We start from the raw sequence: 57,671 nt of genomic DNA, 5'->3' as shown, positions 1-57,671 counted from the left end.
GCTGTCGCTGGCAAAAGCCGCCTAAACTAAAGGTAGCGACTGAGAGAGGATGCTATGGAACGCGAACGGGCAAAGGCAGGCGATGCAGTACGGCCACTCGGCTGGCGCCACAAGATGCTGGTAATCCGCACTACGCCAGGGCGCTCCGGCCTCGGCGATGATGACGATGTGCTGTGCCGCTGGCGTGACAGCGATGGCGAGCACCAGCAGACTTTCAAAGCGGGTCAGCTGGAAGTGTTGAACTCAGCCGCCCAGGCGCGCAACCCGCGCCGGCGCACGCTTATTTGAGCAGGCCGAAGACCTTGGCGATAGCTTTACTGCCGTAGGAAACGGGATTCTCGCGGATTTTCTTCTCTTCTTCCGCAATCATCAGGTACAGGCCGTCCAGCGCACGCTGGGTCACGTAGGCTTCCACCGTTGCCTGCTCTTCGCTCGCCAGCCCGAATTTGGTGGCCTGCGCCATGGCGGTATTGAACTTGGCGGACAGCTTGGATTTGTCCGTCACGCCTTTGACGATCGGCTTGAACTTGGCCGCCAGTGGCGCCGAAGTTTTCTCTTTGAAGAAGTCGGTCACCGAAGTATCGCCGCCGGTCAGGATTTGTTTCGCGTCCTGCACTGTCATCGATTTGACAGCATTCACCAGCAGCGGCTTGGCCAGCGGGACAGCCTGCTCGGCGGCGCGGTTCATCGCGGTTTCCAGCTCATCCAGCTGCTCGGCCCGGCCTGTCAGGGCCAGGATCGGCCGCGCCTTCTCCAGCACGCGCGGCAGCTTGATACGCACCGCCTCGTTGTTCAGGAAGCCTCCTTCCACGCCCAGCTTCGACACCGCCGCCACTGAACCCGCCTCCAGCGCCGCTTTCAGGCCGCCACCTGCTTCTTTTTCGGTCAAAGCCGCCAGCGGGTCAGCGTGAACGCCAACAGCCAATACCAGCCCAGCTACCAATGCAGATAATTGTTTTGCGATGCCCATAGCGCACCCGGAAGGGAAAGGGGGAAGAGATTGGAGCGGGTGATGGGAATCGAACCCACGTCTAAAGCTTGGGAAGCTGCCGTTCTACCATTGAACTACACCCGCGTGCCCCGCATTCTATGCGGCCTTCGTTGTAGTTGACAAGCTCGCACGCTGGAACAGGAACCGGGAAGCTGGCATTATGTTGCCATGATTTCAAGCCAACTCCTCTTCCTGTTCAGCGCTCTCGGCGCGGTTAATGGCATTTTTCTGGCGTGCTACCTGTTTAGCCGCCGTTCGCAGCGGCTGACGAACTGCATGCTGGGCGCCCTGCTGCTGGCTATCAGCGTCCGAACCGTCAAATCGACTTTTCTCTACTTCAACCGGGATCTCGCGGTTGAGTTTATCCAGCTTGGCATTTCGGCGTGCCTGTTTATCGGGCCGCTGACCTATCTTTACGTGCATAGCCATCTGGCGGACCTGGCGCAGCGCTCCATTGGCCGGTATTGGCACTGGCACCTGCTGCTGCCGGCGCTGGTGGTCGGCCTGGGTGCCGTGTTTTCGTATTCGGAGTATCCGAACATCTGGCGCCACTGCATGTCGGTCATCCACATTTACTGGCTTGGCTATCTGCTTCTGGCCGGCCGCCAGTTGTGGCAAGCGCGGGTGCTTTCGCGGCAGACCATTCTTTTGCATAGCGTTTATTTCAGCAGCTGCCTGATCCTGCTCGCCTATGCGACGACGCAGTTCACTTCTTATATTGTCGGCGCGCTGTCATTTACGTTTTCCATGCACGTTACGGTGCTGACGTATTTCCTGCAAACCGAAGCAAAGAAGGATAAATATCAGAATCGGAAGCTGACCGAGGAGGATGCCAGCGCCATTTTGCATTCCCTGAATCAGGCGATGCGCGACCAGCAGCTTTATTTGAATCCGAATTTGAGCCTGGCGCTGTTGGCTAAAAAGGTTGGCAATTTGCAAACCACGGTTTCCCAGGTAATTAATGACAATCTGGGCAAAAGCTTTAATTTGTATATCAATGAGTTCCGCATCCAGCATGCGAAGGACTTGCTGGTCAGCGAATCCCACCTGAACATGGAGCTGGTTGCCGAGCGCAGCGGCTTCAACTCCAACTCCACTTTCTTCGCCGCTTTCAAGAAAATCACCGGGCAGACACCCGCCAGCTACCGCGCTGCGCACTCCGAAATCATGTAATCGGAGTCCGAATCCACGGTTCGGGACTTCAAGCTCCCGGCTTCGCCTTAAGTTGAGGGTCCGCATCCTCAACTTAAGGTCCCCCATGAACCGACACCTGATCCTAGGCGCTTTCCTTTTTCTCTGCTCCCACGCGCAGGCGCAGTCCGACGCCGAGCAAATTACCAATACGCTGAACGATTACATCGAAGGCACCGCGAATGGTGAGCCCGACAGATTAAAGAAGGCCTTTCATCCGGATTTCAAACTGTATGGCGTAAGTGATGCCAATGAATTGCTTATTCGCTCCGGCGAGCAATACATCGCGAATTTCACGCCCGGACAAAAGACCGACCGGATTGGGCGGATTATCTCGATAGATTTCGAAAATAATGCAGCATCGGCAAAAGTCGAAGTGATCGTGCCAAAATTCAGCCGCGTGTACACCGACTATTTCCTGCTGATGAAATACCAGGGCGCCTGGAAAATCGTACAGAAGAGCTTTACCTGGAAATCCGTCCGCATGGAGGCAAAATGAACCTCAAGCTCCTCGCCGCACTCGCCTGCCTGGCGTCGCTGCCTGCCTTCGCCGGCAACGAAATCGACCCTGCCTCCGCCTCGGAAATCGAGAAGATCATGAGCGAGGTCGACTCCCCCAACAAGCCGGCCCTGGCGATTGTCGCGCTACGGGGCGGCAAAGTCGTCTATGAAAAGGCCTTCGGCAGCACCAATCTCGAATACAAAATCCCGGCCACCGTCGATACGAAATTCCAGGTCGACAAGCTGGCGTGGGAGTTCATCGCTGTTGCCACCCTGCTGCTGGAGGAGCAGGGGAAGATCGGCCTGGACGACGATGTCCGGAAGTATTTGCCCGAGATGCCAAATTTCGACGAGACCATCACCATCAGGCACCTGCTGAGCTCAACAGATGGCCTGCACAGCTACCGGGTTCTGAGTTCGCTGGCGGGCTGGGAACCGAAGGAGCCCCTGCCGACCAAAGCTGTACTGCAATTCATCGGTAGCCAAAAGGCGCTGAACTTCAAGCCCGGCAAGGCGTTCTCGCCCGGCGGCGACACGCGCATGGTCCTGTTGGCAAGGATTGTCGAAGTGGTGTCGGGGCAGCCATTTGACCAGTTCTGCAAGACTCACTTCTTCGTGCCACTTGGCATGTCGAACACTGCCTTCGTCTTCAACGGCGGGCTTCCGCTGGAAAACACTGCAGTGCCCTACAAAAGCGGCGACAACGGCACGTTCCAGAAGGACTACGGCAATTCGGCTGGTGCGACCAACCTGTATTCATCGGTCCGCGATCTCGGCCGCTGGCGAGCACACATCGCGTCCAAAGCTCCCGGCACCAGCAAGCTGAACCAGCCCATCAGGCTGGATGGCGGCGCGGTGATCAAGGACATATCCGGCATTACCATCTATGGCCAGCAGCACGTAGGCCAGGAACGGGGCATCCCAAAGGTTTACCTGTACGGCAATTCGGGCGGCTATGCCAGCTCGATCTTCCGTTTCCCCAAGCAGGACTTCGCTGTTGTTACCCTGAGTTCCGGCCTGGCTTATAGCGGCGGCTACGGCATGCGGTTGGCGACGGTGCTGCTGAAAGACCAGTTCCCGCAACCTGCATTGATCGACTACAGCAAGCTGCCACGCGTCAGCCTCAGTCCTGCTGAGCTACAGAAGCATGTTGGCGATTACTGGAATCCGCTGCGCTCCTTCGCTGCCAAGGTTTACCTGAAGGATGGCGCGCTGCATTTCAGCCGGTCCGAGGGTGCGGAAGGACGCGAAATGATCCCGCTGGGCGACTCCGTGTTCCAGGTGAAGGTGGAAGGCGACGACACATTCATCGTCAAATTCGTCGGCAAGGATATTCACTACAGCATGGACGGGAGCGACCCGCTGATCTACGAGTCCTACCAGCCCGCGCCTTATACAAAAGATGAGCTGGCGCAATTCAGCGGCACCTTCTTTAGCGAGGAGCTCAACTCATCTTTTGTGATCGACTCAAGCCGCGGCGCGCTAACTGCCAATAACATCCGGACAGGCACGGTGACCTTCAAACCGATGGCTGCCGACATGTTTGCCGGTGATAAACGCTTCCTGGCCGGGATCAAGTTCATACGCGACAAAAGCCATGCGGTAACCGGGTTCCATGTCGCGGTGGATGAGGTCCGCAATCTGGTCTTCAAGAAGGTGGCTCAGTAACCAATAGGAACAATTCATTATCGCTTCACCGTTGCGCTGCCTATACTGATCAGTCCGCAAGGCCGATCTAAACAACAACGAGAGGCTGAAAATGAAAAAGATAATCCTGCTTGCCCTGCTCTTCCCGCTGTTCGCCATCGCGCAAGGCACACCCGACGTCGTGTTGACCAGCGACCGGGTGTGGGTCAAAGATGGCCATATGGCGGCCTTCAAGAAAGCGCTGGCCGCCCACGTCAAGGAATACCACAGCGGCCAATGGAAGTGGCGGGTGTACGAGGTGCTCAGCGGCCCTGATACCGGGGCCTTCCAGATCAACGAAGGCCCTAACGGCTGGACTGCACTGGAAGGCCGCGGCGACTTGTCGGCCGCCCATACCAAGCATTACGAAACACAGATCCTGCCGCACATCTCAAAATCCGCGCCGACGCTGTTCGTCACCTTCGATGACAAGCTCAGTACCACGCAAGCCGGCAACTGGTCGAACAAGGCGGTGCTGACACGCTTCTACATCAAGCCGGGACGGAGCATCGCGAATACCGCAGCGCTGAAAACCAATAAGGCGGTGTGGGAAAAGCTGGGGCGCAACGTCGCAGTCTGGCGCACCTGGGCCTCGGGCCAGCCGCAGGTCATCCTGGCATCGCGCTTGAAGGAAGGCTTCAAGGACTTCGACAACGATATGCGCGCCTACGCGCCTGCCTACGATGAAGTCAATGGCGCCGGCTCCTACGACAAATTCCTGGAGGACGTGGCGCGCAATGTGGACAGCATTGTCGGCGAGATGATCGAGTACAAGGCCGAACTCAGTTCCATGAAGTAGCCCGGCGCCGGAGGACGGGGCGTAGACCTTGCGGAACGCCCGCCTCCCGCCCAATGTAACAACGCCGCTACAATTCTCTGGCTTCGCCCACGCGCAAATCTGCCATTATCTTCGGCATTGAAAGTTACCCGAGGAAACCAGATGATCCCTATTCCACTCCGCGGCGCTGTCGGCATGGCGCTGGCCCTCTCCTTTGCCATGGCAGCACCGCATGCCGCCGCACAGCAGCAAGACCCCATCTCCGGACTGGTCGGGCAGCTGGAGCTGGAAAAGTACAAGGCCACCATCAAGTCGCTGACGCGCTTTGGCGACCGCCGCCAGGGCACGGAACGCAACCGGCAGGCGCTGGACTGGATCGAGGCCCAGTTGAAGGCTTACGGCTGCTCCAACGTGGAGCGCCTGCAATACCAGTTCACCGAACCGGTCGTGCGCGGCAAGCCTGCCGTGGCAGCGGGTGGCGGCGCGGGCGGCCCGCCGGGCCAGGGCGGCAGCACCCTGTTCGGCAACCGCGCCCGCACCGGAGTGAATTCCGACCCGATGGCGCAGCCGGACGAACGCCTGCGCGCCCTGAACGCGGAACAAACCCCGCTCGGCACCTCGCTGCGCGAAAACGTGTACTGCACCAAGATCGGCAAGACCCGGCCGGACGAGATGTACATCGTCAGCGCGCACATGGACGGCATCGGCTTCGGCGAGGCGGCCAATGACGACGGTTCCGGCACCGCGCTGGTGATGGAGCTGGCGCGCATCTTCAGCCAGCCCGGCGTGGAAACCGACCGCTCGATCCGCTTCGCACTGTGGAACAACGAAGAAACCGGCCTGAATGGCGCGGCAGCCTACGTGGAGCAGCGCAAGAACCTGCAAGGCATCGAGTCGCCGAAAGGCTCCGGCAAATATCCTGAGCCGAAGTGGCTGGGCATGATCCAGCACGACATGATGCTGTTCGACCACGGCATGCCGGTGCCGAAACTGGATGCCTCCGGCAAGCCGGTGCTGGACGCCAAGGGCCACCCAATCTACGAGCTGCCGAAAGAACAGCGTCTGGAAGCCGATGTGAACATCGAATACCAGTCGCAGTCGAAACAGGCCGAAGGCTCGGCCAAGCTGGCCTGGGAATTCCGCGCAGCGAACGACAAGTACGCCACCAACTACCCGGCGGCTGTGGGCTTCCACATGACCAATACCGACTCCACGCCGTTCATGGACCTGGTGCCCTCCATCTCGCTGCGCGAGAACGAGCGCGGGCAGCAGATCGGCGCCGGCTGGAATCCGCACTGGCACCAGCCGACCGACCTGTATTCGAACTATTCGGACAAGGACTTCCTGCTTGGCCTGAACGCGGCGCAAACCACGCTGGCCGGCGTGGCCAAGCTGGTCGGCGCCAAGGTCGTCAAACAGCCTTAAGACCACAGCGGGTCACTCGCCATCAAGGCGGTGGCCCAGTCCGTGAAAGCGCGCACGCGGGCCGACAGCCTGCGTGTGTACGGATACACCAGATTGATCGGCATGCTGCCCAGCTGCCACTCCGGCAACAGTTCCACCAGCGCCCCGCTGCGCAAATGTTGCGCAGCTTCGGCGCGCGCAATCGACACGATCCCCAAGCCGGCCACGCCGGAAGCGATGTAAGCACCAGCGTTATTGAAGCGCATGGCGGGCGGCTGGGTGATGCTGTGGCTTTCCACTCCACGGTGCAGCATTGGCGTGAACTGCTTGCCGGTGGCGGCGAATACAAAGCCAAGATAGCGGTGCTGCGCCAGGTCGGCCGGCGTTGCCAGCGGCGGCGCGCTTGCGAGGTAAGACGGCGCAGCGCACAGGCAGAAACGCATCTGCCCGGCCGGGCGCGCAACCAGCTCATGGTCCGCCACGGGGCCGCCACGAAAGGCGCAATCGATCCCTTCCTGCACCAGGTCCAACACCCGCTCGCCGCAGCCGATATCGAGCTGCACATCCGGGTAGCGCGCCACGAAGTCCGGCAACGCCGGGATGATGAGGAAGGTGCCGACCGGCGACGGCATCTCCACCTTCACCCGGCCACGCGGCAGGTTGCGCGCATGTGCGGCGCTGGATTCAAGTTCGTCGAGATCGTCCAGCAACGCGCGGGCGCGTTCATAATAGGCCGCGCCATCAGTGGTGGGCGACACCTTGCGCGTGGTCCGGTGCAGCAGCTTCATGCCCAGGTGTGCTTCCAGGCCCTGGATTTGGCCGGAGATGGTGGTCTTCGGTACGCCCAGCGCATCGGCCGCGCCGACAAAACTCCCAACCTCCACGATGCGGCAAAAGGCGCGCATGGCTTCCAGGCGGTCAAAGGCCATAATTGTCCGACTTTCCGTTCAGTTAATCCGATTCAGACCAGTTTATCCGCAAAGCCGTCCGAATTAAAGTTCAGGCATGGACCGAATCAACTACTACCAAGCCGCCCCGAATGCCATGAAAGCCATGATGGCCATGGAAAAAGCCGTCGCCGAATCGGTGCTCCCTGCGCCGCTGCGTGAACTGGTGCGCATTCGCGCCTCGCAAATCAATGGCTGCGCCTACTGCGTCGACTACCACACCAGCGACGCGCTCAAGGCAGGGGAAACCGTGCGCCGCCTGATGGCGCTGTCCACTTGGCGCGAGACGCCTTTCTTCAATGAACGCGAGCGTGCGGCGCTGCTGTGGACCGAAACCCTGACCGAAGTGGCGACCCGCCATGCGCCGGCCGCTATCTACCAGGCGGTCGTGGCACAGTTCAACGCGCAGGAGATGGCCGAACTGACCTTTGTTATCGCCGCCATCAATGCCTGGAACCGGTTCGGCGTAGGCTTTGCCAAACAACCCGAATGAGTTGGCTGCACAACAATCTTTTTTGCGGAAATACCACGGAAAGGCCTCGCTTAGAGCGCGGCCTCATCCCAGCCAAATGGCGATCTGCTAGTATGCTCGGCGACCCTTCCACACTGAAGCAAAGTAGCCCACATGCGCAGCAACGCCGAACACGAAACCCTCCTTGAAGACGGCAAGCCAATCGTCATCACCATGGACTTGCAGGGTCGCCTGACCTACGCCAACTCCACTTTCACCGCCACCAGCGGCTTTTCCGACGAAGAGCTGAACGGCCGGCCGCAGGTATCGTTCCATCATCCCGACATGCCGGGCGAGGTCGATGAGGACATGCTGCGCACCACCATGTCGGGCGAACCGTGGCGCGGCCTGGTCAAGTACCGCTGCAAGGATGGCGGCTACTTCTGGTGCATCGCCAACGTCACTCCCGTGATCGAAAAGGGCAAGACGACCGGCTTCATGTCGGTCTGCACCAAGCCTAAGCGCGAGCAGGTCAAGGATGCCGAACAGCTGTACCGCACCGTCAAGGGCGCCAATCCGGACGGCGTGCGTATCCAGCGCGGCGCGGCTGCCCCGCGCGGCCGCCGCAAGTGGGCCCGCGCCCTGCGCGACATTTCGCTGTCGCAGCGCATGGCACTGACCTTCGGCAGCATGGCGCTGCTGGCGGTGTCGATGGCGCTGCATGCCGTACTGCCTTATTCCACCACTGCGCTGCATGTGCAGGCCGTGCTGATGGCGGTGCTGGCCCTGTACGGCTGGTTCACCCTGCACCGTGCCATCGTGGCGCCGGTACAGGACTGCATCAACGCCACCCGCATCCTGGCCGGCGGCGACCTGACCACCCGCATGGCAGTGGACCGCCACGATGAACTGGGCCAGCTGCAAGCATTCGTGCGCCAACTGAACCTGAACCTGGCGTCCATCCTGGGCGACATCCGCGGCAACTTCGCCCTGACCCGCAGCACCACCACCCAGGTGCGCACCGCCAACTTCGACCTGGCGGCGCGTACCGAGGCGCAGGCGGCTAACCTGGAACAAACTTCGGCCCACATGGGCCAGATCACCGGCACCGTCAGCCAGACGGCCGACAACGTGAACACCGCCAACGGCGTGGCGAGCGAAGCGACGGAACTGGCCGGCCGTACCGGCGTGGCAGTGGCGCAGGTAGTGACCGCGATGGACGATATCCGCCAGTCTTCGCGCAAGATCGTGGATATCATCGGTCTGATCGACGGTATCGCGTTCCAGACCAATATCCTGGCGCTGAATGCAGCGGTGGAAGCGGCGCGCGCCGGCGAAAGCGGCCGTGGTTTCGCCGTGGTCGCAAGCGAAGTGCGCAACCTGGCGCAGCGCAGCGCGGCAGCCGCCAAAGACATCAAGGCCCTGATCGACGCCTCGGCCGACAAGATCGAAGCCGGCGCCAGCGTGGCTACCACGGCGGGAGCGGACATGGATGCGGTGATCGCCGCCATCGGCCAGGTGGCCGCCATCATGGGCGAAATCAGCGGTGCAACGCGCGAGCAAAGCGCTGGCGTCAACCAGGTCAAGGATGCCATCGTGCAGCTGGATGAAGTAACGCGCCAGAACAGCCAGATGGTGGAGGAAGCTTCCACCGCCACCGGCGTGCTGGACCTGCAGGCGCAGGCGGTGGCCAAGGCATTGGAAGTGTTCAAGCTGCCGCCACAAGGCGGCGCCAAGGACAAATCGGCGTTGAAGCCGGTGACTTCCAGCCACCAGCAAATCCGCCTGGGCGGCGCGCCAGCCCCGCTGGCCAAGCGCGCCTGATAGAGCAGCGCCCTTACTCGGGTGCTTCGACCTTATAACCCTTCGCCTGCAAGCGCGCAATCAGGCCGCTTGGAGACAAGATGTCCTGCATACGCAGCACGGCGAAGGTGGAGGCGTTGTTTTCCAGCGCCTTCTCCGCATTCACCATCCACAGTTCATGCGACTTCGCGCGCGCCTCGGCCAGTTCAGGACGCGATTTGAACGCAGCGCTGCCCTCCACTGCCGCACGGCAGGTGATTTCCTGGTCGGCATAATCCAGTTTGCGGATCGTCTCGATATCGCCGATGGCCCAGGCGTTGGCACGGACGCGCATATGGTCGATGTCCGCTTCCAGCCGGTCCAGCGTGGTGGCGAAGCATGCCGCGTCGTCCAGGTTGGACTTGGTGAAGTCCTTCAGCAGCTTGCTGGCGTCCGACAGGTCCACATTGATGCTCGATGGCGTGACCTTGATCTTTGACTGCTTGACCAGTTTGTTGATGGCGGGACCAACCTGGTCCTTGCCGGACAGGCCGGTCTGCTTCAGGCCATGTTCAAACAGGGACGAGGCGGCGAAGATGGGGCGGTAGCGCTCCACATCCTTATCCTTGGCCATGTATTTTTCCTTGAGGACGGACCAGCGCGCATAAGCCTCGGGCGGGACAATCTGCTGCAGCGTTGCGCCATCAGGGTTCTTTTCGATGTTCCAGATCTGCGGCAAGGCGGCGACCAGCTTGATGCCGCCCCACACGCCGACGCCGGCCTGCGATGTCGGCTCCGACAGGTATTCCTGCGACTTGGCCAGCACCGCTTCCACTTCATGCGAGCGCCATTCCATCTTCGCCGGCAGCGGACCGTATTTGCCGAAGACGTACAGCACGTGCTCGCCTTTGGAGACCTTCCACATGCCGGGGCCCGGACGCTGGCCGGTGATCACGACTTTTTCGCCTTCCGGCGCGGGGACAGCTTCCTGCTCCTGTTCCTGCGCGTAGGCGCCTGCCGCCAGCAGGCTGAATGCCAGGGCGGACACTACATACTTCACCTTCATTGTCATCCTCTTAGTTGTCAGTAATGGTTAAGAGAATGGCAATAATACCTTAACTAGTGTCGCGCCGGTATGCGCAGCTGGTGGACCTGCACGCCTTTGTCGGACAGCACACGCACCGTCAGCTCGCGCTGCGTGGCCTCGACCCGCGCCAGCTGGTCCTGGCCCAGGATCAGGCGGTGGTAGCCATGCTCCCTGTCGGGCGCGTGATAGGAAAACTCGTGGTCATGACCGGCGATCACCAGGTCCACCTTGGCCTGGTTGGCCAGCGCGGTCCAAGCCGCACCGTTGTCGGGCAGCCAGCCCCAGTCGCCCTGGTGCATGGCCACTACGCGGAAAGGCGCCATTGCGAAATGCGTGCTGCGGCCGACGTGCGCGCGCAGCCATGCCAGTTCGTCCGCGCGGTAAGGCACGGTGCGATTCAGCTGGGCGTAGACGTTGGTGTCGTCGGGCTTGTCCTCGGCGGTGTCGAGCACCAGCAAGTGCACTGGGCCCATGGTGCGGGCGTAGTAGTAGCTGCCCTCCGGCGTCGGCACGTAGCCGGCCAGCTGGCGCGCGTAGGCACCGCGCAGTTCGTGGTTGCCGCGTGCGAACAGCAGCGGCTTGCCGGGCGCCATGCCTGCCACCGTGGGGCGCAGCCACTTGGCCCACAACTGCTCTTCCGAATCGAGCCAGTGGAAGGCGTCGCCCAAATGCAGCAGCGCATCGGTGCTGCCCCAATCCACCATCTTCATCAAACGTCCGATGCGGGCGGTGTCTTCGTGCGTGTCGGTGACTACGCTGAAGGACACGCGCTCCTGTTGCGGATTGAAGGTGGTGAAGCTGGCCGCCGCGCTGCTGGTACTCAGGCCTTTGTCGGGCCAGTAGGGCTTGAGCTTCACCACGCGGGTGGACACGGTCTCGTAGGAGTAGCGTCTGCCGGGTGTAAGGCCGGTCACCGTCACCACGTGCCGCTGGCCGACCGGCACCAGGCCGTCCACCTGCGGTTCGATCTCGCGCACCTGGTCGCCGTCGCGCAGGATCACCTTGGCATGGCTGGGCGCATCGGTCATCCACACCACCGACACCGCAGTGTCGGATAGTGCGGACAGGAACGGACCCTCTGTAATGACAGGCTTGGTGTCGAACACCTTGTAAGGCTCCGACTGGGCGTAGGCGGTACCCACGCTCAGCGCTGCCAGGGCAATCCAGGCGATTTTCATCAGTAGCGGTCGTCGAAGGCGAAGATCGGCTTGCGCTTGCTCCACTGGCCCCGGGTGAAGTCAGGGAAGTCCAGGGTCTGGAAGTTCTGCGCAATCGACTGTTCGGACAGCGGCGTAATCGCGCTCCAGGTCACCGCATCGTAGATATCGATCGGCATTGGCGCGCGCGCTTTCAGCGCTTCCACAAAGGCGTGGATCACGAAGTAATCCATGCCACCGTGGCCGGCGCCAGCCGCCTGGTCGGCGTACTTGCGCCACAGCGGATGGTCGAACTTGTCCTGGTAGGCCTGGAAGTCCTCCCACTGGTGCGGCTTGCTCTTGCCTTCGATGTGGATGGAGCGGTTCACGTCCATCCACAGGCCGTCCGTACCCTGCACGCGGAAGCCCAGCGAGTATGGGCGCGGCAGCGAGGTATCGTGCTGCAGCAGGATGGTCTCGCCGTTCTCGCACGACAGCGTGGTGGTCACGATATCGCCCAGGGCGAACTTCACCTTGCTGTTCGGGTGGTTGGCGCCGCCCTGTTTGAGCACGTAGTCGTGCAAGCCGCGCGCCTTGGTGGCGAAGGTGTTGATGCGGGTGAAACGGTTGCCGCGGTTGATGTTGGTGTACATCGCGCACGGACCGATGCCGTGGCTTGGATACAGCTCGCCGTTGCGCTGCACCGAATGCTCGGTGCGCCACTTGGCCTCCGACCAGCCCTTGGCGCCGAACTCGATGCCGCCGCCATATGCCTTGCCCGGTTCACCGCTGTTGAACTTCACGGCGCGCAGGTCGTGCTGGTAGCCGCCCTGCAGGTGCACCAGCTCGCCGAACAGGCCGGCGCGCACCATCTGCAGCACTGCCATCACATCGCGGCGGTAGCACACGTTCTCCAGCAGCATATACGGCGTACCGGTTTTCAGCTGCGTATCCAGCACGTCCCAGTGGTCCTTGAGGGTGACGCCCGCCACCACCTCGCAACCCACCGGCACCTTGGCTTGCATCGCGTCGATTGCCATTTGCGCATGCCACTCCCATGGGGTAGCGATGATCACACCATCCAGCTGTTTGGAATCGAGCATGCGCTTGTAGGCGTTCTTGTCGCCATCCTCGCCGAAGGTGCGCGGCTTGGCCTTGCCAGCCTTCTCGAACTGGGCCAATGCCTTGCCCAGCACGAACGGGTCGATATCGCACAAAGCGGCCACTTCCACGTCGTCGCGGCGCACCAGTTCGCGCAGCAGCACCTGGCCGCGCGCACCGGTACCGATCATGCCAAGCCGCAGCTTCTCGCGGCTGCCTGCAGCGAAGGCGGTCGGCAGCAGCAGGCTGCCCGCCAGCGCGGCGCCGGCGGTGAGGAAGTGTCGTCGATTGAATTGCTTGTCCATCTTTTCAAAACCTCTCTAATGAAACGCAGGTTACCAGAACTTGTAGCCGGCAGTCAGCGCAAAGGTGCGGCCAAACAGGTTGGTCTGGTGGTTGTAACCTTCCCAGCCGTTTGGATCGTAGTACGGCATCTTGTTGGTCACGTTCTTGATGTTCAGGTTCAGGTCCAGTGCCTTGGTCGGTTTCCAGGTGAAGCCCAGGTTGGCGGTGGTGTACGAAGGCTGGCCTTTGCACAGGTTCTGCGGCATCTCCACACCAGCTGCCGTGCAGTTTTCCGGCGTGTTGTCGGTATCCCACTCGCCGTAAGCCCACTTGGCCTTGCCGGTATAGTTGATGAACAGGCTGGTGGTGAAGTTGCGGTAGCTCCAGTCGGCGTTCAGGGTGCCGCGCAGGCGTGGCGAATCGTAGTAGCCGACGTAGTTGCCGGAGAAGCCGCCGCCGTCGTCGTAGTTGTAGGTCTCGCGCTTGCGGATGGTGAAGGCGGCGCCGGTGCCCAGCTTGCCCCACTCGCCCAGCGACCAGCGTGCACGCGCGTCGATGTCGAAGCCGTCCAGCAAGGTGCGGCCGCGGTTGGAGTAGGAGTTGATCAGGCCACCCAGGTTACCCACCGAGTACTTCGGCAATGCGCCGTTGCAGGCTGCGGCGTTGGCCGGGTTGGCGCACATGGTGACCACAGCGGCCATGTTGGCGCGATCGGCATCGCTCAAGTCGTTGCGGATCGCCTGATTGGTGCCTTGCAGCGCCGGGCCATACTTTTCAACCAGTTGGGTGAACAGCTGGTTGAAGTCCTGGCGCACGATCTCGTCGCGGCGGTAGACGAACCAGTAGTCCAGCGAAATGCTGACGTCCTTGGCCGGCTGCAGCACCAGGCCGAAGGTGGAGATCTTGGCCTTCTCCGGCTGCAGGTCCGGGTTCGGCGGGGTCAGGCCGCCGACGGTGGTCGAGCAATTGGAGTTGAGCAGCGCCTTGCCCAGATCCTGCTCGGTCTTGGTGACGGACTTCTGCAGCAGCTTGGCGATGGCATTGGTTTCATCGCAGCGCACGGTGTCGCGGATGCCGCCCACCTGGGCGAACACGCCGCCGCTGCCCGATTCGGCCAGGTTAGGTGCGCGGAAACCTTCCGAGTAGGTGCCGCGTACCATGATTTCCGGACGCGCACGCCATTGCACGCCAAGCTTCGGCGCCAGGTTGGCGGAGAAGTGCGGGTACTTGTCCAGGCGCGCTGCGGCGTTGACTTCCAGAGTTTCCGTGACCGGCACCACCACTTCGCCGAACAGCGCGCTGACAGTTCGCTTGCCGTCGAACCAGGAGCCGCCCTGCTGGGTGATCAGGCCATTGGCCGCATCGGCGTTGCCCGGGGTGTCGAAGCTTTCGCGCATAAGGTTGGTGCCGAAGGCGGCGCGCACTTCACGGTCGCCCAGGTTGAACAGCGTGCCTTCCACCTTGGCGTCGAAGGTAATCAGCTTGGTCCAGGACTGGATGTCGAAGGTCGGGTAAGCCTCGCGCAGCAGTGCTGCATTGGCTTCGCTGATCTCGCCGAACTTGTAGGCAGGATTGTCGGAGATATAGGTACGGCCGGTCGCAGGGTCTACGCGGGTCGGGCCGAAGGCTTTCTCGAAGCCTTTGGTGTTGATATTGGTGGTCTGGTACAGGGTCGAGTGGCTGCCCGCCACGCCCAGCGCGGTCTCGAAGTCCCAACTGCCGCCCACATGGCCTTTCAGGCCTGCCAGAACGCGGTAGTTGTCGTCCAGGTTCTTCTGGCCGAAGTGGCCCTTGGCATCCTGCAGGATGTAGTTCAGGCCAGCAGCGCCGCCCATCTTGGCCGCCATGTCGGCGTCCAGCTTGCCCTTCAGGTAGACGTTGTTCGGGCCGAGGTAAGGCTGGGTGAAGGTATTCAGCTTGGTGCCGGTGTTGCGCGAGAACCAGTTGTTGACCGAGCCGCTGTTAAAGCTGCGCGGACCGTTTTCACCGCGCATGCGGATGTGGGTGAAGGCGGCTTCGGCGAAAGCTTCCATGTCGTCGCCGAACTTCTTGCGACCGGCCACAAAGCCGGTCACGCGGTCGGAAGTCGGGCCGGTGTCCAGCGAGTACGGCAGGTTGTTCCACACGCAGCGCGTGCCCGAGGCTTCGGTGATGAAGGTGGAGCAGCCGGCTACGGCGCGCTGGGTGCGCGCATTGCCCTTGGCCGGGTCGAACACGAAGAAGGTGCCCGGGTTAGGCTGGCCAGGTTCGCTGCCGACGCCGATGCGGAAGTTGGAAATGTAGTTCGGGTTGTTGACGTAGAAATGCGCCGGACGCTTGTCGTAAGTGTCTTCCAGGGCAATGCGGTCGCGCTGGTAGACGTTCAGCGAGGCCATGATGTTATAGCCGTCGCTGCCGACATCGCCCTTGCCGTACACCAGGCTGGCCTGGCGCTCGCCGTAGGACGACACTTCCTGCGAGTGGTCGATGGTGGCGCGCGCTTCCAGGCCCTGGTAGTTTTTCTTGGTGATGACGTTGATCACGCCCGCCACCGCGTCGGAACCATAGACCGCCGATGCGCCGTCGGTCAGGATCTCCATGCGTTCGATCGCCGCCGCAGGGATCGCGTCGATGTTGACGAACATGGTCTGGAAGCCAGCCGGTGCGCCGTAGAACGACAGGCGGCGGCCGTTCAGCAGCACCAGGGTGCCTTGCGCGCCCAGGCCGCGCAGGTTGGCCTGCGAGCCGCCGTCGGAGCCGGTGAACATGGAACGGAAGTCCTGCTGCGCCGGGCGCGCGGCCGGCAGGTTGTCCAGCACCTGCATCAGGGTGCGGGCGCCCATGTTTTCAATCTGCTTGGCATCGATCACCTGCACCGGCGACGCGGTTTCGGCGTTGATACGCTTCAGGCTCGAACCGGTGACTTCCACGCGATGGACCTTTTCGCCCTTCTCGTCCTTCTTGTCATCGGCTTCGGCGGCGATGGCGCCGCCTGCCAGGCCTACTGCTGCCAGCGCAGCGATCAGTTTCTTCAGTTCCACAGCTATCTCCTCTCGGTTTTTGTCTTAGAAGTTGTATTCAGCGGTCAATCGGACGGAACGCGGCGAGGTGCGTCCGGCCACTTCCAGGTAGTGCTGGGAAATGGCGCCGGCATCTTCACGCGTTTCGTTGTAGCGGGTCACGGTCTGGCGGTTCAGGGCGTTGAACACGTCGACCTTCAGGCTCAGGCCTTTGGCGAAAGCAGGGGTATAGACCAGGTTCAGGTCCAACTGGGTTTGCCACGGCATGCGGCCCTGGCTGCCGCGCGGCGCGGGCTTGCCGTTGCAGAAGAAGTAGGCGTCGCCGTAGTCGTCGTCCCAGTGCAGGTTCTCCGGCAGCGCGCCGATGCAGTTGCGGGGCGCGCCGGAAATCAGGGCCAGGTTGCCGCCCACCATCCACTCCGGCGCCACTTGCCAGAAGCCGTAGGCCTTGAGCTGGTGACGATGGTCGCTCGGCAGGTAGCCGTAGGCGTTGTACATCAGCTCCTTGTGATCGGTGCTGACGGTCAGCGCCACGTCGCCGCCGCCGATGGTGTCGGTCTGGCCTTCCATATTGCCCTTCAGGCGCGACAGGGTGTAGGTCAGCTTGCCGTACCAGCCGTCGCTCATTGGATGCTCGAGCGACAGGTTTAGAGCGCGGTAGCTGCGGTCAGGTTTTGGATTGCCCCATTCGGCGGCGCTGATATCGACCTGGCGCAGGCCTTTGCCGTCGGCGAAGTCGATCCACAGGTTGTTGCCGCGGCCCGGGTTGATGATGGCGCACTGGAAGCCGCTCCAGTGGCTGGTATCGACCTTGTTGCGTTCAGCCCATGCATCGATCGGACGCTGGTCGCAGGTATCGTCGTTGGTGTCGTTCAGTTTGCGGTACAGCAGGCCCGCGCCGACCACCAGCTTGGGCGTGATGGCGCGCTCGAAGCCCAGCGCGAATTCATCCTGCGACAACGGCTTCAGGCCGATGGCGGTCACCTCGCGCGCATCGCGGCCCACGCCGTAGGCATTGTTGGCGGAGTACGGCTTGCTGATGGCGTGCAGGCCGGTCGGCGCGCCGGTCGCCGCGTCAACGCCGGTGTAGGTGAAGAACTCGCTGGTGTTCAGCGAAGGGCTGGCCATATTGCTGGACAGGTTGGACGGCACCGGCAAGTGGTAGCGGCCGGCGTTGGCGTACACTTTCAGCGAACTGTCGCCGTACGCGTCCCAGGTGGCGCCCAGGCGCGGCGCGATCATGCTGCGCTGGGAGATGAAAGCATCACCCTCGGTGGTGTAGTTGGTGAACTGTTCGCGGCGTACGCCGACGTCCAGCAGCAGGCGGTCGTTGACCTGGTAATGGTCCTGGATGTACTGCGCGGACTGGGTGCTGGTCGGGCGCGCCAGGCGGTCGGTGATGTCCTTGCTGACGTAGTAGCCCTGCAAGCCGTAGCCGCCGCCCTGCGCCGGGGTCTCGAAGGCGCCGTTGATCGGGCGGTTCGGGTCGGTGGCTTTGCGGTAGGTCCAGCGGTAGCCGCCGGCCAGCGTGGTGCCGACCAGGGAATCGATCTTCAGGCGGTCGATACCGGCGCGCAGCGAGTGGTCGCCCAGCTTGTACTCGGCGTCCAGGCGCATGCCCTTCTGGTTGTCATGCGAGGACGGGTCGACCAGGCTGCCGGTCACGGTCTGCGGGTTGTTGTAGGTCAGGCCCGGCACGCGCGCGGTGACGGAGGAGGAAGTCTGCGCCAGTGCCGGGTTGTAGCCGTCCGGGATGCGGCGGTGCGAGGTGCGCGAGTCGCCGTACAGCGCAGTCACCGTCAGCGCATCGGTCAGGTAGCCGGTGTATTTGAAGATGCCGATATTGGCGCCCGGTGCGGAGGCGGAGGCGCAGCAGTTGATGGTTTCCTGCGCCTTGTTGCCGGGGACGTCGTTGCGCGTCAGGGTGCCGTAATCGAAGCCGTACGCCTGGCTGCGCGTGCGGGTCTGGTCGTACAGCTTGGTGAATTCGAAGTGGTGGTTCTCGGTCAGGTTGTAGTCGATCTTGCCGAGGAAGCGCTTGACGGTGGTGCCGCTGGTGCTCCAGCCGGTGGCGGTGCTTTGACCGGCGCTGCTGGCGGCGCCGATTGAGCTGGAATCGGTCTTGGTTTGTTCCAGCGCTACAAAGGCGAACAGCTTGTTCTCGATGATCGGACCGCTGCCGTACAGGCCAGCGACCTTGCTGGTGGTGTGGTTGTCGCGGTTCCAGTACAGCAGCTTGCCGTCGGTGTCCGGATTGGCGCCGGTGTTGGCGTAATAGGTATTTTCGGGCGTTCCGCGCAGGGAGCCTGGAATGGTGGCGTACTTGCCGCCGAACTCGAACTTGTTGCCGCCGCTGCGGGTGGTGATGTTGATGACGCCACCGGTGGAGCGGCCGAACTCCGCGCCGTAGCCGCCGGACAGCACCTGCATATTCGAGATCGCGCCGAACGGCAGTTCCGAGGCGCCGACCTGGGTCAGGATGTTGGTGATCGGGAAGCCGTTGACGTAAAAGGCATTCTCGGACTGGCCCGAACCGGCGATCGACGGCGCGCTGCCGTACTGGCCGTTGGTGCCGCGCGAGACGCCGGGCGTCAGCTGCACGACGGAGGCTACGTCGGCCGCAACCGGCAGCTGTTTCAGTTCGCGTGCGGTGAACACCACGCCGTTATTGGTGTTGGAGACGTCGATGCGGTTGCGCACCGAGCTCACCACCACCTTCTGCATTTCGGCGCCGCCAAAGTTGGCTTCCACGCCGCTGCCGACGCGCGCTTCGACTTCCTGCGTCGCTTCCACGGTGCCGGCGCGCAGCACCTTGACCGCGTAGCGGCCCGGCGGCATCGAGTTCGCCACGTAGCGGCCGGATGCATCGGGCGTCAGCGTGCGCTGCACGCCGGTTTCCAGGTTCTGCACCACCACGCTGGCGCCGGACGGCGTCTTCACCTCACCGAAGATGGTGGTGGTAGCGTTGGACTGGGCCCATGCCTGGCCGGCGATGGCCAGGCCGATCATCAGTGCAAGGGCCTTCTTTTGGGTTCGCATGCTGTATCTCCGTGTTTCGTATGGTTGTAAGCAGCCCGCCCCGGTCCGTGGAGGGGCTGGCTTTTAGTCGACGATTAGGGTGCGTTCAGCGTATTCGGACGGTGGCGCCCTCTGTGCCTAGCAGTACGGCATTGGCCCAGTTACCGCAAACCTGGGCGGGTTGGGCGCCGTTTGCGCCCAGGGTTCGCAGGCTGAGTTGCCGCAGCCCGCGCACATCGATTTCCGGCTTGACGACGGCCGGGGCCTTCACCATGCCGCTGTCGTACAGCAGGCGTTCGCCGCTCCAGACCTGGAACTGCAGGCCGCCCGCGTTGCGGCAGCTGTCGTCCACGCCAAGGTCGGCGCGCAGCAGGCTCCAGTTGCCGTCCAGCTGCAGGTCGACGCGGCTGTTCGCACCGACGCCAAGGCCCTTGCGGAACCACAGGCCGTTCATGCGCATCTCCTTGCCTTTGCCGGGTGGGCGGTCGCGTCCGACGCCTTTTGGCAATGGCAGGTCCGACAGGAAGCTTTGCTGCTCGGCGCCTTCTTTGGCGCGGTGCTCCAGGATGCGGAAGGTGGACAAGGCAATCGGTCCCACTTCCAGCGGTTGCAGCGCGTTGACGGCCTTGGCCGGGGCCTGCGCCGCCGCGGTGACCATCGGGTCGGTCGCTGCTGCGCCTTCGCCTTCCGGGTTCTGCGTGCTGAGCACGCGGAAGCGCAGCAGACGGCCTGCTGTGGCCGGGAAGTTGATGGTTTGCGTTTCCTTCTGCAGCTTCAGGCGGCCGGTGAATGTCGGCTTGCCCCATTCGCCGTTGCTGTCGGCGATGTAGATTTCGAAGTCGCGCACCTGGCCGTGCTTCCAGTGTTCGTCGCCGCGTGGCGCGATTTCGATACCGTCCACCAGGCGGCGCTCGGTGAAGCCGATGGTCCATTCGTGCGCGCCGGTGCGGATCGACTGGTTGCGCGTGGTGCGGAACCAGGTGGTGGCTTTGTCGTCGAAGGCGTTTTCCAGCGGGTGGCCGGGTTCTTCGGCGGGACGGTTCACCACCAGCAGCGCATCCGGCGGCAGCGCGCGCCCCAGTTCCGGGGCTTGCGGGAAGTCGCCATCCTGCTGCGCCACTGTCTGCACGTTTTGCACGGTGATGTGCAGCGGTTGGCGGATGTCCTGTTTTGCGGTCTTTACGTACAGCGTGCCGGTACGGTCGGTTGGGTCGTAGAACCAGCCTTCAGCAGCTGCCTCCCACGCCGCGCGGTCGGCCAGCGCAGGCAGCGCACGGCCAGCCGGGCCCGAAGCAGCGTCCACCGCATCCGGACGATGGCGCGTCAGCATGCGCAGCACATAAGCGCGACGCGCTTCCTGTCCCGCATAGCTCCCCTCCACCGGCGCCACGTCCACTTCGACGCGGCCGCCGGCTTCGCGCATGCGCAGCTGCTGCTGGCTGAACGCGCCCTTCTGGTACTGGCGCGTGTTGCCGTCATCCTCATACAGCGTGAACGACGACTCGCCATGCGGATACAAGTCCAGCGTCAGCACATCCTTAGGCTTCTCGCCGTCATACAAAACCTCGGGGTACATCGGCAGCATCGCGCCAGCCCGCACAAAGACGGGCAGCTTGTCGAGGGTCACCTGCAGATCGATATCGCGCCCGGAAGCGCCAGCAGTCGCCTGCCGACCGTCCCAGTAATCGAACCAGGTGCCCTGCGGCAGGTGGATCGACTTGCGCCAGCCCTGCGACACCGCCTGGCTGCGGTACACCGGCGCCACCAGCATGTCGCGCCCCAGCAGGAATTGATACTTATAGGCCTCGGTAAACGCGGCCGGATCGCCAGCGTAATCCCACATCAACCCACGCACCAGCGGCGCGCCGGTCTGCTCCGCCTCGCGCCCCAGCGTGTACATATACGGCGTCAAACGCAGTTTGAGCTTGAGGTACTTGCGGTTGACACTTCGGTAAGGTTCTTCAAACCACCATGGATGCTTGCGCGCATTGGCCGACCAGCCCGACATCCCCATCAGCACCGGCGTGAACGCCTTCCACTGCAGGTCGCGGGTAAAAGTCTCCGGGCTGCCGCCAAAGATCGCATCCACATCACCGGTCGCATAAGCCTGGCCCGACAGGCCGGAACCGATCAGGGTCGGCACGTGCCAGCGGATATAGTCCCAGCTCGCGCTCTGGTCGCCGGTCCACGCCACCGCATAGCGCTGCGTACCCGCCCACCCCATCACCGTCCACAGGAATGGACGGCTGTCGGAATTATTGAGGATGCCGTCGTAAGCCGACTTGTTCGCATCCAGCGAGAACTGATAGCCCTTGCCGGTCCAAGCCACGTCCAGTTTCTGCACCCGGCTGCCGGCCGTGCCGACTTCCCACGCAATCTTGTCGACGCCGTTCTCGGTCCACAGCCCGGTGCGGAAGCCGTACTTCGCCAGCCCCTGCACCGTCTGCGGCAGATCGGTATAACCGCAACCATAGCCATCGTTCGGCAGGATCCAGCCGCCCGGCATATCGTGCTCGCGGTACTTGCGCGCCACGACGTCGACAACGTCCGGCGTCTTGCCGGTCGGGCCGTCGCTCCAGCCTTTCGGCACAGTGCCCGGCTTCTTCACGTTATCGCCGTCGTTATAGCAATCGGCATCGCCGTATTCCAGCGCCCAGCGCGGCAGCATGCGCGCGCGGCCCGTCCATTCGGTATAGCGCGCCAGCACGTCGCGCACATCCTTGCCGACGAAATAGTAGGCATCGAAGCGCGGCTCCGCATGCTGCAACGCCAGCACATCGTGCTGGCGCAAATCGTAGCTGCCGTCGGCCCAGGTATTGCGCAGCATGCCCCAGCCGCGCGAGCTCATAAGGAATGGCGCCGGGCTTGGGCGGTCGCCCTCTTCCCAGCCGCCGGAGTAGGACACATCCAGCTGGCGGCCCTTGAATTCATAGCGGCCGTTCTGCTGGCCGCCGCCGAAGAAGCGCTCCGCCTTGTCGCTGGACAGCGTCTGCACGCTGGCCTTGTCGCCCAGTTCCAACGGCTGCAGCTCACGCCACAGCGGCTGCGCTTCACCGGCGCGGTACAGCGAAAAACGCACAGGATTACGGTCGACGCGCAGGGCCAGCTTCGCCGTGCGCAGCAAGATATGGTCCGGCTGCTCGCTTACGCTATGCTCAACACGCTGCGCCGGAGTGCCCACCACGATGGCGGCAGCCTTGTCGCCGGCATCGGTCAGCTTGCCCTTGGGACCCGCCCAGATCCGCAGCACATCGTCGCGCAGCAGGCTGACCCGCACGATGGCGCCCGAGTCGGTCGCCAGGTCCCAATGCTGTCCGCCGGTGCTGGCCGACGGTGCAGCGCTCATGCTGCGCAGCTTGCCCAGCGGAGCGGCCAGGGTGGTACCGGTAGCCAGGGCCAGGACGGCGGCAGCGATTGCAGTGCGGGTGAGTCTCTTCATAAGCCTGCCTTGCGTGCAAGGTTTTTTCGTTTTGATGGAGGTACTTTAGAAATAAAAGCAAAAAAGGTCAACAAAAAGAAAGAAAACCGCATTTTCTCAGGCATTTTTCGCATTTTTACCTTTCGTTTAGGCGATATTGCGGTGCACAAGCTTTCGCTTAGTAGCATTAGCGCAACGAACTATGCTGAATCGCGACGTCTTGGCGAGCACTTCGGCCGGTATTCCAAACTGATATATCTTTCGTTTTACTTTCGTATTTGACTTTCCGAAATATGTTATTTATGCTTTGCCTTAACTTATAACTTTCCATTTTTCGATGACTACCCTCCTCCAGCGTGACCCGCAAGCCTGGCGCCAGATCAGCGGCCTCGATACCGCCGAAGAGATTGCGCAGCAGCCAGCCCTGTGGCGCGAACTGGGCGCCAGCCTGCAAAGCCGCGCCGCCGATGTCGCCGCATTCCTGGGCGGCTGCCTGCACAATCCGCAGCAGCGCGTGATCCTGACCGGCGCCGGCAGCTCCTGTTATGTGGGCGAGATCGTCGCCGATGAATTGAATGCCGCCTGGCCGGCGCAGGTGCGCGCCGTGGCCACCACCAGCCTGCTGACCCACCCGGAGCTCTACCTGGAGCCGGGTGCGCCTACCCTGCTGGTGTCTTTCGCCCGCAGCGGCAGCAGCCCGGAAAGCCTGGCCGCCGTTGAACTGGTGCGCGAAGTGGTGGCCGATGCACGCTTCCTGAATATCACCTGCAACCCGCAGGGCCAGCTGGCGCGCCAGGGCGATACCGATGCGCGCACCTTCAACCTGCTGATGCCCGCCGCCAGCTGCGATCGCGGTTTCGCCATGACCAGCAGCTTCACCTGCATGCTGCTGGCGGCACTGTGCATGCTGGGCAAAGGCGAGTGGCAGCAGCGCCTGGACGCGCTGGCGCAAGCCGGCGACGCTGCCCTGCGCGAATGGGCGGCTCCGGTTGCCGCACTGGCGGCAGAAGCGGTGGAACGCGTGGTCTACCTCGGAAGCGGCCCGCTGGAAGCGCTGGCCAAGGAATCCGCGCTGAAGATCCTGGAATTGACCGGCGGCCGCGTGCTCGCCATGTCGAATACCGCGCTGGGCTTCCGGCACGGCCCGAAGTCGGCGCTGAACAAGCAATCGCTGGTGGTGGTTTTCCGCAGCAGCAAAGCGCTGGCGCACCGCTATGAAGAAGACCTGCTGCAAGAGCTGCGCCGCGATGGGGTGGCCGGCAAGGTGGTCACCGTCGGCCACGGCGCCGACATCGGCATGGCGCCGGGCGGGCCGAGCGCGACGCTAAGCGACGCCTGGCTGGCGCCCTTGTGGCTGCTGATGGGGCAGCAATACGCCCTGCACCAGTCGGCCGCGCTGGGCCTGACTCCCGACAATCCCTTCGCCGACGGCACCGTCAACCGCGTCGTGCAAGGCGTCACCATTTACCATCATGACCAGTTCTGAGGCACGCTGCTACCACGGCATCGACATCGGCGGCACCAAGATTGAACTGGTGTCCTGGCGCGATGACGGCGGCGAACTGCAGGAAGTGTTCCGCGAGCGCGTCGCCACGCCTGGTACCGACTTCAATGAATTCGTGGCCGCCATCACCGGGCTGGTAGCGCGCGGCGACGCGGCGCTGGGCCCGCTGGCGCAGCCCGCGCCGGTCGGCATCGGCCTGCCCGGTATCATCGACAGCGCCAGCGGGCGCCAGCTCAGCTCCAACGTGCCGGCGCTGAATGGCCGCATCGTCGCCACCGCGCTGCAAGACGCCCTGGCGCGTCCCGTCATCATCGGCAACGACTGCCAATGCTTCGCCCTGTCCGAAGCGCAGGGCGGCGCAGCGGCGCAAGCCCCGACCATGTTCGGCGCCATCATTGGCACCGGCGCCGGCGGCGGCTACTGCGTCGATGGCCGCCTGCAACGCGGTTTCAACGGCATTGCCGGCGAATGGGGCCACTGGACCGTGCCGGCCACGCTGCTGGCGCAATACAGCCTGCCCGTGCTGGACTGCCCGTGCGGCAAGAGCGGCTGCCTTGAACGCTACGTGGCGGGTCCCGGCCTGAGCCGCCTGCACGCCCATCTGGGCGGCGACGGCGCCGAGCCGCTGCTCATCGCGGAACGCGCCGGCAGCGGCGACGCCATCGCCGCGCAGGCGCTGGCCATCCACCTCGACCTGCTGGGCCATGCCATGGCAGGCCTGGTGCTCAGCCACGACCCGCATGTGATCGTGCTGGGCGGAGGCCTGTCCAAGCTGGCCCACTTGTATCCGCAGCTGCCGGCCGCCATACGCCGCCACCTGTTCCGCGGCGTGCAAGCGCCACCCGTACTGCCGCCCCGCTTCGGCGATGCCGGCGGTGCACGCGGCGCCGCCCTGCTGGCCCGCCAACACACGATCCAACGACCATGAACCAAGCCGCTCCGATGTCCCCAGTCCAGCAAATCGTCCAGGCGCACCGCAAGGGCGCGCCGGTCGGCCTGTACAGCGTTTGCTGCAGCCACCCCACCGTGCTGCGCGCCGCCATGCAGGTGGCCGCGCAATACGGCACGCCGCTGCTGGTGGAAGCCACCTCCAACCAGGTCGACCAGTTCGGCGGCTACACCGGCATGACACCGGCGCAGTTCCGCGACTATGTGCACCGGCTGGCGCAGGAGCAGGATTTCCCTGCCAGCCGCCTGGTACTGGGCGGCGACCACCTTGGCCCCAATGCATGGCAGTCGCAGGACGCCGCCAGCGCCATGGCGCATGCCGAAGTACTGATCGATGCCTACGTGACGGCCGGCTTCCATAAGATCCACCTTGACTGCAGCATGCGCTGCGCCGACGACGCGCCGGTGCTGGACGATGAAACCGTAGCCGCCCGCGCCGTGCGCCTGGCTGCCATCGCCGAACAGGCAGCCGCGCGCGCCGGCCTGCCGCCGCCGGTCTATGTGATCGGCACCGAAGTGCCGGTACCGGGCGGCGAAGCCTCGCTGGAGCAGGCGCTCGCCGTCACCGCGCCGCAGGCGGCCGAGCGCACGCTGGAGGTACACCGCCAGGCCTTCGCCGGCGCCGGGCTGCATGGCGCCTGGCAGCGCGTGATCGCCCTGGTGGTGCAGCCGGGCGTCGACTTCGACCAGGCCAATGTGCAGCATTACGATGCCGCAGCGGCGGCCGAACTGTCCGCATTCGTGGCCGGCCAGCCGGGCCTGGTGTTCGAAGCCCACTCCACCGACTACCAGCGCGAATCGGGCCTGCACGCGATGGTGCGCGACCACTACGCCATCCTGAAAGTCGGCCCGGCCGCCACCTTCGCCCTGCGCGAAGGCTTCCTGGCGCTGTGCCAGATCGAAGAAGCCCTGCTCGGCAAGGAGCAGGCTTCACGCCTGATGGAAGTGCTGGATGAAGTCATGCTGGCCAAACCCAAGCACTGGCAAAAGCATTACCTGGGCAGCACCGACGAACAGCGCCTGATGCGCCGCTACGGCCTGTCCGACCGCTGCCGCTATTACTGGGGCGAACCGGAAGTGGCGGCTGCCGTCAGCCGCCTGTTCGCCAACCTGGGCGGCCGCAGCATCCCGCTGCCTTTGCTGAGCCAATACCTGCCGGAGCAGTTCCTGGCGGTGCTGCAAGGCGAACTGGCCGCCACCCCGCAAGCCCTGCTTGAACATAAGATCGGCCGCCTGCTGGCGCAGTACGCGCGCGCCTGCAGCGCCAATGCTGCGGGCGCCGCCAAGCCGCACATGGCCGCCGTCATCTGTTAAGCTCGACGTTTTTGATATCCAGCGACAGAAGACATGCGAAATACCAGCCAACGCCGCGAAACCATCCTGCAGGCGATCGTACAAAATGGTTCGGTCCAGGTGTCCGACCTGGTGGACAAGCTTGGCGTCTCCGCCGTCACCATCCGCAGCGACCTGAGCGTGCTCGAGTCGCAAGGCCTGGTGCAGCGCAGCCACGGCGGCGCCCTGCTGGCGCGCACCCCGCCGACTGAACACACTATCCGCCAGAAGGACTCGCTGAACCCGGCGCAGAAGGAGCAGATCGGCATGCTGGCTGCGCGCATGGTGCAGCCGGGCGACAACATCATCATCGACTCCGGCACCACCACCATTTCGCTGGCGCGCCAGCTGCGCGATGCGAGCGACGTCACGGTGCTGACCAATGGCCTGAACATCGCCTGGGAACTGGCCGATTCGCCCGGCGTGGACCTGATCCTGACCGGCGGCCTGCTGCGCAAGCAGTCGCTGTCGCTGCAAGGCACCCAGGCCGAAGCCTGCCTGTCGGCCTATAACTTCGACAAGCTGTTCCTCGGCGTCGACGGTTTCGACCTGCAGTTCGGCATCACCACCCACCACGAGGCGGAAGCGAGCCTGAACCACAAGATGGTGGAACGCGCCAAGAAAGTCATCGTGCTGACCGACGCCTCCAAGTTTGGCCGCGTGTCGCTGCACCGCATCGTGCAGCTGGACCGCGTACACGCCGTGGTCACCGACGCCAGCATCAGCCCCGAATACCGCGAAGGGCTGGAAAAACGCGGCATTGAACTGATCATCGCGGAGTAACAATGCTGCAAGGCCGTATCCTCACTCCCGGCGGCTGGATCAACGGCAGCATCGCCTTTGACCAGCGCATCGCCAGCATCACCGAAGGTCCCGCAGGCGAAGGCCTGACCATCATCCCCGGCTTCGTCGACCTGCACGTGCACGGCGCGGCCGGCGTCGATATCATGGAAGGCGGCGACGCCGGCGCGGTCGTCGCGCGCACCCACGCCCGCCACGGCACCACCGCGCTGCTCGGCACCACCCTGACCGCCAAGGAAGACTCGATCCGCCACGCCCTGAACGGCCTGGCCGGCGTCATCGCGCAGCGCCCGCAGCACGGCGCGCGCATGCTGGGCGTGCACCTGGAAGGCCCGTTCCTCAACCGCCGCCGCCTGGGCGCCCAGCCGCCGGACGTGGTGACCGCCAGCCGCGAGCTGGTGGAAAGCTACCACGCCATCGCCCCGATCAAGGTCCTGACCATGGCGCCCGAAGTGGCCGGACACCTGCAGCTGATCCCGCACCTGAAAGACATGGGCATCCGCGTCCAGATCGGCCATAGCGCCGGCAGCTACGACGACGGCGTGGCCGCGCTGAAAGCCGGCGCGGCCGGCTTCACGCACCTGTTCAACGGCATGAGCGGCATGAGCCACAAGGAACCGGGCATGGTGGACGTGGCCATGGCGCACGCCGAATACGCCGAGATCATCCCCGACCTGCTGCACGTGCACCCGGGCGCCATGCGCGCCGCGCTGCGCGCCATCCCGCGCCTGTATGGCGTGACCGACGCCACCTCCGCCACCGGCATGCCGGACGGCGAGTACGCCCTTGGCACGCAGCGCGTGTTCAAGTGCATGGGCTGCGTGCGCCTGGCAACCGGCTCGCTGGCCGGCTCGGTGCTGACCATGGACCAGGCGCTGCGCAATTTCGTCAGCCTTGGCATGGAGGTGGCGGAAGCCTCCCAGCGCCTGTCGCTGTTCCCCGCCGACTACCTGGGCGAAGCGGAACGCGGCCGCCTGGTCCCTGGCGCCTGGGCCGACATCGTCGTGCTGGATAAATCATTACACCCCGTGGCCGTCTTCGTTGAAGGCGAGCCCATCCCACTCTCATAACAACACAAGGAGATCCAATGCAGGCCTTATCCATGCGCTACTTATTATTTATCGCCGGGATGGGCGGCCTGCTGTACGGGATCGACGTCGGCATCATTGCCGGCGCCTTGCCTTATCTTGAATCCACCGCCTCGGTGGCGTGGAAGCTGAGCGCGCAGCAACTGAGCTTCATCGTGGCCGCCGTGCTGCTTGGCTCCGTGCTGTCTTCGCTGTTTGCCGGCGCGATCGCCGACGCCATCGGCCGCCGCTGGGCCATGGTGCTGGCCGGCGCGCTGTTCACCGCCAGCATCCCGCTGATCGCGCTGTCGGACGGCTACGTGCCGCTGCTGCTGGGACGTCTGCTGCAAGGCATCAGCGGCGGCCTGATTGGCGTGGTGGTGCCGCTCTACCTGGCCGAATGCCTGCACGCCGAAAAACGCGGCCGCGGCGCCGCCCTGTTCCAGCTGCTGCTGACCATCGGCCTGGTGGCCGCCGCGCTGATTGGCCTGGTCCAGGCGCAAAGCGTCGACAGCGCCACCCAGGCCGCGCAAGCGCTGCCGGAAGCGGCCCGCGCCACCGCCATCTTCGACGCCAAGGACCACGCCTGGCGCAGCATTTTCTGGATGTGCCTGACCCCGGGCCTGGTGTTCACCTTCGGCAGCGCGCTGCTGGCCGAATCGCCGCGCTGGCTGGTGCAGCGTGGCCGCGTTGACGCCGCCCGCGCCGCCCTGCTGCGCACCCGCAGCGCGGCCGACGCCGAATCCGAGCTGCGCGATATGCAGGCCGCCGCCGGCATGGCCGCCGCACGCGCCGGCGCCGGCACCACTACCGCCCCGGCCGACGACCGCTTGCTGAGCCGCCGCTACGTGCTGCCCTTCCTGCTGGCCTGCCTGGTGCTGGCCTGCACCCAGGCCACCGGCATCAACTCCGTGCTGGCCTATGTGGTCAACATCCTGAACCAGGCCGGCCTGCCCGGCGCCACCGCCAATATGGCCGACGTCGGCCTCAAGCTGCTGAACGCCATCATGACCGTGGTCGCCGTGCTGCTGGTCGACCGCAAGGGCCGCAAATTCCTGCTGATGCTGGGCAGCGGCGGCATCGTGGTGTCCCTGCTGGCCGCCGGCCTGCTGTTCCGCAGCACCGAGGCCGAACAGCGCGACGTCAGCGCCATCGTCGCCGCCCAGGCGCAGGGCAACACCCTGTCGCTGCGGCTCGACGCGCCAACCCTGCAGGCGCTCGGCGCACCGGCCAGCGCAGGCGGCACCCCACAGCTGCTCACGGTGGCCTACTCCTACGGCCCGTTCACCAATGTCCAGACCCGCCGCAGCGACGACCCTGCGCTGCCCGCCATGGTGCTGTCGCGCGACGATACCGTGCAGCCGGACAGCGTGATCGGCGCCTTCTTCCGCCGCCTGCACCTGAACCCGTTCGCCGATCCGGCCGCCGGCCGCGACGCCCCGCTGCGCATCGAGCAAGCCCACATCAGCGCCCTGCCCTCGGTGGCACACGGCTGGCAGGTCACGCTTGCAATCTGCCTGTTCGTCGCCAGCTTCGCCGTCGGCCCCGGCGTGTGCGTCTGGCTCGCGCTGTCCGAACTGATGCCGACCCGCATCCGCTCCAACGGCATGAGCATCGCCTTGCTGGTGAACCAGTTTGTCTCCACCACCATCGCGGCCGTGTTCCTGCCGACCGTCGGCCAGCACGGCTACGCCGCCATGTTCTTCTTCTGGGCCGGCTGCACCGTGGTGTACTTCCTGGCCGCCACCTTCCTGCTGCCGGAAACCAAAGGGAAAACACTGGAAGAAATCGAAGCGCACTTCGCCGGCGCCGGCGCGCGCTGAACCCCGCCTCAGCGCACCGGCTTGGCGTTGCCGGCCTGGCCGGTGGCGCCCTCGCCGGGCCCCATGGCGTCCGGCACGTGATAGCGCTTGCGCAAGGCCTGCAGCTCGCCGGACGCCTCCAGCTGGCGCAGGCCCGCCTCCAGCGCCACCAGCCAGGGCAGCGCCCGCGGATTGTCCGCCGCGAAACCCACTGTCAGCGGCAAGCGCCCTTCCAGGCAACCCGCCTTGCGCAGCTGCTGCGGCACGCGCTCGCTCTCCGCCAACTGCGCCATCACCGCCTCGTGCTCCAGCACTACCGGCACCCGCCCGTACAGCAGCATGCGCAGGTTGCTGGTACCAGCCGTCTGTCCAAAGGCCAGCTTCAGCCTGGCCGGCTGCTTGCGGTACTTGCTGATGTATTCGTCCATCGGCCCGCCATCGTAGCCGTAATCGTCGATGATGGCGACCTGCTGCCCGGCCAGCGATGCCATGCCCCGGTAGCGCCACTTTGAATCGGACAGGGTATAGAAGCAGGCGCGCGAATACGCCAGCGGTGTACTCAATCGCAGGCGCGCATCGATCGCCGGTGCATACACGCCGTCGATCCGGCCGACGACTGTCTCGCGCATGGCGCGGTTGAGCGGCATCAGCACCGGCGTGGCCTGCAGGCCTTGCGAAGCCAGCGCCGCAGCCGCCGCATCCACCAGGTAGCCGCCGGCCAGGTGCTCGCCGCTGGCGCAAACGAAGGGGCACCAGGCATCCGACGCCAGGCGCACGGTCTGCTCCGCCTGGGCAAGCGGCACCGCCAGCAGCAACGCAGCAGGGACAATTAAATGGAGCATGGACCGCCCTATCATACGCTGCCCGGCCCAAGTGGCCGCACATGGGCCAGGCGGCGCTAGCGCAGCAGTTGCAGTACCAGGCGCGGGGCGGCGGTGGCCTGCGTCAGCATGGCGATGGCAGCCTGCTGCAGGATCTGGTGCCGCGCCAGCCGCGCTGTCTCGGCGGCGTAATCGACATCCATGATGCGCGAGCGCGCAGCCGCCAGGTTTTCCTCCATCATCAGGCTGTGCGACGCCGCGTAGCCCAACCGGTTCTGCGCCGCGCCCAGCATGCCGCGCATATTGGCGATGCCCGCCATGCGCGCGTCGAGCTGCTGCAACGCCGCCGTCGCACTGGCGTGGTTCAGCAGGCTGATATCGCCCGCCTCCTGCGACCACACCGCCGGCACCGCCAGCGGCAAGGTGTCGCCATCGTCCGCGCCAAGCTGCAGCTGAATCACCGCGCCGCCGTCCAGCAAACGGATGCCGTTGAAATTGGTGTCTTCCGCAATGCGCTTGATTTCCAGCAGCAGCGCGCTGGCCTCCAGCTGCATCGCCATGCGGTCGCCAGGGCTATAGGTATCGCTGGCCGCCTGCACCGCCAGTTCGCGGATGCGCTGGTAGCTTTCCATCACCGAGGCCAGCGCCCCGTCGGCCACTTGCGCCATCGAGGCGCCGTCACTGATATTGCTGCGCGCCGCACGCATGCCGCGCAGCTGCGCCGTCATGCGGTCGGCGATGGCCAGCCCAGCTGCATCATCCGCCGCGCTGTTGATGCGCAAACCGCTCGACAAGCGTTGCATGCTTTTGGCAATTGCGTCACCATGGCGCTGCATATTCAGCGCCGCGCGCAGCGCATCGATGTTGGTATTGATCCTCACGCACACGGTTACGGAAGCGCAGCGGCAAACTTAATATCCAAATCTCACATTAATGAATATTTTCTCTTTACTGCTAGCGGCTGCGCTGGGCGCCGCCGCACCCCAGGACGGAATGTTTGAAGCGGGACTGGTATCCGATAACGGCGTCTTCGGCTTCACGCTGTCGCCCGATGGCCAGCACGCGCTATGGGTGCAGTCGGGCGGCGCCCGCAGCAAACTGGTCATCGTGGAATCGCGCAAGGTAGCGGGCAAATGGCAGGCGCCGACGCCGGTGCCCTTTTCCGCCACCGACGGTTCGCGCGATATCGACCCTGCCTTTGCACCGGACGGAAAATCCATCATCTTCCAGTCCAACCGCCCGGTGCCGGACAAGCCGGCGCGCAAAGGCTTCGATATCTATTCCGTCGCGCTGCACGACGGCCGCTGGGGCCCGCTGCTCCATCTTGGCCACGACATCAACACCGACGACTCCGAATCATCCGGCTCCATTGCCGCCGACGGCACCATTTACTTCATGAAAAACGGCGCGGAAGGAAAATCGGACCTGTGGCGCGCGCGGCGCGTGGACGGCAAATACGCCGCAGCGGAACGCCTGCCCGAACCGGTCAACAGCAGCGCATGGCGCGAGTCGAACCCGTACGTGGCCGCCGACCAGAGCTACCTGCTGTATTTTTCCGACGCGCCGGGCGGTGCGGGCGACGTCGACCTTTACATCAGTTTCAACGGCAAGCATGGCTGGAGCACGCCGCGCAACCTGGGCGCCCCTTTCAACACGGCGCAAGCGGAGTTCACCCCGTGGGTGCATGGCGGCCGCCTTTACCTGGCGCGCCAGGTAAAGGACGGCGAACGCTTCATCGAGAATATCTATTCGTATCCGTTCGACCCGGAGCGCTACCGCTAGCCCGAGTCCAGCACGCCCTGCGCCAGCCATTGCTGCAGGTAGGCGCCGCTGGCGGTGCTGCCGGGCCGGAAGCCCAGCAAGGCGTCCGCTTCCGCCGCCGCCAATTCGCGGTAATGCAGGCTGCCTTCACGCTGCCACACCAGCCAATGCCCGGGCTGCGCCAGGGCGCGCGGCTCCGGCGCTGCGGCACCGCGCCGCAGGCTGCGCCACACGTCCATCGTATTCCAGTCCAGCGCCAGCAAACGCACCGACGGGTGCAGCGCCAGCCAGCCGCTGAAATCGTCGCCGTAGGATTGAAGGGAACTTGCGTGCTGGGCGACAAAGCCGCTCGCGCATATGTCGAACAGTTCGTCGCCCAGGTAGGGGCAGGTCAATCCAAACGCACCGCGCAAAGCGGCGCGCAATTCGTTCGAGATCGACCTGTGGCCCATGCTCACAGGTGCTCGCAGCGGCCCATCTGCGCACCGGCCTTGACGAAGTCGATGAACTGGCCCGGGAAGGCCACCTCGGTGCTGCGCCCGCCCTTGCAGACAAAGGCCTTCTTCATGTCGATGTACCAGGTCAGCGGATAGCCCGGGATGCCGCCCACCAGTTCATTGCCGGCGCCGTTGATGGAGGCCGCGTTATCCAGCCCGTAGCGGTAGGCTTCCGCCACGCCCTGGGTGCGGAAGAAATCGCGCAGCTTGACCCAGCCGATACCTTCCAGCCACAGCACGCCATGCAGGCCGCTGAACCAGACGCCGGCCTGGCCCACCATCACCTTGCCGTCGTCGCTGATGTCGCTCACCTGCATCGGCACCGCGCCAAACGCTTCCTGGATGAAGGCCTTGTCGTTTTCGCAGGTGTATTCCATGCCCAGCAGCGGCATGTCCTCGCACCACTTCATGGTCGGCAGCCTGGTGAACGCTTGCGCACCGCTGCCGCGCGTCGCATTCCACAGCACGATGCCATCGCGTTCAGTGCTCAGGGCGACGCGGCTGGCGTCCGGCGTCATGGCATAGCCGTCCATTGCGCCGATGGCCTGGTACAGGTCGATCGGCTTGCCGTCGTCGATCCAGGCATAGGCCTTCATGAAGTTGGTGGTGCCCAGCACCACGCGGCCATTGCCCGACACGGCGTGCGCGCGGTGCCAAGGCTCGTTGGCGGTGTCGATGCCATCCATGCTCAGCATCTTGATGCCTTTCCCCTGGCGCCACACGAACGGCACAATCTCGGCGCCCACGTTCACGTCCTCAAAGAAGCCGCCTTCGCACTTGCCATCGCCATTGGCATCAACGTAGGCGGTGCCGACCGCCACGCTGGCATCGCCATTGACCGCCCAGCCGTAGCTGCTGGAGTAGCCCAACTCGCTGCCGCCGCCGCAGGTGTCGCCGTTCAGGCTACCGAGGTCGGTGACGCGGCCGCTCTTGCTGTCCCAGATCGCGGCGGAGTTGATCGGCACCGGCGTGCCGTCCCAGTCGCGCCCATTCAGGCGGCCATCGAGGTCGGCCTGCACGATGATCTGCGTACCGTCGCGGGTGATGCTGCCGTTCACGCCCGTCACGCCGGCCGGCGGCAGCTGGAAGCCCTTCCTGGTGTCCCAGATGAAGGGCGTATGCTCGAGGCGCCCGGCGGCGCGCTCGCCATCCTTGGACATGGAGCCCAGGTAGCCGTACACCACCGGCGTGTACTGCACGCCATCCTTGTAGCCGTTGAAGTAGAAGTTGGCGGTCTTCACCACGCCCGCTTCCGCAGTAATGGCAGTCTTGGTGCAAGCCAGGTCGCTGGCCGGCACCGAGGACTCGCCGGTATTCCAATACTCGGCCTCCGAGATCAGCGCGGTTGGTTCGGTCGGGAAGCCGCCGGCCACGATCTCTTCCATGTACAGCACGTACTTGGCGCCCGGCTGCAGGTTGTTGATGCGGAAGCGGCCATCCGGGCCAAGGCGGCCCTGCGTCTTGTCGCCGCTCTGCGCCGAGATGGCGTCGCCCAGCGGATCGGCCACGTTGCGCGCGATGATGTTGATGCCGCCGTACTGCGTGCGCCCATCCTTCAGGTACAGCGTACCCGCAATCGAACCGCGCGTCTTCAGGTAGCTGGCCGAGGGATACAGGTCGGAGATGCCCGCCACGTCGTCCGGCCGGTCGATGGTACTCTGCTCGTAGCCCGGGTTCCTGCCGGCCGCATTGACAGTGTCCGGATTAATGAAGGGGAACATGGTCTCGATATACTTCGGATCGATCTTGTTCGCCTCCGGCATCCAGTTATTCCACGAGTGCACCGGCGCCACGCCGCAACCCGGCACGCCAGGCGCCAGGTCGAAGTAATAAGGCTCGCTGAAGTAAGCCATGTGGCCATTGACCTGCGAGTGCGACAGGTTGATCGCATGGCCGAATTCATGGGTGAACACGCCGGCGATACGCTTGCCGTCCACGTCCGGGGGCGGCATCCACCACTCGTCCGGACCGGCCGTTTCATGCACCACCGCGTAGCCGTTCATGATCGCGGTCGCCTTGGTGATGGTTTCCGGATAGCCGTCGCCGTCGCGGTCCTCCGCCATCTCGGCAAAGGCGATGCCCAGCACCTGGTCCTTCGGCACCCCGAAATACTCCTCCAGCGCCTTGCCTTCCTGGTCGTAGATCACATACATGCCGCCTTCGTTGTACTTGCCGTACACCAGTTCCGCCGTCGCACCGTCGCGCACATCGGTGCCAATGCTGGCCACCTCGCTGAACTTCTTGAACTTGGACGGATCGGTGACAGCGCGCCAGGTGGAAGTCGGCACCGAGCTCCATTGCGCCAGCGCGAAAGACGTGATCTTGTCGGCGCCGGCATTGTCGATAAACACGCTGCCGTCGTTCTTCAGCACATACGGGCCGATATCCGCGTAGACCTGGACCGGCTTGCTGGTATCCCAGCGCAGCGGCACCGGGTTCTTGGGATTGTCGGTCAGCAGCAGCGGGCCGGAAGCCTGCGCGCCGGCAGCGGCGGCCAGCAGGGCCGCCAATACGATCTTGCTCTTCATCAGCGCATCACTCCCGTTTCAACCCACTGTTCTTTGACCGCGCGCTTGACCAGGCCGAGGAATACCCCGCTGGCCACCGCACCGTGCGGCTTGGCCACCATGGCCTTTTCTTCCGCGCTCAGCGTGGCGCCTTCCAGCTTGACGCCCTTGAACAGTCCCTGGTTGTGGAAGCCGTTGACCGCCTTGTCGCCGCCCATGGTCAGCTTGCCCTGCGCCAGGCCCACTGGGCTGGTCAGGCCGTTATGCGAGGAAGGCTTGTTAAGGAAGGTGGTGACCTGCTCGCCGACGCTCCATGTCGGCATGCCCTCGATACGCGCCGGCAGCATGTAGCGCCCGTCCGGCATCTTGCGCGCCTTGAGCAGGCCGTACTGGCGGAACGAGTACATGCTCTTTTCCTTCAGATCCTTTTTCAGGCTGCCTTTCACCTTCAGGGTGACTTCGGTGTACGGCACGCCATGCTCGATGCCGTCGGTGACCTTGGCGACTTCGCCCATCACGATCACGTCCGAGCTGCGGATCATCTGCGTCAGGTTCTGCGGGACCAGCTGCGATGCCTGGGCGCTTGGGGCCATCAGCGCCAGCGCACCGAGCGCAGCGCCCGCCAGGCGGGGGACTACATGCTTCATCGGCTTCACTCCTCTTTCCATGTTGATGACCGGAGGTCAACTAAACATAAATTTAAGCCAACGTTTCGTGGTTCCCCATTAACTTGTTATGACAGTTGATTGACTTTGCGCGACTTCGTATTTACTTTTGATGACATGACTATACATATGGCCCCGCCTCCCATAGTGCTGATCCGCGCCCGCGCGCTGACCGGCTTCCGCACCCTGGTGGCACAACTTCGTGGCGACGCTACCACATTGCTAGCCGACAATGGTATCGACGAGAAACTATTGGATGAGCCGGAAGCCACCATCTCGCTGCCGGCCATGGGACGCCTGCTGAACGATGCCGCCAAGCGCCTGCAAGCACCCGATTTCGGCCTGCAGCTGGCGGCCATGCGCGACTTCAGCATCCTCGGCGCGGTGGCGCTGATCGCGCGCCACTCGGCCACCGTGGGCGACGCCATGCGCGCCGTGGCCCGCAACATCCCGTATCACAGCTCGGGCCAGCACATGGCCATTGCGGACGACCCGCTGCGCCCCGGCTACACGCGCGTCACCTACACCTTGAATACCGGCGACGACACGCCGCAGCGCCAGCTGGTGGAACTGGGCCTGTGCATGACGCAGCACTTCCTGCAGCGCTTCGCCGGCCAATCCGGCGCCGACTTCCACATCACCTTCCGCCACCCGGCGCCGGTATCGAAGGCGCGCTACGCCAGGCACTTCGCCGGCGAACTGCGTTTCGAACAGGAGGCCAACACCATCTCGGTGCCGAGCCGCCTGCTCGCCATGCCGATGGCGGAAGGCAGCAGCGCGCCCTTGCAGGCGGCCGCTGAACGCTGGGTAAACAATGTGATCCGGCGCTACCCGCTGGACATCGCGCAGCAGGTGGAAGCCCTGCTGGCGCGCCAGTTCGCCACCGGCGCAGGGACGCTGGTGCAGATCGCCAGCCAGCTCGGGCTGCACGAACGCACCTTGCAGCGGCGCCTGAAAGAACAAGGCGTCTTCTTTGAGGATATCCTGGACCGGCTGCGCCGCAACCGCGCGCAGGAATACCTGGCTTACCAGGCATTCCCGCTGTCGCAGGTGGCTTCGCTGCTGGGCTACACCGAGCCCAGCTCCTTCAACCGCGCCTGCAAGCGCTGGTTCGGCAAGACGCCGCTCGCTTACAGGAACTCGCAGCGTCCCATCTGAGCGCCGCGCTTGACGGCATCGGCAAAGCCCTCGGGGAACGGCACTTCCTGCGACTGGCCGTTGCGGCAGACATGGACCTTCTTCATGTCCACGTACCAGCTGACTGGATAGCCGGGAATGCCGCCCACCATCTCATTGCCCTTGCCGCTGACCGAGACCGGGCCCGGCATGCCGTAACGCCAGGCTTCCGCCACGCCCTGGGTGCGGAAGAAATCATCCATCTTGATCCAGCCGATCCCGTCCAGCCACATCACACCGATGAAGCCCTGCCAGAAGTCGCCGGCACGGCCCACCATCAGCTTGCCGTCGTCGCTCATGTCGGTGATGGTGACCGGGATCGGGCCCAGCGCCGCCTGGATCACTTCCGCACCGCTCCACTCGCAGCTGTCGAACCAGTCGGCGTAGTTCATGTCCACGCACCACTTCAGCTGCGGAATGCGCGTGATGGAATCGGCCGCCAGTCCCTTCATCGGATTCCACAGCACCAGGCCTTCCGACCAGGTGGACAGCGCGGCGCGCGTGCCGTCGTAATTCATGGCGCGGCCATCGCGCACATTGAAGGCGGCGCCCAGGTCCATCACGCGGCCCTCATCCACCCACGCATACACCTTCTGCAGGTTGGCGCTGCCCAGGATCACGCGGCCATTGCCGGACAGCCCCTGCGCGCGGTGCCACGGCTCGTTGACGGTATCAATGCCGGTCATATCCAGCACGCGCATGCCGCCGCGCGAGGTCCACACCATCGGCACGATCTCGCCGCCGCTGCTTTGACAGAAGCCATCGCCATTCAGGTCGCGGTACGCCAGGCCCACCGCCTTCTCACCCGCGCCATCGAGCAGGAAGCCCACGCTGTTGTGGGCGCCGGTTTCGCTCTCGCCGCCGCACATGCCGCCGTTGATGAAACCGAGGTCGGTCAGCTTGCCGTTGCGCGTGTTCCAGATCGCCGCCGAACTCAGATAGCGCGGCGAACCGTCCCAGTTGGTGCCGACCGGGATGCGGTCCAGGTCGGCCTGCACCAGCATCTGGCTGCCGTCGCGCGACAGGCTGCCACTGGCGCCGGTGGTGGTCATGCCGGGCGCCCACTGGATGCCGGTATTGGCATCCCACAGGAAGGCCAGGCCCTGGTGCACGCCGCCGGCACGCCCGCCGTTCTTGGACATATTGGTCAGCACAGCCGACACCAGCGGCGTGTACTGCACGCCATCCTTGTAGCCGTTGAAGATGAAGTTCGCCGCCTTGGTGACGCCCGCTTCGGCCGTAATGGCGGTGGCGGCGCAAGGCGCGTCGGCCGCCGCATCGCTGCTCTCGCCGCTGTTCCAATACTCCGCCACCGACACCAGGCCGCTCGGCGTGGTCGGATAGCCTCCCGCCACGATCTCCTCGATATACAGCTGGTACTGCGCGCCCGGCTTCAGGTTATTGATGCGGAAGCGGCCATCGGGCCCCAGCTTGCCCTGGGTCTTGTCGCCGCTCTGCGCCGAGACCGCATCGCCCAGCGGGTCTGCGATATTGCGCGCAATGATGTTGATGCCGCTGTACGGCGTGCGGCCATCCTTCAGGTACAGCGTACCCGCGATCGAGCCGCGCGTCTTCAGGTAGCTCGCCGTCGGGTAGATGTCGGAGATGGCGGCCATATCGTCCGGCCGGTCGATCGTCGACTGCTCGGCGCCCGCCGACACACCCTGCGCATCCTCGCCGCGCGAATCGAGGAAGGGGAACATGGTCTCGATATTTTTCGGCGCCAGCTTGTTGGCCGACGGATCCCAATAGTCCCAGATATGCACCGGCGCCGTGCAGCCCTTCACGCCCGGGTACATGTCGGAAAGATAGGGCTCGCTGAAGTAGCCCAGGTGGCCATTGACCTGCGAGTGCGACAGGTTGATCGCATGGCCGAATTCGTGGGTGAACACGGCGGCGATGCGGCGCCCGCCGATATCGGGCTTCGGCAGCCACCAGGCATCCGGATCGGCCGGCGCACTGTCGACCGCCGCACCGTTCATCACGGCGGTCGCCTTGGTGATGGTTTCCGCATAGCCGTCGCCGTCGCGGTCCTCGCCGAACTCCGCGAAGGCAATGCCCAGCACCTGGTCTTTCGGCACGCCAAAGTACTCCTCCAGCACCTGTCCGGTCTGGTCGTAGATTACGTACATGCCGCCTTCGTTGTACTTGCCGTACACCAGTTCCGCCGAGGCGCCGTCATGCACATCGCCGCCGATGCTGGCGACCTGGTCGAACTTCTTGAATTTAGCGGTATCGGTCACCGCACGCCAGGTCGATGTCGGCACCGAACTCCATTGCGCCAGCGCGAAAGACGTGATCTTGTCGGCGCCGGCGTTGTCGATAAACACGCTGCCGTCCGGCGCGAAGGCATACGGGCCGATGTCGGTGTAGACCGGCACCGGCTTGCTGGTATCCCAGCGCAGCGGCACCGGGTTCTTGGGATGGTCGGTGGTGTACAGCGGACCGGCCGCTTGCGCGGCGAAGGCAGCGCACAGCAAGCCCGCCAGGGCAATCTTGGTCTTCATCAGCGCATCACTCCCTTCTCAACCCACTGTTCTTTCACCGCCCGCTTCACCAGGCCCAGGAACACGCCGCTGGCCACCGCACCGTGCGGCTTGGCCAGCATGGCCTTTTCTTCCGCGCTCAAGCTGGCGCCTTCCAGCTTGACGCCCTTGAACAGTCCCTGGTTGTGGAAGCCGTTGACCGCCTTATCGCCGCCCATGGTCAGCTTGCCCTGCGCCAGGCCGACCGGGCTGGTCAGGCCGTTATGCGAGGAAGGTTTGTTAAGGAAGGTGGTGACCTGCTCGCCGACGCTCCATGTCGGCATGCCCTCGATACGCGCCGGCAGCATGTAGCGCCCGTCCGGCATCTTGCGCGCCTTGAGCAGGCCGTACTGGCGGAAAGAGTACAGGCTCTTTTCCTTCAGCTCCTTTTTCAGGCTGCCTTTCACCTTCAGGGTGACTTCGGTGTACGGCACGCCGTGCTCGATGCCGTCGGTGACCTTGGCGACTTCGCCCATCACGATCACGTCCGAGCTGCGGACCATCTGCGTCAAGTTCTGCGGGACCAGCTGCGACGCCCGGGCGCCCGGCGCGGCCAGCGCCAGCAGCCCGAGCGCAACGCCCGCCAGGCGGGGCAATGCGTGCTTCATCGGCATACTCCTCATTCAGGTTGATAAACATTCGTCAACTAAGAATGAATTAAAGCCAACATTTCTCCATTAACCTCCGGCGACAGTTGATTGCCATTTTGCGACTTTCGGTTTGCATTTCGTGACATACAGGGCGTGGCCGCAGGGGGAGCACCGCCGCCCCGGCGTGGTGCTGCCACCACAAATAAATTTGTGCACCGCACAAAAACTGTGTTACACTGCGTTCGCGGTGAAGTACTCGAGAACTTCACCCTGTAGCACCAAACATTGGTCACAGGCTGGCACCACGCAGATAGCATGGGCTGACCGTTCCGCACCGTACAGATAGCACGGGCTGGAGCAGCGATTGAAATATTGGCAATACATTGAAACGAAGCCCGCAGCAAAGCGGGCTTTTTTTTCGCCCCTCGCCCCCCCCCAATCGCAAAGGAAGCACCATGGCAAAAGAAGAACTGATTGAAATGAGTGGCGTGGTCACCGAGATCCTGCCGGAACAACGCTTCCGCGTGGACCTGGATAACGGCCACAAGATGATCGCCTATACCGCCGGCCGCATGAAGAAGAACTTCATCCGCATCATCGCCGGCGACAAGGTCACGCTGGAACTGTCGCCCTACGACCTCACCAAAGGCCGCATCGTATTCCGCCACATCGAACACCGTGGGAGCGCCGGCCCGCGCCCACCGCGCCGCCGCTGAGTTTTGACGGCCTGGCCGTCAATTCCTGCGGCCTATCGCATTGTTAAATACTTCCAGCGAGGCATTTGACACAATTCCGGTCGTCTAAAACAATACCGGAGACCACCATGACCCTACGCGAAGCAGCCGCCCAGCGTCCCGCCCTTGCCGCGATTGTGTGCGCAGGCCTGCAGTTCCTGATTACCACCCTGATCCTGAAAGCCGGCGCCGCCTGGCTCGCGCCGGCCGACTTCGGCAAGGTCAAGCTGCTGGCCTTCGCCTCGACCGTCATCCTGCCCCTGATCCTGGTGCACAGCCTTGGCATGTGGCGCCAGGTCGGCCTGGGCCAGCTCAAGGCCGGCAAGGTGTTTTACGCCAGCATGCTGCTGTGTGCACTGTTTCTCTCGATGGGCGTGCACCTGCAGCCGCAGCGCCCGCTCGGCATGGAAGTCGTGATCCAGTTCATCAACGCCTTCGGCGAAGAACTGCTGTTCCGCGGCGTGATCTTCGCCATCCTGCTCACGTTGCCGCGCTGGCAAGCGATCGTGCTGTCCGGCGTGCTGTTTGGCGGCATGCACCTGATCCACGGCTTCATGGACGGCAACTGGCAGCACGCATTCTGGTGGGCGCTCGCCACCTGCGTCTCCGGCATGATGTTCGCCGCCGTGCGCTACAGCACCGGCGGCCTCTGGCCAGTGATCGCCCTGCACATGCTGCTCAACCTCAGCAAGATCTACTCCAACATCGAACCCGCCGCCGGCCCCGCAGCCCTGCTGCTGGCCGAACGTGCAGCCTATGTCGTCGAATTCGCACTGGCAGCGTGGGTCATGTACCAAGGCGCCAAATTCGGTGCCAGCTCTGTCCATCGGACAAGCGAACGCACTCTTTGAGCTAAATCAATACGCGGAAACAGCCCGCCTGCGACCGGTTAGGCGGGGACGAGCTCGGGGGCGGCGCGCAGGGCGGCCAGCTGGTGCGGGGCGAGGCGGGCGGCGGCGGTGTTGAGGTGGCGGGCGGCGCCGGGCAGCCCGCTGCGCTCGGCCAGCGAGAGCCAGCGCCAGGCTTGCTCGGGGTCGGCGTCGGCGCCCTGGCCGGACAGGAACATCAGGCCGGCGTTCATCTGGGCGCGGGCGTGGCCCTGGCGCGCGGCGGCCAGGTACCAGGACAGGGCCTGCTTGAAGTCGCGCGGCAGGCCCTGGCCGTTGTCGTAGCGCAGGCCGAGCGTGAAGCAGGCCAGCGTGTGGCCTTGCTCGGCGGCCTTGCGGTACCAGGCGTTGGCTTGCAGCAGGTCGGGCGCGGGGCCGTCGTCGCGGTCGTGGATCTGGCCCAGCATGTATTGGGCGGCGACGTAATCCTGGTCGGCGGCGCGGCGGAACCAGCCCAGCGCCTTGCGGGCGTCCTGCGGCACGCCCTGCCCCAGCTCGTAGCGCAGGCCGAGGTCGAACTGGGCGCGCAAGTGGCCCTGGTCGGCGGCCTTGCGGTACCAGAAGATGGCTTCCTGCTGGTCGCGCGGCACGCCGTGGCCTTGTTCGTACAGCAGGGCGAGGTGGTATTGCGCGGCGGGGAAGCCTTGTTCGGCGGCCTTGTGGTACCAGGCGGCGGCTTCGCGGTAGTCCTGCGCCACGCCCTGGCCGTGGTCGTAGCGCTGGCCCAGGTTGTTCTGCGCGGCGGCGTGACCCAGTTCGGCGGCGCGGCGGTACCATTTCAGCGCGAGCTGTTCGTCGCGCGCTACGCCATTGCCGTTGTCGTAGATCAGGCCGAGGTTGAATTGCGAGCTGACGTGGTCCTGCTCGGCGGCCATGCTGTACCATTTGATAGCCTTCTGCGCGTCGGCCGCCACGTCCTGCCCTTTGTCGTAGCGCAGCGCGAGATTGAATTGCGCGGGGGCGTAGCCCTGCTCGGCGGCCTTGCGGAACCAGCCCAGCGCCTGCTTGCCGTCCTGCGCCACGCCCTGGCCGTTGTCGTAGCGCAGGCCGAGGTTGAACTGGGCGCGCGCGTAGCCTTGCTCGGCGGCCTTGCGGTACCACATGATCGCCTGCGCGTAATCCTGCGGCACCCCTTTGCCGGTGTCGTACATCATGCCGAGGTTGTTCTGCGCGCCGGGGTCGCCCTGTTCGGCGGCCTTGGCGAACCAGTAGCGCGCCTGTTCGGTGTCGTTCTCGACGCCCTGGCCTTTGGCGTACAGCCAGCCCAGGTTGTACTGGGCGGCGGCGTAGCCTTGTTCGGCGGCCAGCTGGTACCAGTGCGCGGCTTCGGCGAAATCGACGTCGACGCCCTGGCCTTTCTGGTACATCACGCCCAGGTTGTACTGCGCGTGTTCCAGGCCGGCGTTGGCGGCCTGGCGGTACCAGGCCACGGCCAGCTCATAGCTTTGCGCCACGCCCTGGCCGTTGAAGTACATGAAGCCCAGGCTGTGCTGGGCGTTGGCGACGCCGCGTTCGGCCAGCTGGCGTACGCGCAGGAATTCGGCGGCGTATTGGCCGTCGCGTGCGTCGGCTTCTTCGGATTCGGTCGGGGTGAAGCGCTGCATGCGGCCCTTTTAAGCTTGGATCGCCAGGCGCGGCGCGGCGGCCGTGATGGCGGGGGCTTCGGCCTGGTTCTGCGCCGTCAGCACTTCCATGAAGCTGGTCAGCGAAATCGGGCGGTGGAACAGGTAGCCCTGCATGGTGGCGCAGCCGTTGGCGGCCAGGTAGCGCGCCTGCACCTCGGTCTCGACCCCTTCGGCCACCAGGTGCAGTCCCAGGCCGCGCGCGATCGAGATGATCGCCAGGATCACCGGGTAGTGGCCATGCTCGTCGTGGATCTCCTTGACGAAGCTCTGGTCGATCTTGATGGTGTGGATCGGGAAGCGGTGCAGGTAGGACAGCGAGGAGTAGCCGGTGCCGAAATCGTCGATCGCCACCGAGACGCCGAGCTGGCACAGTTTGTTGAGCTGCTCGATCGCGTACTGCGGGTTGCGGATGCAGATGTTCTCGGTGATCTCGACTTCGATCTGCGACGGCGAAATCTGGTAGCGCACCAGCGCGTTGCGCATCTTTTCGAAGAAGTCGCCGCGGTCCAGGTATTGCGGCGACAGGTTCAGCGACAGGCGGATATTGTCGGCGCCGGCCGCGTTCCACAGCAGCAGGTCGCGGCACAGCGCGCCGATCATCCAGTCCGAGATCGGCAGCATCAGGCCGTTCTCTTCGGCGAACGGCAGGAACTCGCCGGCCGACAGCAGGCCGCGCGTCGGGTGGTTCCAGCGCATCAGGCCTTCGGCGCCGATGATGCGGCCGCTGGCCATGTCGACCTGCGGCTGGTAGTACATTTCCAGCTCGTTGTTTTCGAGCGCCTTGCGCAGCGACTGCTCCAGCACGATCTTCTGGTGCGACATGTCCTGCATCGAGGCGTGGTAGAAGCTGTGGCCGTTCTTGCCCTGCGCCTTGACCTGGTACATGGCGATGTCGGCGTGGCGCAGCAGCTCTTCGATCGAGTCGCCGTCGGTCGGGTACACCGCGATGCCGATCGAGGCCGAGATGTGCACCACGTGGCCGTCGAGGTCGAACGGCAGCTGCAGCGCCTCCTGGAACTTGTCGGCAATCGCCTTGGCGTCGGCGCGGTCGCGCAGCTCGGGCAGCACGATGGTGAATTCGTCGCCGCTGTGGCGCGCCAGGGTGTCGCCCTTGCGCAGGCAGTCCTTCAGGCGGCGCGCGGCCTGCTGCAGCAGCTCGTCGCCCTTGACGTGGCCCAGCGTGTCGTTGACCAGCTTGAAGCGGTCCAGGTCGATGAACATCACGGCCAGCTCGGTGAGCTTGCGCTTGGCCTGGATCACGGCCAGGCCCAGGCGGTCCTTGAACAGGATGCGGTTCGGCAGGTCGGTCAGGATGTCGTGGTAGGCCTGGTAGGAGATCATCTCCTCGGCGCGCTTGCGGTCGGTGATGTCGCGCGCCACGCCGTAGGTGCCGAAGAATTCGTGCTTGGCCACTTCCTCGCCCGGCACGTGCATGCCGATCGCGTTCAGCGAGATCGTCATCAGGGTGTTGTTGAAGGTGCGGTCGCCGGCGGCGCTGTTATTGCACTTCAGGCGCAGCTCGACGTTGCGCGAGGCGCGCTCGTCGACGCGGCGCTCGTTGAACACGTAGCGCGCGCGCTCCTGGTCTTCCTCGTGCACCAGCACCGAGTAGTGCTTGCCGATCAGCTCTTCGCGCGAGTAGCCCAGGATCTGGTAGGCGCGGTCGTTGATGAAGGTGAAGCAGCCCTCGTGGTTCAGGGTGTAGATGATGTCCGGCGAGCTGTCCACCAGGTAGCGGTACATCTTCTCGGAGTTTTCCAGGCGCTGCGCGATGCGCGTGTTCTCCACCGCCAGGCGGCGCTTTTGCAGCGCGTTCTCCACGGTCTTCAGCAGCTCGGGCGGGTTGTACGGCTTGCGCAGGTAGTCGTAGGCGCCGCGCTTCAGGGCGCCGATGGCGGCCTCGATGCCGGCTTCGCCGCTCATCACGATCACGTCGCAGTCGATCTGGCGCGAGTTCACGAAATCCATGATGTCGTGGCCGCTCATGTCCGGCAGGCGCAGGTCCAAGAGCAGCAGGTCGAAGTGCTGGCGGCTCAGCGCGGCCAGCGCTTCGGCGCCGTTGGTGGCGGTCACCAGCTGGTAGTGGTCCTGCACGCGCAGCAGCTCGTACAGGGAGGACAGCAGGCGCGGTTCGTCGTCTACCAGCAGCAGGCGTGGCTGGAATTCCGGTGCCGGGGTCGGGGGCGTCGGGAGGATCGGGTTCATGGGGCCTTATACGGAATCCACCACGCCGCGCGCCTGCACCGGGGCGAGCTGGCTGGTGCTGCCGCGGGCCGGCAGCAGGAGTTCAAACGAGGTGCCGTTGGCGCCGCTGCGGCAGCTGATCATGCCGTTCAGCTTCTTGACCAGGCTGTGGACGATGGACAGCCCCAGGCCGTGGTGCTTGCCTTCTTTGCTGCTCTTGACTGCGCTAAACAGGTTGGCCAGCACTTCCTGCGACAGGCCGGGGCCGGCGTCGCTCACCGCCAGCTCCACGTACAGCCGGCGTTCGCGGTTGACCAGCCCGCGGTTGGCAATCTCGATGCGGCCGCCGTGCGGCTGCGCTTCGATCGCGTTCTTGACCAGGTTGACCAGGATCTGCTTGAGCAGGTCGGCGTCGCCGTCGATCTCCTGCGGGCCTTCCTGCATGCGCGTGACCACCTGCACCGAGGCGGGCAGGAAGTCGGTGGCGCGGAACAGGCGCAGCACGTCTTCCACCACGCGCGCCACATTGGTGACGCTGCCCGCTTCCGAGGGCTGCAGGTCGGCCAGGCCGTTGATCAGGTGGCCGACGCGGTCGATCTCCTCGTTCAGGATCGACATTTCGGACACTACCGGCTCGCGGCGCGCCAGCTTGGCGTCCAGCACCGACAGGTAGTTCTTGATGATCGACAGCGGGTTGTTCACTTCGTGCACCACACGCCGCGAGGCCTCCCTGTATTCCTCGGCCACATGCGCTACCTGGCGGCGCGCGTGGCCGCGCTCGGACAGCGCGGTTTCCAGCGCGTTGGCGGCCTGGTTGCCGAAGGCCTGCAGGAAGCGTTCCTTCTTTTGCAGCAGCGGCAGCTGCCAGGCCGGTACGCCGCCGACGATCATGCCCAGGCAGCGCTGGCCGGCCACCAGCGGCAGGCAGACCAGGGCTTCGCTGCCGACGATGCGGAACAGCTGTTCTTCGGCGATGCCCAGGGCGGCGCCGCCGCGCGTGGCAAAGGCCAGCTGGCGGCCATTGGCCGCTTCGGCCAGCACGCCGGGTTTATTCAGGGGGATGGCAAATTCGGCCAGGCGCTGCTGCGCTTCGCCGCTGCCGGCGCCCTGCAGCGCGTGGCCGGTCGGGCTCTCGAGCAGGATCACCGTGGTTTCCAGGTCGAACAGGATGCGCGCCGAGCGCGTCATGGCGTCCAGCATGCCGGCTTCGCCCTGCTGGCGCGCAAAGCTCTGGCCCATCTCCTGCACCAGCACCATATTGCGCACTTCTTCCTGCAGGCGCGCCTGGACCGGGTCGACCGGCTGCGGCGCCACCGCCGGCGGGGCCGGGATGTCGTCGGCGCCGGCCAGGTCGATGCCCAGGTGCTCGGCGGCGCGCGCGACCTGGCGCGCGGCGGATTTGACGAAGGCGTCCAGCTGGTCTTCCTCGATGCCGCACAGGGCTGCCGCTTCGGCCGCCGCTTCCGGCGTCTCGGCGTGGTAGCACAGCTGGTGCGCCAGGCGCACGATGCGGATCAGGGGATGCGCCGCTTCCAGGCGCCCCACCGGCTCGTGGTGGTACAGCACCGAGTCGGCCAGGAAGGAATCGAGGCTCCAGCGCTCGATCAGCCAGGCGCCGGCTTCGGCGTGGGTGATTTCCAGCGTGCGCTGTTCGACCGCGCACAGCTCCTCGTCGTCGCGGGCGGTGAAGTTGTAGGCGTATTCCTTGGGGGCGGTGGCCAACAGCGCCAGGCGGCCGACGTTGTGCAGCAGGCCGGCCAGGTAGGCTTCTTCCACGTGCGGGTAGTCCAGCACGCGGGCAATGTCGCGCGCGATCACGGCGGTGGTCAGCGAGCCTTTCCAGAAGGCGCGCAGGTCGGTGCTGCCGCTGTGCGGGAAATTATTGAAGGTCTGGAACACCGACTCGGAAATCACCAGCGTCTTGATCATGTCGGTGCCGAGCGACACCAGGGCCTGCTCCAGGCCCACCGAGCGGTTGTGGCGCTGGTAGGCCGAGCTGTTGGCTACGGCCAGGATCTTGCTGGTCATCCCCGCATCCTTGGCGATCAAAGCGGCCAGCTCCGGCATGCCGGCGTCGTCGGCTTGCAGGAGCTCAATCAGCTTGATCAGGATCTGCGGCATGGCGGGCAGCCGCGCGATCAGCAAGCGATTGCGGATGTCTTGGTCAGGGTGTTGCATTTAAGCGTGGTCCAAATCCTCGAATTGCGGGTGTTTAGCAGCTCTGTTCGGGCTTGCAATCCACTGAGCAAATTAGCATAAATATACTATAACTTAATGGCAATACAAATTTCTGACGGCACTATGTTGCATTTATGTAGAAACAATACCACTGTTGAAAGAAATTTATTTATTGCCAACAAGATTTTCATTTAAGCACGTATCTTGCGCCGCAGGACGCGCGCCGTCAACCATAGTGCGAGGCCGGTCATCGCCAGCACCAGCTGGCCGCACGCCAGCCATAGTAGCGAATGGGAAGCCAGTGGCGCCAGTACCCCGGCCACCAGTGCGCCTAATAAAGTGGTGGCGAACGACTGCACCGAGGCGACCGTGCCGCGGATGTGCGGGAACAGGTCGAGCGCCAGCAAGGTGGCGCCGGGCGCGGCGACCGACATGCCGAAGGTGTAGAAGAACAGCGGCAGCACGCTCCAGGGCAGCGCTGGCGGCAGCAGCGCGTGCAGCAGCACATTGGTGCCGGCGGCGGCCAGCAGGAAGATATAGCCGATGCCGATCTGGCGCGCGAACGTGATCTTGCCGGCGATGCGGTTGGCGGCCAGGGCGCCGAGGAAGATGCCGCCCACGGCGGGCACGAACAGCCAGGCGAATTGGTCGGGGCCAAGGTGCAGCTGGGTCGGCAGCGCGACCGGGGCGGCGGTGATGTACAGGAACAGGCCGGCGAAATTGAAGGCCACTACGCCGGTCTTCAAATGGAACAGCGGCGAGGACAGGATCTGGCTGTAATTGCGCCACAGGTAGCGCGGGTTGAACGGCTGCCGCTTGTCGCGCGGCAGCGTGTCGGGCAGGCGGCGGTAGCAGAAGATGAACAGCACCACCGTGTAGCCGGCCAGCGCCAGGAAGATGGTGCGCCAGTCCGAGTACTTGACGATGAAGCCGCCCAGCACCGGGGCGATGGCGGGCGCGATCGAGAAGATCATGGTCACCATCGACAGCAGCCGCGCGGCGGCGGCATCGGCGTACAGGTCGCGGATGATGGCGCGCCCCACCACCACGCCGGCGCCGGCCGACACGCCCTGCAGCACGCGGAAGAACCACAGGTAATGCACCGAATGCGCGGCGGCGCAGCCTACGGTGCCGAGCAGGAAGGCTACCAGCGACACCAGGATCACATTGCGCCGGCCAAAGGCGTCCGACAGCGCGCCGTGCCACAGCACCATGCCGGCGAAGGCCAGCATATAGGCGGTCAGCGATTGTTGGACTTCAAGCGGGGTGGCGTGCAGCGTGGCCTGGATATTGGGGAAGGCCGGGAGGTAGGCGTCGATCGAAAAGGGGCCCAGCATGGACAGGCTGGCAAGGACTGCCGCCAGTGCGCCGGGCCCCAGCGGCTTTCGATGCGGCGCCTCGGGCTCGGGGATCTTGGATGGCTCGTCGGTCGGCAGCATCGGGGTCAGGTCTGTCAATCGGTCATTTTGCGGCCCGCGCCAATGCGGTAATGGGACACTATACCCGCTAAATGTCCGATTGTCAGACCTGACCCCGACTTTACTCAGCCGGCGGCTTGCGGTTGAAGCCCGCGACCATGTCGAAGCGGAACAGGCGGCATTCGAGTGCGCCGTTGAAGAATGGCGTCTTGCGCGATTCTTTCAGGCGCAGCAGCTTCGGCAGGCCCAGGTCGGCGGTGAACAGGTAGGCCGTCCAGCCGCTGAAACGCTGCTTCAGGGTGGTGGAGAAGGCGCTGTAAAAACTGCGCGCCAGTTCATCCTCTTCCAGGCTGGCGTCGCCGCGCACGCCAATCCGCTCGCCATACGGTGGATTGGTCAACAGGATGCCCGGCTCCTTGGTCGGCGCCTGCACCTGCTGCGCTTCGATCTGCTTGAGCGGCACCTCGAACACGATGCCGGCGCTCTTCAGGTTGTGGCGCGCCATCGCCACCATGTCGCCCGAAATATCGGAACCGAAAATGGTCGGCTCGGCCGGCAGCGGATTCGGTTTGAAGTCGGTCTTCATCTTCAGCCACGGCTCGGGATCGAAGTCGTGGAATTTCTCGAACGCGAAACGGCGGCGCGCGCCGGGCGGAATGCCCTGCACCATCTGCGCCGCTTCGCACAGGATGGTGCCGGAGCCGCACATCGGGTCGAACAGCGGCACGCCCGGCTTCCAGCCGGACACGCGCAGCAGGCCGGCGGCCAGGTTTTCGCGCAGCGGCGCGTCGCCGGTCTCTTCACGCCAGCCGCGCTTGAACAGCGCTTCGCCGGAGGTGTCGAGGTAGACCATGAACTGGCGCTGGTCGAGGAAGCCGAAAATGCGCATGTCGGGCTCGCGCGTGTTGACCGACGGGCGCTTGTTGTACATGTCGCGGAAGCGGTCGCACACGGCGTCCTTGATCTTCAGCGTGGTGAATTCGAGCGACTTCAGCGGCGACTTGATGGCGGTGACGTCGACGCGGATGGTGTGATGGACGCCGAACCATTCTTCCCAGGGCTGGGCCAGTACCAGGTCGTAGATGTCGTTTTCGTTCTGGTAGTGGCACACGCCCATGCGCATCAGCACGCGCGAGGCGATGCGCGAGTGCAGGTTGATGCGGTAGGCGTCGTACAGGTCGCCGGAGGCGTGCACGCCGCCTGGGACCTGGTTGTGGACCTTCAGGGTCGGGCTCATGGCCGCGATTTCGGTCAGTTCTTCTGCCAGGGCGGCTTCCAGGCCGCGCGGGCAGGGGCAAAAATAGGATGGCATATATGGGGAACCCTTTATCCGTTGTTTAAAGCAAAACCGGTACTTCAGGGTCAGACCCAAGGGTCTGACCCAGGTTTACCGGTTTAAAAAGGCTTGACGACCACCAGAATCACAATCGCCAGCAACATCAGCACCGGCACTTCATTGAACCACCGGTAAAACACATGACCGCGGGTATTCACGCCGCGTTCAAACTTCTTCAACAGCGAGCCGCACGCATGGTGGTAGCCCAACAGCAGGAACACCACGCCCAGCTTGGCATGCAGCCAGCCCGGCATCCTGGCGCCGTACTGCAGCGCCACCAGCCACACGCCGAACACCACCGCCGGCAGCGCCAGCATGGTGGTGAAGCGGTACAGCTTGCGCGCCATCGTCAGCAGCCGCTCAGTGGTCGGCCCCGGCGTTTCCATCGCCAGGTTGACGTAGATGCGCGGCAGGTAGAACAGGCCGGCCATCCAGGCCACGATGAAGACGATATGCAGCGCTTTAATCCAGAGCATGGTTACTTTCTAATCTCGCCGTGGCCGAACACCACGTATTTCAGGGAAGTCAGGCCCTCCAGGCCAACCGGGCCGCGTGCGTGCAGCTTGTCGTTGGAAATGCCGATCTCGGCGCCCAGCCCGTACTCGAAGCCGTCGGCGAAACGGGTCGAGGCGTTGACCATGACCGACGAGGAATCGACCTCGCGCAGGAAGCGCATCGCGGCGGAATAGTCTTCGGTCACGATCGCCTCGGTATGCTTGGACGACCAGGTGTTGCAATGCTCGATCGCGGCGTCCAGCCCATCGACCACGCGCACCGCCAGGATCGGCGCCAGGTATTCGGTGGCCCAGTCCTCTTCGGTGGCATGCGCCAGGTGCGGGTAGCCGGCGGCGGCCAGGATGGCGTGCGCTTCGGCGTCGGCGCGCAGCTCGACCTTCTCGGCGGCGTAGCGCTGCGCCAGCGCAGGCAGCACCTCGGCGGCCACCGCGCGCGCAACCAGCAGCGTCTCCATCGTGTTGCAGGTGCCGTAGCGGTGGCACTTGGCGTTGAAGCCGATATCGAGCGCCTTGGCCAGGTCGGCCTTGCCGTCGATATACACGTGGCAGATGCCGTCCAGGTGCTTGATCATCGGCACCGTGGCCTCTTCCATCAGGCGCGCGATCAGGCCCTTGCCGCCGCGCGGCACGATCACGTCCACATACTGCGGCATGGTGATCAGGGCCCCCACGGCGGCGCGGTCGGTGGTGTCGACCACCTGCACGCCGTCGGCCGGCAGGCCGGCGCCGGCCAGGCCTTCGGCCACCAGCTTGGCCAGCGCGCGGTTGCAATGGATCGCTTCCGAGCCGCCGCGCAGGATGGTGGCGTTGCCGCTCTTGATGCACAGGCCCGCCGCGTCCACGGTGACGTTGGGACGCGCTTCGTAGATGATGCCGATCACGCCCAGCGGCACGCGCATCTGGCCGACCTGGATGCCCGACGGGCGGATTTTCACGTTCGAGATTTCGCCCACCGGGTCCGGCAGCGAAATGATCTGGCGCAGGCCTTCCACCATGGTGGCGATGGCCTTGTCGGTCAGCGCCAGGCGGTCCAGCATGGCCGGCGCCAGGCCGGCGGCGCGCGCGGCGGCCAGGTCCTGCTCGTTGGCGGCGCGCAGCGCGGGCGCTTCGCGTTCGATGGCCGCGGCGATCAGCTCCAGCGCGCGGTTGCGCGTGGCGCTGTCGGCGCGCGCCATGCCGCGCGAAGCGGCGCGGGCGCGCTGGCCGATGTCCTGCATGTACTGCTTGATGTCCATAGTCTTAACCTTTTGCGACCTTCAGCGCCAGCTGCAGCATGGCATCCCACTGGTCGCCGGCGAACGCTTTGGCGCGCAAGCCTTTCACCATGCGGTCGACCTGGGCGGCCTGCTGCAGCGCCGCTTCCAGCGTCGGCAGCGAAATGCGGCGCAGCGCCGGCTCCATCAGCCGTTCGCGCGGGCCCCAGATGCGGTACTCCTTGAGCAGCGCCGGCAGCGGACGGCCTTGCGCCATGCCTGCCTTTAATTTTAGCAGCGTGCGGATTTCTTCGGAGACGGCCCACAAGACCAGCGGCAGCGCTTCGCCCTCGCCTTTCAAGCCCTCCAGCATGCGGATCAGGCGCGCGGTATCGCCGGACAGCATCGCTTCGGACAGCTTGAACACGTCGTAGCGTGCGACATTGAGCACGGCGTCCTGCACCTGCTCGTGGGCCAGCTTGCCCGGCTCGTGCAGCAAGCCGAGTTTCTGGATTTCCTGGTGCGCGGCCAGCAGGTTGCCTTCAACGCGGTCGGCGATGAAGTCCAGGCTGGCGCGGTCGGCGCTTTGCCCTTGTGCGGCAAGGCGGTGCGCGATCCATCCCGGCAGCGCGTTGCGCTCGATGTTCGGGATGTCGATATACACGGCGGCCTGCTGCAAGGCCGCCACCCACGCCGCCTTCTGCGTCTGCCAGTCCAGCTTGGGCAGGGTGATCAGCGTGAGGTTGTCGGGGGAGAGGTCTTTGGCGTAAGCCTGCAGGGCGGCGCCGCCATCCTTGCCCGGCTTGCCGGACGGGATGCGCAGCTCGATCAGCTTCTTGTCGCCGAACAGGCTCATGGCCTGGTTGGCCGCCAGCAGCTCGCCCCACTTGAAATTGCGTTCGACGGTCAGCACGTCGCGCTCGGAGTAGCCTTGCGCGCGGGCGGCGCGGCGGATCTTGTCGGCCGCCTCCAGCGCCAGCAAGTGCTCGTCGCTGGTGATGACGTACAGCGGCGCCAGCGTCTTGGTGACGTGGACGTCCAGGGCGTCGGCGCGCAACTGCATGGCGCGGCCTTAGCGGATCACCGGCGCGGCCGGCGTACTGCTGCCGGTGGCGTCCTGCGTGCCCAGCACGCCGGGCAGCACGCCCGACGGCGTCGGCGCCGGGGCCGGCGCGCCCGGCTTGATGGCGGCCATGCGGCGCATCATCTGCTGCACCAGGTCGGTCTGCATGTCCTTGTACAGCAAGGCTTCTTCCTGCTCTTTCGCCAGCAGCTGGTCTTCCTTGAACTCGATCGGGCGGCCCAGTGTGATCTGGGTCGGCGCCAGCAGCTCGTTGCCGGCCTTGTCGGTCACGCGGAACACGATGTTGTAGCTCAGCAGGTATTCGCGCACGCGGCCATTGCTGTTCAGCGACAGGATCGACTTGGTGCGGGTTTTCTCCGGATTGGTGATCACTTCGATCACGCCGTCCGCGTCGGCCGCGCGGGCCGCCACGGCGGTGTGGCCGTTGGCGCGGATATTGCGCTTCAGGTCAATCGCCAGCGGCGACGACTCCGGCAAGCTCACGTACAGGGCGTTGAAGGGCAGCGTGTAGTTGCCGCCCGAGCCGCGCAGGTGGAAGCCGCAGCCGGCCAGGGTGGCCGCTGCGCCCAGCGCCAGTATGGCGCGTTGCAGGAATGTCGTCGTCATGAACGCCTTACACCACAATGTTGACCAGCTTGCCCGGCACCACGATGACCTTCTTCGGCGCGCCTTCCAGGAACTTCTGCACGCTTTCCTCGGCCAGCGCGGCGGCTTCGATGGCGGCCTTGTCGGCGGCCTTCGGCACCTTGACCGAGCCGCGCAGCTTGCCGTTCACCTGGATCATCAGCTCGATCTCGGACTGCTCCAGCGCGGCCGGATCGACCTGCGGCCAGGCCGCATCCAGGATGTCGCCGGCGAAGCCCATCTCCTGCCACAGCACGTGGGTGATGTGCGGCGCCACCGGGTTCAGCAGGCGCAGGAAGATGGCATAGCCTTCGGCCAGCACCGCCGCTTCCACGGCTTTCGCCGACTCCAGGGTGTTCAGCATCTTCATGCAGGCCGACACCACGGTGTTGTACTGGATGCGTTTGATGTCGTAGTCGGCCTGCTGCAGCACCTTGTGCAGCTCGCGGCGCAGGGTCTTGCCGTCGTCGGTCGACGCGGCGGCAAGCAGCGGCGAACCGGCGGCGCGGATCGCGTCGCGCTGGGCGAAGCCGAAGTTCCACACGCGCTTCAGGAAGCGGTTGGCGCCTTCCACGCCGGAGCCGGACCATTCCAGGGTCTGCTCTGGCGGCGACGCGAACATGGTGAACAGGCGCGCGGTGTCGGCGCCGTACTGCTCGATCTGGGCTTGCGGGTCGATGCCGTTGTTCTTCGACTTGGACATCTTCTCGGTGCCGCCGATATGCACCGGCTGGCCGTCGGCGCGCAGCACGGCCGATACCGGGCGGCCGCGGTCGTCGGTGGTCAGTTCCACGTCGGCCGGGTTGAACCAGGTCTTCTTGCCGGCCGCGTCTTCGCGGTAGTAGGTCTCGTTCAGCACCATGCCCTGGGTCAGCAGGTTGACGAACGGCTCGTCGAACTTGACCAGGCCGAAGTCGCGCATCACCTTGGTCCAGAAGCGCGCGTACAGCAGGTGCAGCACGGCGTGCTCGATGCCGCCGATGTACTGGTCCATCGGCATCCAGTAGTCGTTGCGGGCGTCGACCATCGCGGCATTGCTGCCCGGCGAGGTATAGCGCATGTAGTACCAGCACGAGTCGACGAAGGTGTCCATGGTGTCGGTCTCACGGCGCGCAGGTTTGCCGCATTTCGGGCAGTCGCACTTGAGGAAGGCTTCATGCTTGTTCAGCGGGTTGCCGGTACCATCCGGTACGCAGTCTTCCGGCAGCACCACCGGCAGGTCCTGCTCCGGCACCGGCACCGAGCCGCAGGACTCGCAGTGGATCATCGGGATCGGGGTGCCCCAGTAGCGCTGGCGCGAGATGCCCCAATCGCGCAGGCGGAAGGTGGTCTTCTTCTCGCCCAGGCCTTTGGCGGCCAGGTCGGCGGCGATGGCTTCCAGCGCGTCGTTGTAGCGCAGGCCGTCGTACTTGCCGGAGTTGGTCACCACGGACACGGACTTGTCGCCGTACCATTCCTGCCAGGCGTCGTCGCTGTAGGCCTGGCCTTCGGCGCTGATCACCTGCTTGATCGGCAGATTGTATTTTTTCGCGAAGGCGAAGTCGCGCTCGTCGTGCGCCGGCACGCCCATCACGGCGCCGTCGCCGTAGGTCATCAGGACGTAGTTGCCGATCCAGACTTCGACTTGCTCGCCGCTGATCGGGTGGGTCACGAACAGGCCGGTCGGCATGCCCTTCTTCTCCATGGTCGCCATATCGGCTTCGATCACGGAGCCCATCTTGCATTCGGCGATGAAGGCTTGCAGTTCCGGCTTGTTCTGCGCGGCGTGGGCGGCCAGCGGGTGCTCGGCGGCCACGGCGCAGAAGGTCACGCCCATGATGGTGTCAGGGCGGGTGGTGAACACGTACAGCTTGCCGTCGTTGATCAACTGGCCGTCTGCGCCCGCGATCGTGTGCGGGAAGGCGAAGCGCACGCCGGTGCTCTTGCCGATCCAGTTCGACTGCATGATGCGCACGCGCTCAGGCCAGCCTGGCAGCTTGTGGTCGACGTAGTCCAGCAGCTCTTCGGCGTAGTCGGTGATGCGGATGTAGTACATCGGGATTTCGCGCTTTTCGATCAGCGCGCCGGAACGCCAGCCGCGGCCATCGACCACCTGCTCGTTGGCCAGCACGGTCTGGTCGATCGGATCCCAGTTCACGGTACCGGTCTTCTGGTAGATGATGCCCTTCTCCAGCATCTTCAGGAACATCCACTGGTTCCACTTGTAGTATTCCGGCTTGCAGGCCGCCATTTCGCGCGACCAGTCGATCGCCAGGCCCATGGACTCCATCTGCTCCTTCATGTGGGCGATGTTGGAGTAGGTCCACTGCGCCGGCGGCACGTTGTTGGCCATTGCCGCGTTTTCGGCCGGCATGCCGAAGGCGTCCCAACCCATCGGCATCAGCACGTTGTAGCCGTTCATGCGCAGGTAGCGGTACATCACGTCATTGATCGTATAGTTGCGCACGTGGCCCATGTGCAGCTTGCCCGATGGGTAAGGCAGCATCGAGCAAGCGTAATACTTGCCTTTTGGGAAACGTGGGTCGTTTTCGACCGCTTTGTAGGCGTCGATCGCCTTCCAGTGCGATTGGGCGGCTTTTTCGACGTCTGCTGGACTATATTTTTCTTGCATGATGGAGCGCACTAAAATTGGTGGATATGAACCCTTCATTATAACAATGCATTTGGTGCGGCGCGTCAGATTGGCTTGAATATGAAATATCGGGAATTTCCGGCCCCGCCGGGGCTGGCTGGGCTGGTGGAATGCCTGTGGCTGTCCGAGGCCCCGGCTGCACCTGCCGCGGCCGGCGTTGCTGCGCCCGTTTCGCACCGGGTGCTGCCGGACAATTGCACCGATATCCTGTGGCAGGACAGCGGGGCGGCGTTCTTTGTCGGCATGATGAGCACCTGGTTTGATGTGCCGGCGGCGCGCCGCGTGCGGACGGTGGCGGTGCGCTTCCGTCCGGGCGCGGCCAGCCTGTTCGTGGGGCCGGTGCCGCTGGCGGGCCTGACCGATAGCCGCGCTGACCTGGACCAGCTGTGGGGGCGCTCGGATGCCGAGCGGCTGGGCGATGCGCTGTGGTCGGTCGCCCGCAGCGATGCCGGGCGACTCGCGCTGCTGACCGAAGCCCTCTACGCCCGCC

The 57,671-nt window shown here is 64.6% G+C and carries 45 protein-coding genes and 1 tRNA gene (1 of these 46 running past the window's edge); 20 read left to right on the top strand and 26 right to left on the bottom strand.

Annotated features, from left to right (window positions below):
* Together AAHE99_RS19445 and AAHE99_RS19440 are read left to right on the top strand one after the other, a co-directional pair.
* On the top strand, nt 1-25 hold the 3' portion of the coding sequence (locus tag AAHE99_RS19445) for an EAL domain-containing response regulator (protein ID WP_342119005.1). The gene continues 1,124 nt to the left of window position 1, outside the view; only the last 25 of its 1,149 coding nucleotides appear in the window; its start codon lies beyond the left edge, outside the window; it ends in the stop codon at nt 23-25.
* Between the two features lie 29 nt (nt 26-54).
* Nucleotides 55-288, top strand: coding sequence for a hypothetical protein (locus AAHE99_RS19440; protein WP_342119004.1), 234 nt, complete (start codon nt 55-57; stop codon nt 286-288).
* On the opposite strand, the gene AAHE99_RS19435 is transcribed toward AAHE99_RS19440, so the two are convergent.
* Both AAHE99_RS19435 and AAHE99_RS19430 read right to left on the bottom strand, forming a co-directional pair.
* Nucleotides 281-889 (bottom strand): DUF4197 domain-containing protein, encoded by a 609-nt coding sequence (locus tag AAHE99_RS19435; RefSeq protein WP_342119003.1) that lies wholly within the window; start codon nt 887-889, stop codon nt 281-283. The genes AAHE99_RS19440 and AAHE99_RS19435 overlap by 8 nt on opposite strands.
* Nucleotides 890-1,001: 112 nt before the next feature.
* Nucleotides 1,002-1,075, bottom strand: a tRNA-Gly gene (locus AAHE99_RS19430).
* Nucleotides 1,076-1,159: 84 nt separating this feature from the next.
* Between AAHE99_RS19430 and AAHE99_RS19425 the strand changes: the two genes are divergently transcribed.
* The 5 genes from AAHE99_RS19425 (at nt 1,160) to AAHE99_RS19405 (ending at nt 6,572) form a co-directional block, all read left to right on the top strand.
* Nucleotides 1,160-2,164, top strand: coding sequence for a helix-turn-helix domain-containing protein (locus AAHE99_RS19425; RefSeq protein ID WP_342119002.1), 1,005 nt, complete (start codon nt 1,160-1,162; stop codon nt 2,162-2,164).
* Nucleotides 2,165-2,249: 85 nt separating this feature from the next.
* Nucleotides 2,250-2,681: a nuclear transport factor 2 family protein gene (locus AAHE99_RS19420; RefSeq protein ID WP_342119001.1), complete on the top strand. Its 432-nt coding sequence runs from the start codon at nt 2,250-2,252 to the stop codon at nt 2,679-2,681.
* Entirely contained in the window at nt 2,678-4,351 is a 1,674-nt protein-coding gene (locus AAHE99_RS19415; protein WP_342119000.1) for a serine hydrolase domain-containing protein, read from the top strand. The genes AAHE99_RS19420 and AAHE99_RS19415 overlap by 4 nt, the downstream gene beginning before the upstream one ends.
* A 91-nt stretch (nt 4,352-4,442) precedes the next feature.
* A complete protein-coding gene (locus AAHE99_RS19410; RefSeq protein WP_342118999.1) occupies nt 4,443-5,168 on the top strand; it encodes a hypothetical protein in 726 nt (241 codons plus the stop codon).
* A 141-nt stretch (nt 5,169-5,309) separates the two neighbouring features.
* Nucleotides 5,310-6,572 carry a M28 family metallopeptidase gene (locus AAHE99_RS19405; protein ID WP_342118998.1) on the top strand — a complete coding sequence of 421 codons (1,263 nt, stop codon included), beginning with the start codon at nt 5,310-5,312 and terminating at the stop codon, nt 6,570-6,572.
* Here the strand turns inward: AAHE99_RS19405 and AAHE99_RS19400 are convergent.
* Complete coding sequence (locus AAHE99_RS19400) at nt 6,569-7,480, bottom strand: LysR family transcriptional regulator (protein WP_342118997.1); 912 nt, start codon at nt 7,478-7,480, stop codon at nt 6,569-6,571. The genes AAHE99_RS19405 and AAHE99_RS19400 overlap by 4 nt on opposite strands.
* Nucleotides 7,481-7,556: 76 nt before the next feature.
* Here AAHE99_RS19400 and AAHE99_RS19395 point away from each other — a divergent pair, with 76 nt between their 5' ends.
* Both AAHE99_RS19395 and AAHE99_RS19390 read left to right on the top strand, forming a co-directional pair.
* Nucleotides 7,557-7,991 (top strand): carboxymuconolactone decarboxylase family protein, encoded by a 435-nt coding sequence (locus AAHE99_RS19395; protein WP_342118996.1) that lies wholly within the window; start codon nt 7,557-7,559, stop codon nt 7,989-7,991.
* A gap of 132 nt (nt 7,992-8,123) precedes the next feature.
* Nucleotides 8,124-9,773, top strand: coding sequence for a methyl-accepting chemotaxis protein (locus AAHE99_RS19390; RefSeq protein ID WP_342118995.1), 1,650 nt, complete (start codon nt 8,124-8,126; stop codon nt 9,771-9,773).
* A gap of 13 nt (nt 9,774-9,786) precedes the next feature.
* Here AAHE99_RS19390 and AAHE99_RS19385 read toward each other — a convergent pair whose 3' ends face one another.
* From AAHE99_RS19385 to AAHE99_RS19360, 6 genes are all read right to left on the bottom strand, one after another.
* Nucleotides 9,787-10,797, bottom strand: a complete 1,011-nt coding sequence (locus tag AAHE99_RS19385) for a TraB/GumN family protein (protein ID WP_342118994.1) — start codon at nt 10,795-10,797, stop codon at nt 9,787-9,789.
* Between the two features lie 53 nt (nt 10,798-10,850).
* Nucleotides 10,851-11,996: an FN3 domain-containing metallophosphoesterase family protein gene (locus AAHE99_RS19380; RefSeq protein WP_342118993.1), complete on the bottom strand. Its 1,146-nt coding sequence runs from the start codon at nt 11,994-11,996 to the stop codon at nt 10,851-10,853.
* The gene (locus AAHE99_RS19375; RefSeq protein ID WP_342118992.1) at nt 11,996-13,360 is read right to left on the bottom strand and encodes a Gfo/Idh/MocA family protein; all 1,365 of its coding nucleotides are present in this window, start codon (nt 13,358-13,360) and stop codon (nt 11,996-11,998) included. The genes AAHE99_RS19380 and AAHE99_RS19375 overlap by 1 nt, the downstream gene beginning before the upstream one ends.
* A 30-nt stretch (nt 13,361-13,390) precedes the next feature.
* On the bottom strand, nt 13,391-16,360 hold the full coding sequence (locus tag AAHE99_RS19370) for a TonB-dependent receptor plug domain-containing protein (protein ID WP_342118991.1): 2,970 nt from the start codon (nt 16,358-16,360) through the stop codon (nt 13,391-13,393).
* A gap of 24 nt (nt 16,361-16,384) precedes the next feature.
* Nucleotides 16,385-19,378 carry a TonB-dependent receptor gene (locus AAHE99_RS19365; protein ID WP_342118990.1) on the bottom strand — a complete coding sequence of 998 codons (2,994 nt, stop codon included), beginning with the start codon at nt 19,376-19,378 and terminating at the stop codon, nt 16,385-16,387.
* A gap of 85 nt (nt 19,379-19,463) precedes the next feature.
* Nucleotides 19,464-22,796: a TIM-barrel domain-containing protein gene (locus AAHE99_RS19360; protein ID WP_342118989.1), complete on the bottom strand. Its 3,333-nt coding sequence runs from the start codon at nt 22,794-22,796 to the stop codon at nt 19,464-19,466.
* A gap of 316 nt (nt 22,797-23,112) precedes the next feature.
* On the opposite strand from AAHE99_RS19360, the gene AAHE99_RS19355 reads away from it, so the two are divergent.
* The 6 genes from AAHE99_RS19355 to AAHE99_RS19330 are packed head-to-tail and all read left to right on the top strand — an operon-like array spanning nt 23,113 to nt 30,250.
* Nucleotides 23,113-24,261: an SIS domain-containing protein gene (locus AAHE99_RS19355; protein ID WP_342118988.1), complete on the top strand. Its 1,149-nt coding sequence runs from the start codon at nt 23,113-23,115 to the stop codon at nt 24,259-24,261.
* Nucleotides 24,248-25,207 carry an ROK family protein gene (locus AAHE99_RS19350; protein ID WP_342118987.1) on the top strand — a complete coding sequence of 320 codons (960 nt, stop codon included), beginning with the start codon at nt 24,248-24,250 and terminating at the stop codon, nt 25,205-25,207. The genes AAHE99_RS19355 and AAHE99_RS19350 overlap by 14 nt, the downstream gene beginning before the upstream one ends.
* Nucleotides 25,204-26,541 carry a D-tagatose-bisphosphate aldolase, class II, non-catalytic subunit gene (locus tag AAHE99_RS19345; protein ID WP_342118986.1) on the top strand — a complete coding sequence of 446 codons (1,338 nt, stop codon included), beginning with the start codon at nt 25,204-25,206 and terminating at the stop codon, nt 26,539-26,541. The genes AAHE99_RS19350 and AAHE99_RS19345 overlap by 4 nt, the downstream gene beginning before the upstream one ends.
* A 33-nt stretch (nt 26,542-26,574) precedes the next feature.
* The gene (locus AAHE99_RS19340; protein WP_342118985.1) at nt 26,575-27,342 is read left to right on the top strand and encodes a DeoR family transcriptional regulator; all 768 of its coding nucleotides are present in this window, start codon (nt 26,575-26,577) and stop codon (nt 27,340-27,342) included.
* A 2-nt stretch (nt 27,343-27,344) separates the two neighbouring features.
* Complete coding sequence (locus AAHE99_RS19335) at nt 27,345-28,430, top strand: N-acetylglucosamine-6-phosphate deacetylase (protein ID WP_342118984.1); 1,086 nt, start codon at nt 27,345-27,347, stop codon at nt 28,428-28,430.
* A gap of 32 nt (nt 28,431-28,462) precedes the next feature.
* A complete protein-coding gene (locus AAHE99_RS19330; protein ID WP_342118983.1) occupies nt 28,463-30,250 on the top strand; it encodes an MFS transporter in 1,788 nt (595 codons plus the stop codon).
* A gap of 8 nt (nt 30,251-30,258) precedes the next feature.
* Here AAHE99_RS19330 and AAHE99_RS19325 read toward each other — a convergent pair whose 3' ends face one another.
* Together AAHE99_RS19325 and AAHE99_RS19320 are read right to left on the bottom strand one after the other, a co-directional pair.
* Nucleotides 30,259-31,071 carry a substrate-binding periplasmic protein gene (locus AAHE99_RS19325; RefSeq protein ID WP_342118982.1) on the bottom strand — a complete coding sequence of 271 codons (813 nt, stop codon included), beginning with the start codon at nt 31,069-31,071 and terminating at the stop codon, nt 30,259-30,261.
* A gap of 56 nt (nt 31,072-31,127) precedes the next feature.
* Entirely contained in the window at nt 31,128-31,931 is an 804-nt protein-coding gene (locus AAHE99_RS19320; RefSeq protein ID WP_342118980.1) for a flagellin N-terminal helical domain-containing protein, read from the bottom strand.
* 52 nt (nt 31,932-31,983) lie between these two features.
* Between AAHE99_RS19320 and AAHE99_RS19315 the strand changes: the two genes are divergently transcribed.
* Nucleotides 31,984-32,832: a TolB family protein gene (locus AAHE99_RS19315; RefSeq protein ID WP_342118979.1), complete on the top strand. Its 849-nt coding sequence runs from the start codon at nt 31,984-31,986 to the stop codon at nt 32,830-32,832.
* Here the strand turns inward: AAHE99_RS19315 and AAHE99_RS19310 are convergent.
* Genes AAHE99_RS19310 through AAHE99_RS19300 form a run of 3 tightly spaced genes read right to left on the bottom strand, consistent with a single transcriptional unit; the run spans nt 32,829 to nt 36,462 of the window.
* Nucleotides 32,829-33,263 carry a hypothetical protein gene (locus AAHE99_RS19310; RefSeq protein WP_342118978.1) on the bottom strand — a complete coding sequence of 145 codons (435 nt, stop codon included), beginning with the start codon at nt 33,261-33,263 and terminating at the stop codon, nt 32,829-32,831. The two genes, AAHE99_RS19315 and AAHE99_RS19310, sit on opposite strands and share 4 nt — an antisense overlap.
* 2 nt (nt 33,264-33,265) lie before the next feature.
* The gene (locus AAHE99_RS19305; RefSeq protein ID WP_342118977.1) at nt 33,266-35,836 is read right to left on the bottom strand and encodes a hypothetical protein; all 2,571 of its coding nucleotides are present in this window, start codon (nt 35,834-35,836) and stop codon (nt 33,266-33,268) included.
* Complete coding sequence (locus AAHE99_RS19300; protein ID WP_342118976.1) at nt 35,836-36,462, bottom strand: hypothetical protein; 627 nt, start codon at nt 36,460-36,462, stop codon at nt 35,836-35,838. Before AAHE99_RS19300 ends, AAHE99_RS19305 begins: the two co-directional genes overlap by 1 nt.
* Nucleotides 36,463-36,609: 147 nt before the next feature.
* On the opposite strand from AAHE99_RS19300, the gene AAHE99_RS19295 reads away from it, so the two are divergent.
* A complete protein-coding gene (locus AAHE99_RS19295; protein WP_342118975.1) occupies nt 36,610-37,638 on the top strand; it encodes an AraC family transcriptional regulator in 1,029 nt (342 codons plus the stop codon).
* On the opposite strand, the gene AAHE99_RS19290 is transcribed toward AAHE99_RS19295, so the two are convergent.
* Together AAHE99_RS19290 and AAHE99_RS19285 are read right to left on the bottom strand one after the other, a co-directional pair.
* Nucleotides 37,611-40,163 carry a hypothetical protein gene (locus AAHE99_RS19290; protein WP_342118974.1) on the bottom strand — a complete coding sequence of 851 codons (2,553 nt, stop codon included), beginning with the start codon at nt 40,161-40,163 and terminating at the stop codon, nt 37,611-37,613. The genes AAHE99_RS19295 and AAHE99_RS19290 overlap by 28 nt on opposite strands.
* Entirely contained in the window at nt 40,163-40,789 is a 627-nt protein-coding gene (locus AAHE99_RS19285; RefSeq protein WP_342118973.1) for a hypothetical protein, read from the bottom strand. The genes AAHE99_RS19290 and AAHE99_RS19285 overlap by 1 nt, the downstream gene beginning before the upstream one ends.
* Before the next feature lie 437 nt (nt 40,790-41,226).
* Between AAHE99_RS19285 and infA the strand changes: the two genes are divergently transcribed.
* Entirely contained in the window at nt 41,227-41,487 is a 261-nt protein-coding gene (gene infA, locus AAHE99_RS19280) for a translation initiation factor IF-1 (RefSeq protein WP_342118972.1), read from the top strand.
* Between the two features lie 107 nt (nt 41,488-41,594).
* Nucleotides 41,595-42,356, top strand: a complete 762-nt coding sequence (locus tag AAHE99_RS19275; protein ID WP_342118971.1) for a CPBP family intramembrane glutamic endopeptidase — start codon at nt 41,595-41,597, stop codon at nt 42,354-42,356.
* Between the two features lie 38 nt (nt 42,357-42,394).
* Here AAHE99_RS19275 and AAHE99_RS19270 read toward each other — a convergent pair whose 3' ends face one another.
* The 10 genes from AAHE99_RS19270 to leuS all read right to left on the bottom strand — a co-directional run bounded on the left by AAHE99_RS19270 (nt 42,395) and on the right by leuS (nt 57,160).
* The gene (locus AAHE99_RS19270) at nt 42,395-43,996 is read right to left on the bottom strand and encodes an SEL1-like repeat protein (RefSeq protein ID WP_342118970.1); all 1,602 of its coding nucleotides are present in this window, start codon (nt 43,994-43,996) and stop codon (nt 42,395-42,397) included.
* Nucleotides 43,997-44,005: 9 nt separating this feature from the next.
* Nucleotides 44,006-46,222: a putative bifunctional diguanylate cyclase/phosphodiesterase gene (locus tag AAHE99_RS19265; protein ID WP_342118969.1), complete on the bottom strand. Its 2,217-nt coding sequence runs from the start codon at nt 46,220-46,222 to the stop codon at nt 44,006-44,008.
* Nucleotides 46,223-46,228: 6 nt separating this feature from the next.
* Nucleotides 46,229-48,379, bottom strand: coding sequence for an HDOD domain-containing protein (locus AAHE99_RS19260; protein WP_342118968.1), 2,151 nt, complete (start codon nt 48,377-48,379; stop codon nt 46,229-46,231).
* Between the two features lie 191 nt (nt 48,380-48,570).
* On the bottom strand, nt 48,571-49,818 hold the full coding sequence (locus AAHE99_RS19255; protein WP_342119020.1) for a multidrug effflux MFS transporter: 1,248 nt from the start codon (nt 49,816-49,818) through the stop codon (nt 48,571-48,573).
* Between the two features lie 100 nt (nt 49,819-49,918).
* Complete coding sequence (locus AAHE99_RS19250; RefSeq protein WP_446728939.1) at nt 49,919-51,109, bottom strand: THUMP domain-containing class I SAM-dependent RNA methyltransferase; 1,191 nt, start codon at nt 51,107-51,109, stop codon at nt 49,919-49,921.
* 83 nt (nt 51,110-51,192) lie between these two features.
* Nucleotides 51,193-51,609: a CopD family protein gene (locus AAHE99_RS19245; protein WP_342118967.1), complete on the bottom strand. Its 417-nt coding sequence runs from the start codon at nt 51,607-51,609 to the stop codon at nt 51,193-51,195.
* A 2-nt stretch (nt 51,610-51,611) separates the two neighbouring features.
* Entirely contained in the window at nt 51,612-52,883 is a 1,272-nt protein-coding gene (locus tag AAHE99_RS19240; protein ID WP_342118966.1) for a glutamate-5-semialdehyde dehydrogenase, read from the bottom strand.
* Nucleotides 52,884-52,887: 4 nt separating this feature from the next.
* Nucleotides 52,888-53,904, bottom strand: a complete 1,017-nt coding sequence (gene holA / locus AAHE99_RS19235; RefSeq protein ID WP_342118965.1) for a DNA polymerase III subunit delta — start codon at nt 53,902-53,904, stop codon at nt 52,888-52,890.
* A 9-nt stretch (nt 53,905-53,913) separates the two neighbouring features.
* Nucleotides 53,914-54,531, bottom strand: coding sequence for an LPS-assembly lipoprotein LptE (locus tag AAHE99_RS19230; RefSeq protein WP_342118964.1), 618 nt, complete (start codon nt 54,529-54,531; stop codon nt 53,914-53,916).
* A 7-nt stretch (nt 54,532-54,538) separates the two neighbouring features.
* The gene (gene leuS, locus AAHE99_RS19225) at nt 54,539-57,160 is read right to left on the bottom strand and encodes a leucine--tRNA ligase (RefSeq protein WP_342118963.1); all 2,622 of its coding nucleotides are present in this window, start codon (nt 57,158-57,160) and stop codon (nt 54,539-54,541) included.
* 81 nt (nt 57,161-57,241) lie between these two features.
* Here leuS and AAHE99_RS19220 point away from each other — a divergent pair.
* On the top strand, nt 57,242-57,671 hold a 430-nt coding region (locus AAHE99_RS19220), incomplete at its 3' end, for a DUF6597 domain-containing transcriptional factor (RefSeq protein ID WP_342118962.1).

The sequence above is a fragment of the Pseudoduganella sp. OTU4001 genome, from assembly GCF_038440195.1.
GTDB lineage: Bacteria > Pseudomonadota > Gammaproteobacteria > Burkholderiales > Burkholderiaceae_D > Rugamonas.
This window is presented reverse-complemented; position numbering and strand designations above follow the sequence as displayed.

Coding starts and splice junctions, on each gene's coding strand:
- AAHE99_RS19340 (WP_342118985.1), top strand. CDS start 26,575: ATGCGAAATACCAGCCAACGCCGCGAAACCATCCTGCAGGCGATCGTA.
- AAHE99_RS19270 (WP_342118970.1), bottom strand. CDS start 43,996: ATGCAGCGCTTCACCCCGACCGAATCCGAAGAAGCCGACGCACGCGAC.
- holA (WP_342118965.1), bottom strand. CDS start 53,904: ATGCAGTTGCGCGCCGACGCCCTGGACGTCCACGTCACCAAGACGCTG.
- AAHE99_RS19325 (WP_342118982.1), bottom strand. CDS start 31,071: ATGCTCCATTTAATTGTCCCTGCTGCGTTGCTGCTGGCGGTGCCGCTT.
- AAHE99_RS19355 (WP_342118988.1), top strand. CDS start 23,113: ATGACTACCCTCCTCCAGCGTGACCCGCAAGCCTGGCGCCAGATCAGC.
- AAHE99_RS19265 (WP_342118969.1), bottom strand. CDS start 46,222: ATGAACCCGATCCTCCCGACGCCCCCGACCCCGGCACCGGAATTCCAG.
- AAHE99_RS19375 (WP_342118992.1), bottom strand. CDS start 13,360: ATGGACAAGCAATTCAATCGACGACACTTCCTCACCGCCGGCGCCGCG.
- AAHE99_RS19295 (WP_342118975.1), top strand. CDS start 36,610: ATGGCCCCGCCTCCCATAGTGCTGATCCGCGCCCGCGCGCTGACCGGC.
- AAHE99_RS19420 (WP_342119001.1), top strand. CDS start 2,250: ATGAACCGACACCTGATCCTAGGCGCTTTCCTTTTTCTCTGCTCCCAC.
- AAHE99_RS19315 (WP_342118979.1), top strand. CDS start 31,984: ATGAATATTTTCTCTTTACTGCTAGCGGCTGCGCTGGGCGCCGCCGCA.
- AAHE99_RS19350 (WP_342118987.1), top strand. CDS start 24,248: ATGACCAGTTCTGAGGCACGCTGCTACCACGGCATCGACATCGGCGGC.
- AAHE99_RS19345 (WP_342118986.1), top strand. CDS start 25,204: ATGAACCAAGCCGCTCCGATGTCCCCAGTCCAGCAAATCGTCCAGGCG.
- AAHE99_RS19410 (WP_342118999.1), top strand. CDS start 4,443: ATGAAAAAGATAATCCTGCTTGCCCTGCTCTTCCCGCTGTTCGCCATC.
- AAHE99_RS19395 (WP_342118996.1), top strand. CDS start 7,557: ATGGACCGAATCAACTACTACCAAGCCGCCCCGAATGCCATGAAAGCC.
- AAHE99_RS19230 (WP_342118964.1), bottom strand. CDS start 54,531: ATGACGACGACATTCCTGCAACGCGCCATACTGGCGCTGGGCGCAGCG.
- AAHE99_RS19405 (WP_342118998.1), top strand. CDS start 5,310: ATGATCCCTATTCCACTCCGCGGCGCTGTCGGCATGGCGCTGGCCCTC.
- infA (WP_342118972.1), top strand. CDS start 41,227: ATGGCAAAAGAAGAACTGATTGAAATGAGTGGCGTGGTCACCGAGATC.
- AAHE99_RS19365 (WP_342118990.1), bottom strand. CDS start 19,378: ATGCGAACCCAAAAGAAGGCCCTTGCACTGATGATCGGCCTGGCCATC.
- AAHE99_RS19425 (WP_342119002.1), top strand. CDS start 1,160: ATGATTTCAAGCCAACTCCTCTTCCTGTTCAGCGCTCTCGGCGCGGTT.
- AAHE99_RS19290 (WP_342118974.1), bottom strand. CDS start 40,163: ATGAAGACCAAGATTGCCCTGGCGGGCTTGCTGTGCGCTGCCTTCGCC.
- AAHE99_RS19310 (WP_342118978.1), bottom strand. CDS start 33,263: ATGGGCCACAGGTCGATCTCGAACGAATTGCGCGCCGCTTTGCGCGGT.
- AAHE99_RS19415 (WP_342119000.1), top strand. CDS start 2,678: ATGAACCTCAAGCTCCTCGCCGCACTCGCCTGCCTGGCGTCGCTGCCT.
- AAHE99_RS19240 (WP_342118966.1), bottom strand. CDS start 52,883: ATGGACATCAAGCAGTACATGCAGGACATCGGCCAGCGCGCCCGCGCC.
- AAHE99_RS19335 (WP_342118984.1), top strand. CDS start 27,345: ATGCTGCAAGGCCGTATCCTCACTCCCGGCGGCTGGATCAACGGCAGC.
- AAHE99_RS19390 (WP_342118995.1), top strand. CDS start 8,124: ATGCGCAGCAACGCCGAACACGAAACCCTCCTTGAAGACGGCAAGCCA.
- AAHE99_RS19245 (WP_342118967.1), bottom strand. CDS start 51,609: ATGCTCTGGATTAAAGCGCTGCATATCGTCTTCATCGTGGCCTGGATG.
- AAHE99_RS19260 (WP_342118968.1), bottom strand. CDS start 48,379: ATGCAACACCCTGACCAAGACATCCGCAATCGCTTGCTGATCGCGCGG.
- AAHE99_RS19285 (WP_342118973.1), bottom strand. CDS start 40,789: ATGAAGCACGCATTGCCCCGCCTGGCGGGCGTTGCGCTCGGGCTGCTG.
- AAHE99_RS19250 (WP_446728939.1), bottom strand. CDS start 51,109: ATGCCATCCTATTTTTGCCCCTGCCCGCGCGGCCTGGAAGCCGCCCTG.
- AAHE99_RS19380 (WP_342118993.1), bottom strand. CDS start 11,996: ATGAAAATCGCCTGGATTGCCCTGGCAGCGCTGAGCGTGGGTACCGCC.
- AAHE99_RS19360 (WP_342118989.1), bottom strand. CDS start 22,796: ATGAAGAGACTCACCCGCACTGCAATCGCTGCCGCCGTCCTGGCCCTG.
- AAHE99_RS19330 (WP_342118983.1), top strand. CDS start 28,463: ATGCGCTACTTATTATTTATCGCCGGGATGGGCGGCCTGCTGTACGGG.
- AAHE99_RS19440 (WP_342119004.1), top strand. CDS start 55: ATGGAACGCGAACGGGCAAAGGCAGGCGATGCAGTACGGCCACTCGGC.
- AAHE99_RS19255 (WP_342119020.1), bottom strand. CDS start 49,818: ATGCTGCCGACCGACGAGCCATCCAAGATCCCCGAGCCCGAGGCGCCG.
- AAHE99_RS19300 (WP_342118976.1), bottom strand. CDS start 36,462: ATGAAGCATGTAGTCCCCCGCCTGGCGGGCGCTGCGCTCGGTGCGCTG.
- AAHE99_RS19305 (WP_342118977.1), bottom strand. CDS start 35,836: ATGAAGAGCAAGATCGTATTGGCGGCCCTGCTGGCCGCCGCTGCCGGC.
- AAHE99_RS19385 (WP_342118994.1), bottom strand. CDS start 10,797: ATGAAGGTGAAGTATGTAGTGTCCGCCCTGGCATTCAGCCTGCTGGCG.
- AAHE99_RS19400 (WP_342118997.1), bottom strand. CDS start 7,480: ATGGCCTTTGACCGCCTGGAAGCCATGCGCGCCTTTTGCCGCATCGTG.
- AAHE99_RS19275 (WP_342118971.1), top strand. CDS start 41,595: ATGACCCTACGCGAAGCAGCCGCCCAGCGTCCCGCCCTTGCCGCGATT.
- leuS (WP_342118963.1), bottom strand. CDS start 57,160: ATGCAAGAAAAATATAGTCCAGCAGACGTCGAAAAAGCCGCCCAATCG.